Origin of the sequence: Flavobacterium sp. (genome assembly GCF_024642105.1) — a bacterium.
Taxonomy (GTDB): domain Bacteria; phylum Bacteroidota; class Bacteroidia; order Flavobacteriales; family Flavobacteriaceae; genus Flavobacterium.
In genome coordinates, this window is sequence record NZ_JAHEBT010000052.1 from 403,700 (window position 1) to 461,370 (window position 57,671).

The 57,671-nt window shown below is 35.0% G+C and carries 49 protein-coding genes and 1 tRNA gene (2 of these 50 running past the window's edge); 12 read left to right on the forward strand and 38 right to left on the reverse strand.

Annotated elements, in window-relative coordinates:
- From Q0L65_RS07335 to Q0L65_RS07375, 9 genes are all read right to left on the reverse strand, one after another.
- On the reverse strand, positions 1–291 hold the beginning of the coding sequence (locus tag Q0L65_RS07335; protein WP_296684886.1) for a glycosyl hydrolase family 28 protein. Its footprint begins 1,035 nt before the window's first position; only the first 291 of its 1,326 coding nucleotides appear in the window; the start codon lies at positions 289–291; the stop codon falls past the left edge of the window.
- 20 nt (positions 292–311) lie between these two features.
- Positions 312–1,664, reverse strand: coding sequence for a hypothetical protein (locus Q0L65_RS07340; RefSeq protein WP_296684888.1), 1,353 nt, complete (start codon positions 1,662–1,664; stop codon positions 312–314).
- 23 nt (positions 1,665–1,687) lie between these two features.
- Positions 1,688–3,022 carry a glycoside hydrolase family 88 protein gene (locus Q0L65_RS07345; protein ID WP_296684889.1) on the reverse strand — a complete coding sequence of 445 codons (1,335 nt, stop codon included), beginning with the start codon at positions 3,020–3,022 and terminating at the stop codon, positions 1,688–1,690.
- 7 nt (positions 3,023–3,029) lie between these two features.
- Positions 3,030–4,322 (reverse strand): DUF4861 domain-containing protein, encoded by a 1,293-nt coding sequence (locus Q0L65_RS07350; RefSeq protein WP_296684891.1) that lies wholly within the window; start codon positions 4,320–4,322, stop codon positions 3,030–3,032.
- Between the two features lie 15 nt (positions 4,323–4,337).
- On the reverse strand, positions 4,338–5,435 hold the full coding sequence (locus Q0L65_RS07355; RefSeq protein WP_296684892.1) for a PKD domain-containing protein: 1,098 nt from the start codon (positions 5,433–5,435) through the stop codon (positions 4,338–4,340).
- Between the two features lie 189 nt (positions 5,436–5,624).
- On the reverse strand, positions 5,625–7,577 hold the full coding sequence (locus Q0L65_RS07360; protein WP_296684894.1) for a RagB/SusD family nutrient uptake outer membrane protein: 1,953 nt from the start codon (positions 7,575–7,577) through the stop codon (positions 5,625–5,627).
- 20 nt (positions 7,578–7,597) lie between these two features.
- A complete protein-coding gene (locus Q0L65_RS07365) occupies positions 7,598–10,660 on the reverse strand; it encodes a TonB-dependent receptor (protein ID WP_296684896.1) in 3,063 nt (1,020 codons plus the stop codon).
- Between the two features lie 289 nt (positions 10,661–10,949).
- The gene (locus Q0L65_RS07370; protein WP_296684898.1) at positions 10,950–12,020 is read right to left on the reverse strand and encodes a glycoside hydrolase family protein; all 1,071 of its coding nucleotides are present in this window, start codon (positions 12,018–12,020) and stop codon (positions 10,950–10,952) included.
- A gap of 146 nt (positions 12,021–12,166) precedes the next feature.
- Positions 12,167–15,046, reverse strand: a complete 2,880-nt coding sequence (locus Q0L65_RS07375; RefSeq protein WP_296684900.1) for a glycoside hydrolase family 2 TIM barrel-domain containing protein — start codon at positions 15,044–15,046, stop codon at positions 12,167–12,169.
- Positions 15,047–15,314: 268 nt separating this feature from the next.
- Between Q0L65_RS07375 and Q0L65_RS07380 the strand changes: the two genes are divergently transcribed.
- From Q0L65_RS07380 to Q0L65_RS07395, 4 genes are read left to right on the forward strand one after another with little or no spacing between them, the layout of a single operon-like run.
- On the forward strand, positions 15,315–16,577 hold the full coding sequence (locus tag Q0L65_RS07380) for an oligogalacturonate lyase family protein (RefSeq protein ID WP_296684901.1): 1,263 nt from the start codon (positions 15,315–15,317) through the stop codon (positions 16,575–16,577).
- Positions 16,578–16,580: 3 nt separating this feature from the next.
- Positions 16,581–19,316 carry a glycosyl hydrolase gene (locus Q0L65_RS07385; protein ID WP_296684903.1) on the forward strand — a complete coding sequence of 912 codons (2,736 nt, stop codon included), beginning with the start codon at positions 16,581–16,583 and terminating at the stop codon, positions 19,314–19,316.
- A 24-nt stretch (positions 19,317–19,340) separates the two neighbouring features.
- Positions 19,341–20,465, forward strand: a complete 1,125-nt coding sequence (locus Q0L65_RS07390) for a glycoside hydrolase family 88 protein (protein WP_296684904.1) — start codon at positions 19,341–19,343, stop codon at positions 20,463–20,465.
- A 41-nt stretch (positions 20,466–20,506) separates the two neighbouring features.
- The gene (locus Q0L65_RS07395) at positions 20,507–22,315 is read left to right on the forward strand and encodes a prolyl oligopeptidase family serine peptidase (RefSeq protein ID WP_296684905.1); all 1,809 of its coding nucleotides are present in this window, start codon (positions 20,507–20,509) and stop codon (positions 22,313–22,315) included.
- Positions 22,316–22,333: 18 nt separating this feature from the next.
- Here the strand turns inward: Q0L65_RS07395 and Q0L65_RS07400 are convergent, their stop codons facing one another.
- From Q0L65_RS07400 to mtgA, 6 genes are all read right to left on the reverse strand, one after another.
- The gene (locus Q0L65_RS07400; protein ID WP_296684906.1) at positions 22,334–23,200 is read right to left on the reverse strand and encodes a hypothetical protein; all 867 of its coding nucleotides are present in this window, start codon (positions 23,198–23,200) and stop codon (positions 22,334–22,336) included.
- A 72-nt stretch (positions 23,201–23,272) separates the two neighbouring features.
- A complete protein-coding gene (locus Q0L65_RS07405; RefSeq protein WP_296684907.1) occupies positions 23,273–23,698 on the reverse strand; it encodes a hypothetical protein in 426 nt (141 codons plus the stop codon).
- 32 nt (positions 23,699–23,730) lie between these two features.
- Positions 23,731–24,255: a hypothetical protein gene (locus Q0L65_RS07410; protein WP_296684908.1), complete on the reverse strand. Its 525-nt coding sequence runs from the start codon at positions 24,253–24,255 to the stop codon at positions 23,731–23,733.
- Between the two features lie 18 nt (positions 24,256–24,273).
- Positions 24,274–24,768: an RNA polymerase sigma factor gene (locus Q0L65_RS07415; protein ID WP_296684909.1), complete on the reverse strand. Its 495-nt coding sequence runs from the start codon at positions 24,766–24,768 to the stop codon at positions 24,274–24,276.
- Between the two features lie 309 nt (positions 24,769–25,077).
- Complete coding sequence (locus Q0L65_RS07420; RefSeq protein ID WP_296684911.1) at positions 25,078–26,277, reverse strand: VCBS repeat-containing protein; 1,200 nt, start codon at positions 26,275–26,277, stop codon at positions 25,078–25,080.
- Between the two features lie 210 nt (positions 26,278–26,487).
- Positions 26,488–27,165 carry a monofunctional biosynthetic peptidoglycan transglycosylase gene (mtgA, locus tag Q0L65_RS07425; RefSeq protein WP_296684913.1) on the reverse strand — a complete coding sequence of 226 codons (678 nt, stop codon included), beginning with the start codon at positions 27,163–27,165 and terminating at the stop codon, positions 26,488–26,490.
- Between the two features lie 239 nt (positions 27,166–27,404).
- On the opposite strand from mtgA, the gene Q0L65_RS07430 reads away from it, so the two are divergent.
- On the forward strand, positions 27,405–29,300 hold the full coding sequence (locus tag Q0L65_RS07430; protein ID WP_296684914.1) for a S9 family peptidase: 1,896 nt from the start codon (positions 27,405–27,407) through the stop codon (positions 29,298–29,300).
- A gap of 129 nt (positions 29,301–29,429) precedes the next feature.
- Here Q0L65_RS07430 and Q0L65_RS07435 read toward each other — a convergent pair whose 3' ends face one another.
- The 7 genes from Q0L65_RS07435 to pdxA all read right to left on the reverse strand — a co-directional run bounded on the left by Q0L65_RS07435 (position 29,430) and on the right by pdxA (position 35,066).
- Positions 29,430–29,906: a DUF1569 domain-containing protein gene (locus tag Q0L65_RS07435; RefSeq protein ID WP_296684916.1), complete on the reverse strand. Its 477-nt coding sequence runs from the start codon at positions 29,904–29,906 to the stop codon at positions 29,430–29,432.
- A 179-nt stretch (positions 29,907–30,085) separates the two neighbouring features.
- Positions 30,086–31,432: an acetyl-CoA carboxylase biotin carboxylase subunit gene (gene accC, locus Q0L65_RS07440; protein WP_296684918.1), complete on the reverse strand. Its 1,347-nt coding sequence runs from the start codon at positions 31,430–31,432 to the stop codon at positions 30,086–30,088.
- A gap of 71 nt (positions 31,433–31,503) precedes the next feature.
- Entirely contained in the window at positions 31,504–31,995 is a 492-nt protein-coding gene (gene accB / locus Q0L65_RS07445) for an acetyl-CoA carboxylase biotin carboxyl carrier protein (protein WP_296684919.1), read from the reverse strand.
- A gap of 23 nt (positions 31,996–32,018) precedes the next feature.
- A complete protein-coding gene (locus Q0L65_RS07450; RefSeq protein WP_296684921.1) occupies positions 32,019–33,017 on the reverse strand; it encodes a beta-ketoacyl-ACP synthase III in 999 nt (332 codons plus the stop codon).
- 171 nt (positions 33,018–33,188) lie between these two features.
- Complete coding sequence (gene rpmF, locus Q0L65_RS07455; RefSeq protein ID WP_031455170.1) at positions 33,189–33,383, reverse strand: 50S ribosomal protein L32; 195 nt, start codon at positions 33,381–33,383, stop codon at positions 33,189–33,191.
- A 9-nt stretch (positions 33,384–33,392) separates the two neighbouring features.
- Positions 33,393–33,935: a DUF177 domain-containing protein gene (locus tag Q0L65_RS07460; RefSeq protein WP_296684923.1), complete on the reverse strand. Its 543-nt coding sequence runs from the start codon at positions 33,933–33,935 to the stop codon at positions 33,393–33,395.
- Between the two features lie 66 nt (positions 33,936–34,001).
- On the reverse strand, positions 34,002–35,066 hold the full coding sequence (gene pdxA, locus Q0L65_RS07465) for a 4-hydroxythreonine-4-phosphate dehydrogenase PdxA (protein WP_296684925.1): 1,065 nt from the start codon (positions 35,064–35,066) through the stop codon (positions 34,002–34,004).
- A gap of 61 nt (positions 35,067–35,127) precedes the next feature.
- On the opposite strand from pdxA, the gene Q0L65_RS07470 reads away from it, so the two are divergent.
- Positions 35,128–35,715 (forward strand): riboflavin synthase, encoded by a 588-nt coding sequence (locus Q0L65_RS07470; RefSeq protein WP_296684926.1) that lies wholly within the window; start codon positions 35,128–35,130, stop codon positions 35,713–35,715.
- A 152-nt stretch (positions 35,716–35,867) separates the two neighbouring features.
- Here the strand turns inward: Q0L65_RS07470 and Q0L65_RS07475 are convergent, their stop codons facing one another.
- From Q0L65_RS07475 to mce, 5 genes are all read right to left on the reverse strand, one after another.
- Positions 35,868–36,254 carry a Dabb family protein gene (locus tag Q0L65_RS07475; RefSeq protein ID WP_296684928.1) on the reverse strand — a complete coding sequence of 129 codons (387 nt, stop codon included), beginning with the start codon at positions 36,252–36,254 and terminating at the stop codon, positions 35,868–35,870.
- A gap of 270 nt (positions 36,255–36,524) precedes the next feature.
- A complete protein-coding gene (locus Q0L65_RS07480; protein ID WP_296684929.1) occupies positions 36,525–36,881 on the reverse strand; it encodes a hypothetical protein in 357 nt (118 codons plus the stop codon).
- The gene (locus Q0L65_RS07485; RefSeq protein ID WP_296684931.1) at positions 36,842–37,015 is read right to left on the reverse strand and encodes a hypothetical protein; all 174 of its coding nucleotides are present in this window, start codon (positions 37,013–37,015) and stop codon (positions 36,842–36,844) included. Before Q0L65_RS07485 ends, Q0L65_RS07480 begins: the two co-directional genes overlap by 40 nt.
- 131 nt (positions 37,016–37,146) lie before the next feature.
- Positions 37,147–37,220: transfer RNA gene (locus Q0L65_RS07490), tRNA-Ile, on the reverse strand.
- Between the two features lie 123 nt (positions 37,221–37,343).
- The gene (gene mce, locus Q0L65_RS07495; RefSeq protein WP_296684933.1) at positions 37,344–37,745 is read right to left on the reverse strand and encodes a methylmalonyl-CoA epimerase; all 402 of its coding nucleotides are present in this window, start codon (positions 37,743–37,745) and stop codon (positions 37,344–37,346) included.
- Positions 37,746–37,883: 138 nt separating this feature from the next.
- On the opposite strand from mce, the gene Q0L65_RS07500 reads away from it, so the two are divergent.
- Positions 37,884–39,554 carry an Ig-like domain-containing protein gene (locus tag Q0L65_RS07500; RefSeq protein ID WP_296684935.1) on the forward strand — a complete coding sequence of 557 codons (1,671 nt, stop codon included), beginning with the start codon at positions 37,884–37,886 and terminating at the stop codon, positions 39,552–39,554.
- A 20-nt stretch (positions 39,555–39,574) separates the two neighbouring features.
- Here the strand turns inward: Q0L65_RS07500 and Q0L65_RS07505 are convergent, their stop codons facing one another.
- From Q0L65_RS07505 to Q0L65_RS07525, 5 genes are all read right to left on the reverse strand, one after another.
- Positions 39,575–40,339 (reverse strand): amidohydrolase, encoded by a 765-nt coding sequence (locus Q0L65_RS07505; protein WP_296684936.1) that lies wholly within the window; start codon positions 40,337–40,339, stop codon positions 39,575–39,577.
- Positions 40,340–40,426: 87 nt separating this feature from the next.
- Positions 40,427–41,188 carry a succinate dehydrogenase/fumarate reductase iron-sulfur subunit gene (locus Q0L65_RS07510; RefSeq protein WP_296684937.1) on the reverse strand — a complete coding sequence of 254 codons (762 nt, stop codon included), beginning with the start codon at positions 41,186–41,188 and terminating at the stop codon, positions 40,427–40,429.
- A gap of 46 nt (positions 41,189–41,234) precedes the next feature.
- Entirely contained in the window at positions 41,235–41,609 is a 375-nt protein-coding gene (locus tag Q0L65_RS07515; RefSeq protein WP_296684939.1) for a four helix bundle protein, read from the reverse strand.
- 26 nt (positions 41,610–41,635) lie between these two features.
- Entirely contained in the window at positions 41,636–43,645 is a 2,010-nt protein-coding gene (locus Q0L65_RS07520; RefSeq protein ID WP_296684940.1) for a fumarate reductase/succinate dehydrogenase flavoprotein subunit, read from the reverse strand.
- An 18-nt stretch (positions 43,646–43,663) separates the two neighbouring features.
- Complete coding sequence (locus Q0L65_RS07525; protein WP_296684942.1) at positions 43,664–44,491, reverse strand: succinate dehydrogenase cytochrome b subunit; 828 nt, start codon at positions 44,489–44,491, stop codon at positions 43,664–43,666.
- 352 nt (positions 44,492–44,843) lie between these two features.
- On the opposite strand from Q0L65_RS07525, the gene Q0L65_RS07530 reads away from it, so the two are divergent.
- The 5 genes from Q0L65_RS07530 (at position 44,844) to Q0L65_RS07550 (ending at position 50,199) form a co-directional block, all read left to right on the forward strand.
- Positions 44,844–46,205: a hydroxymethylglutaryl-CoA synthase gene (locus tag Q0L65_RS07530; protein ID WP_296684943.1), complete on the forward strand. Its 1,362-nt coding sequence runs from the start codon at positions 44,844–44,846 to the stop codon at positions 46,203–46,205.
- A 273-nt stretch (positions 46,206–46,478) separates the two neighbouring features.
- Positions 46,479–46,829: a hypothetical protein gene (locus Q0L65_RS07535; RefSeq protein ID WP_296684945.1), complete on the forward strand. Its 351-nt coding sequence runs from the start codon at positions 46,479–46,481 to the stop codon at positions 46,827–46,829.
- Positions 46,830–46,853: 24 nt separating this feature from the next.
- The gene (locus tag Q0L65_RS07540; protein ID WP_296684947.1) at positions 46,854–47,732 is read left to right on the forward strand and encodes an AbaSI family restriction endonuclease; all 879 of its coding nucleotides are present in this window, start codon (positions 46,854–46,856) and stop codon (positions 47,730–47,732) included.
- 249 nt (positions 47,733–47,981) lie between these two features.
- A complete protein-coding gene (locus Q0L65_RS07545) occupies positions 47,982–49,274 on the forward strand; it encodes an aminopeptidase P family protein (RefSeq protein ID WP_296684948.1) in 1,293 nt (430 codons plus the stop codon).
- 139 nt (positions 49,275–49,413) lie between these two features.
- Positions 49,414–50,199 carry an alpha/beta hydrolase gene (locus Q0L65_RS07550; RefSeq protein ID WP_296684950.1) on the forward strand — a complete coding sequence of 262 codons (786 nt, stop codon included), beginning with the start codon at positions 49,414–49,416 and terminating at the stop codon, positions 50,197–50,199.
- On the opposite strand, the gene Q0L65_RS07555 is transcribed toward Q0L65_RS07550, so the two are convergent.
- From Q0L65_RS07555 to Q0L65_RS07580, 6 genes are all read right to left on the reverse strand, one after another.
- Positions 50,196–50,867 carry an ATP-binding cassette domain-containing protein gene (locus Q0L65_RS07555; RefSeq protein ID WP_296684952.1) on the reverse strand — a complete coding sequence of 224 codons (672 nt, stop codon included), beginning with the start codon at positions 50,865–50,867 and terminating at the stop codon, positions 50,196–50,198. The genes Q0L65_RS07550 and Q0L65_RS07555 overlap by 4 nt on opposite strands.
- Positions 50,864–51,169, reverse strand: a complete 306-nt coding sequence (locus Q0L65_RS07560) for a hypothetical protein (RefSeq protein WP_296684953.1) — start codon at positions 51,167–51,169, stop codon at positions 50,864–50,866. Before Q0L65_RS07560 ends, Q0L65_RS07555 begins: the two co-directional genes overlap by 4 nt.
- Positions 51,170–53,932, reverse strand: coding sequence for a PD-(D/E)XK nuclease family protein (locus Q0L65_RS07565; RefSeq protein ID WP_296684955.1), 2,763 nt, complete (start codon positions 53,930–53,932; stop codon positions 51,170–51,172). It lies immediately after the preceding gene.
- Positions 53,933–53,995: 63 nt separating this feature from the next.
- The gene (locus Q0L65_RS07570) at positions 53,996–55,426 is read right to left on the reverse strand and encodes an OmpA family protein (RefSeq protein WP_296684956.1); all 1,431 of its coding nucleotides are present in this window, start codon (positions 55,424–55,426) and stop codon (positions 53,996–53,998) included.
- Between the two features lie 209 nt (positions 55,427–55,635).
- Positions 55,636–56,289, reverse strand: a complete 654-nt coding sequence (locus Q0L65_RS07575) for a hypothetical protein (protein ID WP_296684958.1) — start codon at positions 56,287–56,289, stop codon at positions 55,636–55,638.
- Between the two features lie 181 nt (positions 56,290–56,470).
- Positions 56,471–57,671, reverse strand: the end of a protein-coding gene (locus tag Q0L65_RS07580) for a UvrD-helicase domain-containing protein (RefSeq protein WP_296685207.1). It continues 1,949 nt past the right edge of the window; only the last 1,201 of its 3,150 coding nucleotides appear in the window; its start codon lies beyond the right edge, outside the window; it ends in the stop codon at positions 56,471–56,473.

Here is a 57,671-nt window from a genome sequence, read left to right on the forward strand (position 1 = left end):
GGCTCCACTCAAAAAGACGCCTTTGGGAATCACAATAACTCCACCGCCATTTGAAGCCGCTAAATCAATCACTTTTTGAATCGAAGTGGTTTGCACTTTGGTACTATCTTGATTTACTCCAAAATCGGTTATGGTATAAGTCTTACCCAAATCTTTTAATTTAATCTTAGTATTCTCTCTAAACCAACTCGGAATTATAGTCCCATCTGGAAAAGTAGTATCATCAGTTTGTGAATAGGCAGTTTGAAAAAATCCCAAAAGACCTAGTATTACAATCAAAAAATGTCTCATTTCAGTATCGTTTATTTAAATTATTTTCGTTCCAACCACTCTTTTGGAACTTTTACTATACAAATATTCATTGACCTATTATCTTCCGAAAGCATAGCCGACTGAATTTGTATTTTAGTCCCATCTGGACTAAAAGTAGGATGAACATGATCTGCAGCGGTTTCTTTATGCCCTGTGGTAAGAAGTTTCATTTCTTTTGTTTTTCGATCAATCAAATACAAACTTCTTGAGAAGTCGTCTCCGACGGCCCATTTACCATCTGAAGAACCATGCACATGCCATAAACCACTACCACTTGACGTTTGACCTACAATTTCCATTTCTCTAGTTCGTAAATTTACGATAGCCAACCCTGTTGGTTTTTCTCGAGTTCCCGAAGGTCCCCAATTGCTTTCTTGACCCGGATTAATTGGATTTCGAACCTCTTTGCTGTCAGTAACTTCAACCGGTTTCTCTTTTTGTACGTCTATTTTTCGATGCCCCATGATGGCCATAGCTACCTCATCTTTTGAAATTACAGCCTCGTGCGTTACCCATTCGTAGTCTGATTCCGGATAAAGTGGGCGTAAGCCTGTTCCATCAGACATAACCGTCCAAGTACGTTGTGGCGACTTTCCTCCCGTTTCCCAGCAAAAAACAATTTCGCCTGGATTCCAAATATTAGACTGAATATGTCCTACCTGAAAAGGTACAGAAACTACGTGTTTAAAAACCCCTGTTTTAATATTCATACTTCCAATTCCTCCAGGTCCTGCCCCCATATTACGAGGACCAAAGTTATTTTCAAGTTGAATTCCAGGAGACAAATGTCTTGCAGCCTCCTCTTTTCCTATTCTGAAATAAATTACATCTTCATTCGCATCCAAAGCCATATCACCCGAAGCTCCCATATCTGGAGAGGTAATTCCACATATTTTTTCATAGACGGCAACTGGCTTCATCTTGCCCGATTTACTATCTTCAAAAACTTTTGCTAAATCAACTTCAATAATTTGCATCGCTTTTTCATTAGCTTGTCTCATGAAATATAGTTTCATGGATTTTTGGGCAATACACAAAGTGCCATTATAGCCTCCTTCTGTAACCTGAACAATCGCTCCCGATTTTTCATTCACAGCCATGGCTTCGCCTTTTACTCTATTGGAACGAAAAACAAGCCATTCTCCATCTGATGTCCATTGCGGATGGGTAGGATAGGTCTTTGAATCCCCAGCCTGTTTTGTGGTTAAGAAAAGTAACTCTTGTCCTGTTATTGGGTCTACAACCACCTTTTTTTCTGAAGGGAATCGAGTTCCTATTTGGCTAAAAGCCAATGATCCTATCAAAAAAAATGCAGTGCTCGCAATGGTAGATAAACTTGATTTAAATTTCATAGAATCTAAGGATTTTAAGTTTGTTATTTTTTAACTTTAAGTTGTAATGAGCTATCGTTAATTTCAAATTCATTGTTTTTTAACAACAATAGCACTTCTGAACCTGCTAATAAAACCGGTCCGTAGCCATGAGCTGCAAACAAATTCACTGGACGATAGTAGTAGAAAGCAGGGTCAAATCCCATTCCTGTCCCCACACAAGTACCCTCTACTTGTCCTTTTGGATTGACTTTCGTCGCCACTGCATTCCATCCCAAAAGTACTGCTGGAGCAAAAGCCATTTTATCTATATACCCACGATTGATAGCTCTAGCAATGGAATAAGTATAAATAGCCGTTGCCGAAGTTTCTAAATAAGTATCATTTTTATCAATCAATTGGTGCCAAAATCCTGTTCCGTCTTGGTATTTTACCAATCCATTAATATGGGCCTGTAATTGTGCCAAGACTCCCGCATATCCAGGATGATTTTTTGGCAAAACTTCCAATAATTCTACCATAGTCATTACTGCCCAACCATTGGCTCTAGCCCAGTGAAATTGAGGATGAACTGACATGGATTGCACCCATCCGTGCATATAAATCCCTTTCTCTTTGTTGAACATTCTTTCTGAAAACTGATTGACTTGTTTAACCGCATCATCAAAATATTTTGTATCTCCTGTGTAACTTCCCATTTGGGCTAAAGCTGGAACTCCCATAAACATATCATCAAGCCATAGCGTATTGTCTTGTGGTCTATTACGAGCTAAAGTACCATCTTTAAGTCGGAATTCTTTTTCACTGATGTAAGTAACTAAATTGTTAATTAAAGGATCAATATCGCCTTTAAACCCATTTCTCTTTGCCTTAATAAAAGCGGCACAAACTGCTCCTCCATCATCCAATGCTCTTGGATGCAATAGCGAATGGATTGGGGTATCTTTTTCATTTTTAGGCTTATAATTTTCCGCCAAGTCACTCAATAATTTTAATCTACTATTCGTGTAATCTGCAAAATATTTTTCGCCTGTAGCCTCAGAGGCCAAAAGCATTCCGGCGTAAGTAACGCCCCATTCATAACTGGTCAATCTAAACGCTCCTGGTTCAAAAATCACATTCTCTTTTACTTTCTTAAGATCTTTAATTTCTTGTTTGGTAGTAGCATCTATTACTTTAGAAGCCGTATTCTGGTTTAAAAAAGTATATACTCTATCCAAAACAGCTTTAACATTCTCCTTTTGAGGCACACCATACGGAGTAGGATATTCTGGTTTAAGTAAATGCAATGGTGTAGTAACATCGTTAGTCTGAGCATTTACCGAGGTAAAAAACCCAATACACAATAAAGCTAAAATGTTGGTTTTTAAAATTTTCATAGAATTATTAATTAATAGTGATTGTAATTTCAGTTGAAAGTTGTTGGGCTAAATTGATAACATATTGATTAAAATAGCTCGAGTCTTTAAAATTTTTATCTGTGCTCAGTTCCCAAGCCGCAATTGGATAATAACTAATAGTCTCATTATTTTCTACAGCAAACTTAGCTAAATACGAATTGGTCAATTGCCCCGTTTTAGGCGCTTCCATATAGCCTTTAAATCCTTTTTTGGGAACAATAATTGCTATTCCCATAATCCATTCTCGATTATAGCCTAAATTATCATGTTGAATAAGACAAATAAAATTGCCTGCTTCAACTATATTTAAAGGTTTTTGATTATTAATATTAGAAAGTGCAATAAGCAACATTTCGTTTCCTTTAAGTCCTTCTAAACTCACTGTGTTTTTATACCCGTACATCCCCGGCCAAATCGAAGTTGTTTCTTTAACTTGGTATTGATTCCCTGATACCAACCAATTTTGATACGTATAACGCAATACGGAATTTTCTGAACCTTCGGCTACTATTTTAAAAGTAGTTTTTTCAATATTATTCAAAGTATCAGTGGTGATAATTCCTAATCTATTGATTTCATCACCTACCAATAATGCATAACCTCCTAAACCTGCTGAATTGCCAACAGGAAAAATATCTCTACCCCAATCCCACATGGTATGATAATTATCTTCTACCGCTCCTTCGCTATTAATCCCAACATTCTCTGGGGTAATGGCTGATACTTTTTTACCAAAAACATCTTTAGCGTTTCGGCCATCCAAATAATGTCGAAAACCAATCTTGTCGTTTTCCCATGTGGGTCCATCGGTTTGGTATTTTTGGAATCCTAATTTTTTATGCACTTGATTGGCTAATAGTATTTCTTCTGTGGCAGGTTGAACAGGCAGGTTTTTAGCTTCTCTTTTACCAAACCGAACACTTGTTCTGATTGGAAATTGTGGTGCTTTTTTTACCCAACTTAGCTGAATTGTTTTGGTTTCTTTCGCGGCAAAATTTGTCGCCAAAAAAAGCTCATCCCATTTCCCATCCCCGTCTAAATCGTTTACCTGAGAAGGAACGACAACTCCATTATACGTGAGCAATGGAAACCCTTTTTGGTTTAAACTAGCGTCTATGCTATTTCTTTTTATACTCACTGCTTTATCTGTCAAAGCTATTTCGGCAGCATTGGTCAAAGTGATTGATGTAGCCTTTTTTTGTTGGGCTACTACATTACACGCTAAGAATACTGTTGCAACCATAAATAGAGGCAAACTCATTTTAAATTTAATTTTCATTTGAATTACTTTTTATTATTTTACTGCCACGTCCCAAACTTTTGAGCGTCTTGATTTTCCTTTAGGTCCTGCTATGTCTAAAACAACGATATATTTTCCTGCTTCTTTATATTGATGTATTGGACTTTGTTCTGAAGAAATGGTTCCGTCTCCAAAATCCCATTTCCAAGACGTAATTTCTCCCTCTGAGGTATCGACAAAAGCTACTTTTCGTTGATTTTTATCGATAACAGTAAAAGTCCAATTGGCTGAAATGGCTGTCTTGAATTCGTTTTCCAAAGGCATCAACTTGAAAGGCAAACTATAAGATGCATTGCCATACATGGTGTGTTCTTTTGACAGGTTCCAAAATCCATTATTTTTTTCACTGTTCACATCATCATAATCAATCACCGCCCAGCATAGCCCAATATTCTTATTCTCTTCCAAGATAGATTCAACAGCTCTTTTGGGGTCATTCCCTGCATAATCAAAAGGCGTTATCCAGAACTCTAAGGTCAATTTTCCTGAGGTTCCTGGTTTAAAATTATAGTGATACGCCGCATTGGAATAAGGCATTTCTTTTATCCAAGGCTGACTTCCCCAAACTAAAGCCCAATCTTTTCCCTCGGCGGGTGTGAAAATATGATAGTTTTGGGCATGAACACCATGAAAAGAAAAATAGGCATCCATTGGATTCAAATTTTTGTTAGGATGAAATCGATCAATAAATGGCCCTCCAGACTGGTCTGCATCTACAATAACTTCAAAAGTATCATTATGCAAACCTGGCAAAGAAAAATCCCAATAATCATCGTACGCTTCATACAGAAAATACAATCTATTCAATCCTTTTACCCAAGCTACCTTAACACTAACCTCTATGTTTTTAGGATTGACTTTACTGTGTTTTCCACTATCCTCCCATAATTCATTCATTCCAACTGTATAAGCCTCGGGAACTAGTTTCCAGTCTTCTGAGTTTCCATCAATCATTGGAATTTTATTGGCTGGAAACTGAAAAACCTTGAAACTTCTAGTGTCTTGAGACCAAAGTTGGAGTGTAAAAAAAAGCAACAGTAACACTTTTTTAATGACACTAAAATTTGGAATATAAAATCTCTTATTAATCATCGAATAAAAAAATTAGCCCAATTCATTGGTTACTTTATATAAAACACTAGTTTTTTCAAATTTATTGAATTCAAAAAAACAAACTATCCTGTGGCATCAGGTTACTGTTTAACTTTAAAAAAATAAAAAGCGCTATAATTTTTCAACTATAGCGCTTTTAAAATAATCTTATTCAATTATCAAATAGCATTAATATCCAGGATTTTGCATCGCTTGTTTCTCAGCTGCAGATAGTGGTTTTCCACTTGCGTAAACCGCATCTAAGAAAGTCTGAGGTATTGGGCGTAGATTATGCTTATCTTGAACATTTGGAGCTGCTTCTGGATTGTAAGCCTTAGCTCTAGCAACCAAAGTTTTGGTTCTACTCAAGTCTTCCCAACGATGGAATTCTCCACAAAGCTCTCTAGTACGCTCGTTTAAGATTAAACATAACATTTTATCATACTCACTAGTGTATCCCAATTTTGCGATTACAGCTAAATCTTGATCTGGATAAGTCCCTGCAGTGATAGTTAAGCTTGTAGCAGCTGTTGTTGCTGTAATATTATTTGATTCATAATATGAATTTTCAGCCATAAATGAACTATTTCTACCTCCAAGAACAGCAACAGTAACCGCAGCAGAACCATCCGTATAAGCAGCACGATCTTCTCCTGCTTTATAAGCAGCACGAGCTCTAACAGCATTTATATAAGGCAATGCATCTGCAAAAGATCCTGTACCCGCTTTAGCTAAACGTACTTTAGCCTCAGCAGCCATTAAATAGGTCTCTGCTGAACGAGCTAAAACAAGATCACGAGTTCCTTTTGTTGCGTTATAATCCAATCTAGCACCATCCATATATTTACTCAATGACGGAAATCTAACTCCTGCCATTAGATTACCATTATCCGCTGCATAAGCCACGAAAACACTTGGTATTTTTTTACCTGTTTTTGCATATACTATATTATCTGTCAATCCATTATTAGTTTTAGCAAAACGAGTATTATCTGTTGATTTATTGACTACATACATAATTCCTAAATCAGTACCATTTACATATCCAGATGCCGCCTTATTAATAGCGCTCTTGGTTTGAAAACTTTTCCAAAAACGAGAATCATTAACATTATCAAATACATCAAAAGTAAAATACGTTGGTGCTAAACGACTGAATGGTCTTCCTCCCCCTGTATTACGTTCCATTTGAGGCAATTGATCATAGGTTGATAAGAAAAATAAATGTTGTTGGTTTTCACCAGAGTTTAATGCATTAGAGTTATAACTAGCAGACAAAATTAATTCTGGTAATTTCTCATTAGCGCCATCTGGAGCTTTATAATCCCATAAATTAACATAGTTAGCTGCCAATGGGTGATTAGCAATTACTTGGTCTGACAAAGTAACTACCTGTTGTAAATCAGCCGTTTTTGTGTCTGAATTCCAAGAATCATTGATTTCACTAGCACGAGTCAAATAGGCTTTTGCCAAATAGTGTGCCACTGCATCTTTAGTAATTTTAGTAGGACCACCCGTATTAGCTAAAAGTCCGTACGCTTTTGTAAAATCGTCTATTACTTGAGCCAAAACCTCTTTTGCACTAGCTCTAGTAAATTCTAACTCTACAGTAGAACTTGTTTTTAGTTTTAAAGGTACTCCTCCATATTGTCTCACCAATTTTAAATAATTATAGGCTCTTAAAAAATATCCTTCCCCTAACGCTGTTTTTTTGATAGCATCTTTTGTTGAAGTACTTGCAGTTGCCGATTCAATTAATTGATTCGCATTTCCAATTCCTATATATAATTTATCCCAATTGGTATTTGCTGCAACAGTATTTGCATTGTTTACTGTTACAAAGGAAGATAATCCAGAAGCATACGAATTCCAAATATGATTGGACGCATCTCCTCCTGCATGAAATTCATCTGTCCCTGATTCTGTAGATGCAAGAGGGACTTCACGAATATCGGTTGAGTGGTTCAGTACTTGATAATAAGTTCCTATAGCTAAAGCCTGAATTCCTTCTTCAGTTTTTAAATAGTCTTTACTGTAAGCTGTTGTTAAATTTTCATCTAGAAAATCTTGACTACAGGAGCTACTTAATGCCAAAGTAGCTACTAGCATTAAGTTGATGTATAATGTTTTATAATTTTTCATAATCTATTTTTTTATTATTTCTAGAATTGAACGTTTAATCCTAAAGTAAATCCGCGATTTGAATAGGTGGTTTGAGTATCAAAATCCATCCATTTTGCTTTAGAGAATAACATTCCTGGATTAGAAGCTTGAAGGTACATTCTTAATTTAGAAACACCTATTTTTTCTGCCAATTCATCTGTGAAATTATAACCAAGAGAAATGTTACGGATTTTCAAGAATGAACCATCTAAATATCCTAAAGTTGGATGGTATTGATCTCCAGTTGCCGCAGAATAAATTGGTTTTTGATACGCTGCATTGATATTATTTTCTGTATAATAATCCAATACTCTTTGGCTTGTTTTACCACTTAAATTTTCTGCTCCAGCACTAGAAAGATAATTCATTCGTCCATAGATAAAGAAAGATAATTCGAAATTCTTGTAATTAAAAGTATTAGTCAATCCTGTCACAAATTTAGGTTCAGTACTACCAATAATTACACGGTCATTGGCATCAATTTTATAGTCCCCATTTTGATCTACAGGTCTTGCGTTTCCGAAAGAGAATCCAGCACTATTAGCATTGAATTTTGCCATTTCAGCAGCGTCTTCAGGTTTCCAAATTCCATTAGATGCAAAACCGTATATAATACCTTGAGGCTGACCAATAAAACGAGTATTGTTTATATCATCAAATTTTCCGTTTTGTAACTCTACAATTTTGCTTTTCTGCCATGAAGCACTCAAACTTGAACTCCATTCAAAATCAGCTGTTTTAACATTAACAGTATTCAAAGTAAGTTCCACTCCATTACCTTCTGTTGCGCCCACATTTTCAAGTGTTGTTGCAAAACCTGTAACTGTTGGAATAGTTCTACTTAATAATAAATCAGTTGTTTTACTAGTGTAGTATTCCAAACTTCCTGAAATTCTACTATTCAATATAGAGAAATCAACTCCATAATTGTATTGTGTTGTTTTTTCCCAGGTAAGATCTAAATTACCCAAACTTGTATTGTTACTAAGTCCAGATCCAAATGGATGAACAATTCCTACCAAAGGTGGTTGGGTAGCGTAAGCTGCTACCGCAGCATTTCCTGTAATACCATAACCCGCTCTCAATTTCAATTGGTTAATCCAAGAAACGTTTTGTAAAAATTCTTCTTTATCCAAACGCCAAGCTAAAGCGGTACTAGGGAAAAATGCCCATTTATTTCCTGGAGCCAATTGTGAAGCCCCATCAAAACGACCTGAAGCCGTAATTAAATATTTATCTGCATACCCATAATTAATTCTTCCCATATAAGACAACAAACCCGTCTCTGTTAAATCAGAGCTATACGATGCAAGTACTGGCACATTTGAAGGAATCAATGCATTCCATTTGTTAGCCGAATTTGGAATTTTTTCAGCTGACATAGCATTTCCTTCATTTCTATATTGAGTTTGACTCTGCAACAATGTCAATCCAAAATTATGATTGCCTAATGTTTTGTTGTAGAAAAGTAATTGATCTAAAGTATACGAGATAGTTTGATCTTTTGATAATGAAGCATAACTAGTTCCTGAACGAGCCGAAGACTGCCCATCTAAAAACACTCCGTTTCTATACGCTGTGATATCGGGACCAAAATTAACACGGTATTTAAGCCCATCTAATTTTGAAGAAATTGCTCCTAAATCCAATTGCGCATAAAAACTACCAAAAGCACGTAAAGTTACACGTTGATCTTGTGAATACAAATGCTCATCATAAACATTTCTAATAGTAGAATCCCCACCTGGATTAATAATTCTAACTCCATTGGCATCAAAAGGCATTGCATAAGGCAAGTTTTGTCTTGCTGTTTGGTAGATTCCCCCTGATGAGGCTACTGCAGATCTACCTACTGTAGATTGACCGTATTCATTAACTCCATAACTAGTATTTAAATTAGCTCCCATTGAGAACCATTTGTTTGGCGCAATATCAACACTCACGTTACCATTATAACGTTTGTAACTTTGACCTTTTAAAGTTCCCGTATTGTCCATGTATCCAAATGACCCATAAGCCTTTGTCTTTTCTGTACCTCCACTAACACTTAAAGTATGTTGTTGTGTCACTCCAGTTTGTGTTACAAATTTAGCCCAATCAGTGGTAGCTACTTTAGAACCATCCCATGTTCCAGAAGCCCATCCCTGTGCAATATTGTTCCAAGCCGTTGGATCAGCGGTATCTAAAAATATTGTTCTATCATTTGCAATAGTTGGCGCATCACCTCTTGGGAAACCTGCTGGATTTGAATAGTATCTAGCCCAACGACGCAATTCAATATATTCTGCAGAATTCATCATTCTTGCATTTTCATGAATTGTTTCTGTAATTATAGAAGTATCATAATTTAAAGTATACTTTCCGTTTTTACCTTTTTTAGTTGTTACAATGATAACCCCATTAGCCCCACGAGAACCATAAATAGCGGTAGCTGAAGCATCTTTTAATACATCAATTGACTCAATATCATTAGGATTTATAAAATCAATCCCCCCTGAATTTAATGGGATTCCATCTACTACGTACAATGGTGAATTTGAAGCAGAAATAGAACGCGCTCCACGTATTCTAATACTTCCAACAGTTCCTGGACGCTCATTTGAAGAAATATCTACACCAGCCGCTTTTCCTTGTATTGCTTGAACTGCATTTTGAACAGGTCTAGAAGCAATTTCCTCTGCACCCACACTTACAATTGAACCCGTAAGATCTTTTTTCTTCTTTGTTCCATACCCAACAACAACAACTTCTTCTAAAGTATTGTTGCTATCAGTCAGTTTAACATCATAAACAGATGATTGACCAATGGTTTTTTCTTCAGTTTTAGAACCCGTATAGGTAAAAACCAATACCTGACCAGTAGCAGCGTTGATAGTATAATTACCATCAAAATCAGTACTCGTACCTTTCTGAGTTCCTTTAATAATTACGTTAGCACCTGGCAAAGGAAGTCCTGCAGCATCTGTGACTTTACCTTTAACCACCTTGCCTTGCGCATAGCCCGATGAATACATTAGAGTAAACAAAGCTATAATAAACAAATAGGTAATTTTGTTTTTCATTAGTAGTTTGAATTTAGTTAGTAAAATAAATTATTTTATTGATGGATAAATCTTATTTATAAATTTATGCAATCGATTACACAAAACTATTACATATTTTTTTATTATCCTAATTAAAAATTCAAAAAAAAACGATGTGCATATAAAATAACAGGTATAATTATATATGTTGTAAATATTATTTGCATTTATTGCAGTTTTCTCATTAGCATCTGTTTTTAAAACTTGCTCTGTTTTATCCTTCCAATATTTAACAAATCTTACACTATATATTTTCTCTATTTATTTCTTATTTCAATTTAAAAATAAACCCCGAAGCCGTTTCATATTTTCCTCCTTGAGATGCTGCAAACAAATAAGTTGGCTTTCCTTTTTGAAATAATAATTGGGGACGTTCTAATCTTCCATATCGATTTAAGTGCTTAGGAGCTTCTGGCTGATTTACATATTTATTCAAGGACTGAAAAGCAATTAATGGGTCGCTCCATTGTTTACCATCTAAGGAGTCCATATATAACCCATCATCTATACCAAAATAACCTAAATCTCGAGTTAACATCTTAAATTTCTTATTTTCATACCAAACAAAAGCATCTTCACATTGTTTGTTATCCCCTGTTTTGGAAAAATCAACTATTGGATTCTCTTCAAATTTTTCATAAGGACCATACAATGATTGAGAAATAGCCAAGCCGTATTTCCTATTTCCACGAATATCAAATTTTGGATTTTCATAACCTGCCGCATCCAATGACTTATAATAAAGCCAATATTCTCCATTAGGGTGTTTTAAAAACGAAGGATTGGTAGTAATATAATCATCCCAACTGCCTTTTTCTCCAGGAAGTAACAACGGCTTATCTGGTCTCTCCCAGGGTCCATAAAGCGAATCCGAAGTCGCAAGCCCTATGCGTTTTGTATTCATTTTCCCGTTAGAATTTCCCATAAAAAAAAGCGCATATTTCCCATCCACAAAATGAATACTTGGATTATGACAAGTAGTTGCATCCCAATAATCGCCACCTCTAGGCGATAGAACTGTACTAACATAAGTATAAGGACCTTCAGGTTGATCTGCTACAGCATGGGCAATTTCTGAACTATTAATCCAGCCACTCATTTTTTTAGCTTTGGGCCATCGAGAGAAAAAAACATGTATTTTACCATCAGGACCTTCAATTGGACTGTTACACCAAACGTAATAATCTTCAAATTCTAAAGCACGACCAATAGGTTGAAGTCGTTTTTCAAAATCAGAAAGTCTTGGGTCTTTTTCTAAAGCATTACTACTGGCTGAAAATGGAAGCCCTAAACCAACTAAAGCTAGTGAATTCCCAATTATGAATTTGCGTCGGTTCATTTTTTTTGATTAGGATTAGAGATTAAGGAAAAACTTTAAAAAGTAATTATTACAAAATTTCGATTGTATTTATCGTATTATTTAATAAACAATTAAAATATCTAGAACTAAACACTCTAAAAATTATTAAACTATTAAAAACACATTTAATGATTATTCTTTAATAATTCTATACTAAATTCACCTACGAAATATTCTCCAGTGTTTGTTAAAAGTTGTGGAATAGATTCATCTGCTTTTCGACCTTTTTCTGGTCTACCTAATACGCCCAATAATATGTTTACAGTTTCCGGTTTAGCAGTATCGTGCTCCAAATAACCTAGATTAGAAATACGTACTACGCCAATTTCACCACTTTGTTCTACCCAACGCATTACTTTTGTTCCGCTAGTTTCCTTATCTTTATTTAATCCTCCCCAGACTCCTAAAATCGGTGCAGATTGTTTGTTTGCATAAGCATCGTATGGACCAAGTCCCAACCAATGCAAACGGTTTAGCTCAGGTACCGCATCTACAGCCATTCCTACAATTGGCAAACTTGGCACCTCCACTTTGGTTTGAATCTGATAATGAACATCTAATTTCCCATCCAATCCAATTGAATATCGGTAAATTGTAGTAAATTGATTTTTACTATCCACTAAATAATTCACTGTCGCTTTTATAACAATACTAGATTGATTTTCTTCTACATTCCAATCTATAACCGATTGTTCATAAAGATTAAGATTGACTGCTTGGCTAGATTCTTTTTTACCGATTACACTAACTTCCGCTCTATCTAATTTACGCCATATAACTGGTCTCAAATCATTTAATAATGCTTTACCCTTTAAACTTGCCGAAATCAACTGACCTATTTTAGGGTCAAATACATAATGTACTTCTCCTGCATCAATGGTAACTTTTTCCCCTTTTATAACTGACAATCTTCCCTCTGGAGATTTTTTAGTCAACCCCTCCATACGCGGACAAAGTTCCACCGCTTTACGATTAATCTCCATCCCCTCTGGATTGGTAAAAATAAACCAAGCATAATACGTTTTTCCTATACTAATAGAAGTCAAATTATCTAATGGCAATTTAAAGGTCGACTCAGTGTGGGGTTGGCCTTCAATTGTTCCTGAACCCGAAGCCAATTCCTTTTGGTCTTCTCGAATAGACCAACTAATTTTTATCTTATTAAAATTCGTAAAGTCAAAATCATTTTGCATAGGAATACTGACCGTTTTTTCACCAGGAGTAAAAAGCACCTTATTCAAAGTAGGATATACCTGAGCATAAACCGCTTTTGTCTCCCAGTAATCTCTTGTCAAATTACGGTAAGAGTCTACAATACCATCCCAACCCGCGTCATCAATCCGAAGGTAATCATCTCCTTCGCTCAATTTTGAGAGCTTTTCTTTAGGTCTCAAAACTGGCGTTTTGATCCCTTGGTCTGCCCACATCCAGATTGCAGCTCCTGTACCAGAAGGGTGTTTAGTTAATGCTTTCCAACGTGCTCCCAAACCACCAAATCCATCAACTCCAAAAGAATGAGTATATTCTGTAGAAATGATTGGACGATTAGATCTGCAAGCTAATAGGTCATACTCTTGTGGTTTCCAATAATGAGGTGCGAGAATATCTACTTCTGCTGGAAGCCATTCTTCCGCGCGCCAAGGCAGTAGAACAGGACGAGTCGGATCCAAATTTTTAACCAATTTTACCGATGCCATATGTAAGCTAGTTAAAGCATCTTCGTTCCCTATTGACCAATAAATAATAGAAGGTCTATTAATATCTCGTACAACCGTCTCATACGATCTTTGTAGTACTGCCCCAGAAAAGGATGCGTCATACATTAAATCAGCCGCTCCTCCAAGCGAAACTTCTTCACCAACGTACATCCCCAATTCATCGCAGAGCTCTACAAAACCTTGTGCATGAGCATAGTGAGCCATTCGAACATAATTAATATTTGCAGCTTTCATCAGTTTAATATCTTGTAACCAGTGTTCTTTTGTTGTTGCTCTACCTACATCTGGATGTTCGTCATGCCTATTCACACCTCGTAACTTTACTGCTTGACCATTAATTCTGAAAACTCCTCCTGCAGTAGAAATCTCGCGAAATCCTACGTGTTCGGTACGAGAATGTACCACCATATTTTTTTCTAAGAGTTCAACACGAAGTCTATAAAGATAAGGAGTTTCTGCAGTCCAATGTAGAGGATTATTCACACGCATGGTCATCAATACTTCTCTATTTGTTGCAGTATGTGCTGGCACTAAAATTTCTTGATGTTCCAAATCCTTTCCATCTTTTGTATATAAAGTAACCCTCATATTGTATGACTCACCTGGACTTGGATAATTTCCTGGAAGAGTTTCCTTATTCCTATCTCCCACCATTATATTTATCTTTAGTTGAGCATCTTTATATAATTCATCGAATTCTGTCTTCACAATGAGACGATCAATCCATCTTTTCTTTGGCATTGCCTCAAGAAAAACATCTCTATAAATACCTCCTAATGTCCAATCATCATAAACATCAAATTTATAATCGGGGTTAACTTGACGTACACGCACCGCAAGTTGATTAGACTCACCCGCCTTAAGCTTTCCATCGACATCAAAACTAAATGAGGTATATCCGCCATTGTGAGTTCCTATAAAATTTCCGTTAAGCCAAACTTCGGCTGATGACCACACTCCACCAAAATGAAGCTTAACATACTTTTCTTTCCAATCAGCTGGAACTTTGAAATCATATAAATAAAAACCCTCACTTGCTTTATCTCCTTCAAAACCTCTATATACAGGTTCCTCGTAGCCAAGAACAGACCAGTTTGAAGGAACAGGAGTTGGTTTAAAACTTCTGCTGTCATATTTATTGGTAAAAAAATTTGACAAACTATCAGCCTCTTTTTCAGTTTTAGCAAGCATAAATCTCCAAGTACCATTCAAATTTAGTTGTTCTTGAGCGATAATTTGAAAATTTACAAGTAGTAATGTGATTGCAAGAATTACACGTATATTCATAATTAAAAATTGATTAAAATCACTAATTAACCCTTTGAGAATAATTTTTTAAGCTATTTGGGTTCGATGTGATAAAAATAATAATGTTAATTAGTAGTGGTATCCTGTGCCTCCCTGCCTATAGGCAAGGAATAGATTTAATGGAATAACCGCTTCATTTAAATATTAAGGATATAAAACAAAGAAGCATTCTACACAGGATGCAACAGGATAGCATTACAAATTAGATATTCTATTTTTACTTAAAATCTTTCGATAAATTTTAGACATGAGAAATAGCAAAATCATATTATTCATTGTGACATTATTATGTTTTTCTTGTAAAGAGAAACAAAGCATCATTAACTCTAAGAGTAATATAATTCGTAGTCAAAATACGATTCCTATTTTAGAAACTTCTAAGGAAAGTTCACAGACTAAAGTATGGATTGACTCAGAAACGGGACATCAAATAGAAAAGTTAGTGGACAGAGAAGGTAACAACAGTAGTTTCTATTTTCACAACAATCCTTTTTTGCCGACTAGAGACAAAAAAAACTGGCTAATGGTTTTTCATGGAAGTACCGCAAATGGAGAACAATTATTTACGATCGATTTAGAATCAAAAGAAATTGTTCAACTCACAAATACGCCCGGATCAAAAAGCGGAGAAATCGTAGGAGTGAAAACAAGACAAGTCTACTATAGAATAAAAGACAGTATATTTTCTACTCATATCGATTCTCATAAAACTAAATTTATTTTCAAATTCCCGTCTGATAAAATTGGTTCTGTAGCGACTTTAAATGCAGACGAAACATTACTTGGAGGGGTGATATCTTCAAAAGAAGAACAAGAAATATTTAAAAACAATCCAGAGAAAAAAGATTTCTTTGAAAAAATTTATAACGCCAAACTAAAACGTACTTTAATCACAATTGATGTTGCTACTGGAAACTTAAACGAATTATTTTCTGAAAATGCTTGGTTGAACCACGAACAATTTTCGCCTACAAACCCCAATTTATTTATGTATTGCCACGAAGGTCCTTGGCACAAAGTGGACCGTATATGGAATATCGACATTCGTTCAAAAGACCGAAAAAAAATCCATAATAGAACTGTAGAAAGAGAGATTGCCGGACACGAATTTTTTAGCCCAGATGGAAAAACAATCTGGTTTGACCTCCAAATTCCTAGAGGAGAAACATTTTTTTTAGCCGGAAAAAATTTAGAAACCAATGAAGAAAAGCGTTATACTTTAGAGCGCGACGAATGGTCCATACACTACAATATAGCTCCAGACATGAAAACCTTTGCCGGGGATGGCGGAAACGAGGGACAGGTAGCTCACGCAACAAATGGAAGATGGATTTACCACTTTACCCCTAAAGGAGACCAGCTAATTTCAGAAAAATTGGTAAACATGAAAAATCATAACTACAAATTAGAACCTAATGTTCATTTTTCTCCTGACGGAAAATGGATTATTTTTAGAGCTAACTTTGAAGGAAATTCTCAAATCTACGCTGTAGCCATCAATAAACCCTAATTTATGTCAACAAAATCAAACCTTAACCATATTATAATTATTTTATTCTCGGTTTTTTCTCAAGGAATAGTAAGTCAAACAATCGCTTCTCCTTGGCCAAAAATAACCAATACCAGTCAACCTTGGGCTCGTTGGTGGTGGATGGGAAGTGCTGTAGACAAACCCAATCTCAAAAAAAACCTGATTGATTTACGAAAAGCTGGAATTGGAGGAGTAGAAATTACCCCAATCTACGGGGTTAAAGGGCAAGAAAATAATTTCATAGATTATCTTTCTCCTAAGTGGATGGAAATGTTAGATTATACCATCAAAATTGCAGACAGTACAGGTATGCAAGTAGATATGGTTTTAGGTACTGGATGGCCTTATGGAGGTCCTCAAGTAGATGTACCTCATGCTGCAACCAAACTAATTGTAGAAAAATATACTGTAAAAAAAGGGGCTAAATTCATTCAAGAAATCAAGATAGACCCTACCAAAGAAAAAACACCAGCGCAATTACTACATGTTGTTGGTTATGGAGCTGACGGCAGTTATATAGACTTAACCAATCAATTAAAAGAAAACATATTAGAATGGACAGCCAAAAAAACAGACTATACCTTATATGGCGTTTTTAGTGGTAAAACCGGACAACAAGTAAAACGTGCTGCACCTGGTGGCAAAGGATACACTTTAGACCATTATTCAGAAGAAGCACTCAATACTTATGTGACTCCTTTTAATACTGCTCTTAAAGGTTTTGAAGGTAGAATTCGCTCTATTTTCAATGACAGCTACGAAGTATATGGCACTGATTTTACACCTCAATTCTTCAAAGAATTTGAGAGTCGAAGAGGATACGACCTTAAAAAAGAATTGCCAAAACTTCTCAGCAAAAACAATCTAGAAGCCGACAATAGAATAAAAAGTGACTACCGCGAGACGCTATCCGATTTGTTGTTGAATCGTTTTGATAAACCTTGGACCAATTGGGCGCACTCTAAAAACTTTAAAACAAAATTACAAGCACACGGTTCTCCTGGCAATCTAATAGATTTATATGCTTCAGCAGACATTCCTGAATGCGAGACTTTTGGTTCCATGCCATACGACGTTTTAGGATTAAGACGAGAAAAACAAGACATTCGCGAAGGCGATGCCGACCCTGTAATGCTAAAATTCTCATCTTCGGCAGCTCATATTTCTGGCAAACCATTAGTTTCATCAGAAACATTTACTTGGTTACGTGATCATTTCAAAATAGCCTTATCTCAGTGCAAACCCGAAGCAGAAGATTTACTCTTAAACGGTGTTAATCATATTTTCCTGCACGGCTCTACCTACTCACCAGAAAATGCAAAATGGCCGGGTTGGAAATTTTATGCGTCGGCTAATTTTAATGCTAACAACACCACTTGGGAAGATGCTCCTGCCCTATTTTCTTATATTGCCAATTGCCAATCGATGTTGCAACAAGGAAAATCAGATAATGAAACTTTATTGTATTGGCCTGTATATGATACTTGGAGTCACTATCTTGAAGGCTCTTTATTCATCGAATTTAAGATCCACTCTTTGGGTGAATGGTTAAAAAACACCCCTTTTTATACTACCACACAAAACTTGATAAAACAAGGTTATGGAGTCGATTTTATCTCGGATAATTTCATTGCACAAGCCCAAGTAGTAGATGGAAAAATAGCGCTCCCTGGAGGCACATTCAAATCATTAATTGTCCCTCCTTCCGAAAAAATGCCATTAGCTACATTAGAAAAATTAATCGCACTAAAAAAAGCTGGCGGCAAAATTATTTTTGAAGGACTTCCCTCATCTGTTCCTGGATATTTTGAATACGAAAATCAAAACAAACAAATGATTGCTTTGCTTGACGCTAATAAAGAAATTCTTCAACCAACAAGCGATATCTCAAAAGCACTAGCAGAGGCTAAAGTATATCCTGAAAAATTAATTGAAACTGGATTAAAATACATCCGAAGAGATAGCAACGGTGAGAAAATATACTATATCGTTAACCACACTTCAAAAACGATTGATGATTTTATTCCGCTACAAATTGCTAATAAAGAGGTAGTGATTTTTGACCCATTAACTAAAGATTATGGTAACGCGATTGTACAGAAACAAAACGATATAACTATGGTTAAAGTCCATTTAGAGTCGGGGCAAGCCTTGTTCTTGAAAACCGAAAATCAAGCTTCTCAACCAAAATGGAAGTACACAGAAAAAACAAACGAACCCATCGCATTAAATGGCAATTGGAAAATATCCTTCGACAAAGGAGGACCTCAACTTCCTTCTAAAGCTTCATTGTCTAGTTTAAAATCTTGGACCACATTAAGCCCCGAAGCCGAAGCATTCTCTGGAACAGCAACCTACAGTTTATCTTTTAACGCACCTAACATAACCGCTGATAATTGGAGTTTGAATTTGGGCGACGTTCGCGAAAGCGCTCAAGTATGGCTTAATGGTGTTTTTATCGGAACAGCATGGGCAAACCCATTTAGTTTGAATATTGGAAAACTAAAAAAAGGAAAAAACGAACTCACGATTAAAGTAACTAATCTTGGTGCCAACCGTATCCGAAATATGGAACTAAAAGGGGAAGAATGGAAAATATTTTACGAAATCAATATGGTAGACAAAGACTATAAAAAATTTGATGCAACTAAATGGGAACCTACTCCTTCAGGATTATTAGGACCTGTAAGTATCACACCTTTACAAAACAAGAACTAATTCAATTACTACACTTATAAAAAAATGAAAAAGCTATTTTTACTCTTAACTATTACACTCATTAGTTCTGCAAATACAATTGCACAACAAGCATTTGATAAAAAATTAATTTTAAAGCAAATGCAAACAGCCAATGGTTATTTTATGGACAAATGGCCTGATACAGGTAAAACCATTATTACCAACAAAGAACGTCCTAGCAATATTTGGACACGAGGAGTGTACTATGAAGGGCTAATGGCACTACACGAAATATACCCAAAAGAAACGTATTATAACTACGCTTATGCTTGGGCAGAATTTCACAAATGGGGTTTTAACTCTGGAAATACAACTAGAAATGCCGACAATTATTGTGCGGCTCAAACCTATATTGATTTGTACAATTTAGAACCTGACGCTAAAAAATTAAAAAACACAAAAGCAACTATGAATATGTTGTTGAATACCCCTCAATTGGATGATTGGTCGTGGATTGACGCCATCCAAATGGGAATGCCTGTTTTTGCTAAAATGGGAGTGTTAGAAAAAGACAATCGTTACTTTGAAAAAATGTACGAAATGTATATGTACTCCAGAAATAAACATGGTGACCGCGGCCTTTTTAATACTAAAGATGGACTATGGTGGCGCGATGCCGACTTTGACCCTCCGTACCAAGAACCTAACGGCCAAGATTGTTACTGGAGTCGTGGAAACGGCTGGGTAATTGCAGCTTTAGCCAAAGTATTAACCATAATCCCAAAAGATGCGCCACACAGAGACCAATACGTTACAGATTTAAAAACCATGGCGGCGGCTTTAGTTCCAATTCAAAGAGTGGATGGATTTTGGAATGCAAGTTTGCACGACCCAAATAATTATGGAGGAAAAGAAGCTTCAGGAACTGCACTTTTTGTTTACGGAATTGCATACGGAATCAACAATGGAATCTTGAAAAAAGAAATTTATCTACCTGTGATCCAAAAAGCATGGAAAGCACTTACTGAAGAAAGCCTGCACGAAAACGGATTCTTGGGTTACCTTCAATCAACGGGAAAAGAACCTAAAGACGGGCAACCACTATCATACGATAAAATTCCAGACTTTGAAGATTATGGATTGGGTTGTTTCTTATTAGCAGGGACAGAAATCTATAAAATGAAATAAAGTACTATTAAAATACAATTGAATAGTTAAAATAGAATTGTATGAAAAACAAAACCAATAATCTAAAAATGACTAAATGGACGCTGCTTTTGCTGCTTTTTGGAACAGCATTATCATTTGCTCAAAATAAAGAAATCCCTTTATGGGAAAAAATCCCAAGCGCTATCCAAAATTCAGAATATAAAGAAGAAACCCTTTATGATTCAGAACAAATTATAAAAGGAGTGAACAAAGTGGTCCAACCAACACTAACCCTCTTTTTAGCCGATTCTAAGAAATCAAACGGAGCAGCTGTAATTATCTGTCCAGGGGGAGGTTATGCTCATTTAGCTATTAATAAAGAAGGTTTTAAAGTAGCTAAATGGCTCAATAGTCTAGGGATTTCAGCATTTGTTTTAAAATACAGATTGCCAAACGATGCTATTATGAAAGATAAAACCATCGGTCCTCTACAAGATGCTCAAGAAGCCATAAGAACAATCAGACGCAATGCAAAAGAATGGCACCTAGACCCAACAAAAATAGGAATTATGGGATTTTCAGCAGGTGGACATTTAGCCACTACATTATCAACTCATTACCAAGATAACGTATATGAGTCCGACGCAACTATAAGTGCACGGCCTGATTTTTCTATCTTGATATACCCCGTAATTTCAATGGAAGATGGTATAACCCATAGTGGGTCTAAAGTGAACCTTTTAGGCACCAATCCAAGTCAAAATTTAATTGAGAAATATTCCAATGAAAAGCAAATCACTTCAGATACTCCAAAAGCATTTCTAGTTCATGCCTCTGATGACAAAGCCGTTCCGGTTGTAAATTCAATTAATTATTACCTTAATTTGAGAAAAAATAACGTACCTGCCGAAATGCATCTATATGAAAATGGCGGACATGGATTTGGTTTAGGTACTGGAGGTACTCATAAAGATTGGCCAAAAACCTGCGAGAAGTGGTTAGTAGAAAATGGTTATGTTACACCATCCGAAGGCTATCTTTTTTCTTATTTCAAAGGCAACGGACAAGATGGACTACATTTGGCATACAGCCAAGACGGATACAAATGGAAAGCATTAAAAAATGACTCCTCTTTCTTAGCTCCCGAAGTGGGAAAAGACAAATTAATGAGAGACCCTAATATCATTTTAGGGGCCGATGGTTGGTATCACATGGTTTGGACGGTAAGTTGGACAGACAAAGGAATTGGTTATGCCTCATCAAAAGATTTAATTCATTGGTCAAAACAAGAATTCATCCCCGTAATGAGCCGCTTCAAAACAGCACGCAACACTTGGGCCCCTGAAATAACATATGATTACAAACATAAAAAATACATTATCTATTGGGCTTCCACAATTGATAATAAATTCTCTGAGACCAAACCAACTGTTGAAAATGGTTATAATCATAGAATCTATTATACCACAACCCGAGATTTTAAAAAATTCAAACGAACAAAACTTTTATTTGATCCTGGTTTTAATGTAATTGATGCAACAATTGTTCATCAAGAGGATGGCTATGCTATGTTTATGAAAGACGAGACTCCTAACCCAGCTCAAAAAAACATTAAAATTGCTCATAGCCAAAAAATAACTGGACCTTATCACAATGTTAGTCTACCTATTACAGGAAAATATTGGGCTGAAGGACCAAGTGTAGCTAATATAAATGGGAAACAAATAGTATATTTTGACAAATACAAAGACAAAAAATACGGTGCCGTAATCAAAATGGCTAATGAGTGGAAAGACATCTCAGACGAAATCAGCTTTCCGGAAGGAACAAGACATGGAACAATAATTCAAGTCCCAACAGAATTGATTAATTTATTAAAAAAAGAATAATTTTAAGGGCAGTATTAATTACAAATCAAATAAATAAGCTGCCGAAAAATTAAAATAATTGGTGTTTTTTAAATTAGTTTCGGTTCCTATTGGCGATGGAAAATTGATATTGTAACCCAACTCAAAATCAAAAGAGTTGACGCTAAATTGAATTGGGAAATTGACTTGCTTATTGATCAAATAAAATTGTTTATTTGTCGTGTAATCTGTTACTAAACGACCATTCTGAATATAAGTCCGAGACAACTCAACGGTTTGGTCTCCAGCAATTACACTGAATTGAGGCCTAATGTCCAATCGGTATTTTGGCGTTTTGATTAGTTTAACTACAAAATAAGTGGTCGATGCTAGTTGAAAAGCTTTATCAGCACCAAATAAATACGATCCTGAAAGTTGTGTCCCAATTGTTTTCTTCTTATTCTTAATTCCAACTCCAACATTAATATCGTTTTCAAACGAGTTAGAAAGACCATTGTTGTAAAAATATCTTGTGTATGAAGTATAATATTTAAAAGTAGTATTCTTTCCTAAACTTTTTCCATAGCCAATATTTACGGTAGTCAAATCCCATTTAGGGTCAAATTTATCATAGTAAATACCAGACACATTTAACGATAATCCTGAATAGTGAAGATAACTTATCTTAGGACTCAAACTATATTGATGAACGCCTATATCTCGTCCAGAAAAATAAGTGTTACTGTTGTAGTTCATAGAAAGGTATAAAAGCTGATACTCGGAAAATGAAGCTAAGACTTCATCTAAGGTTTTATTGTTTTGGAATAGGTCATCAATAAAGTCATCCGTCTCTTTATCTGCCATTTCTTGCGAGAAAGAAGTAAAAACTATTGAAATAAAAAAAAATAAAGTAATGTATTTTTTCATTTTGGCCTAAAATTAAAAAAGTAAGCAATCGAAACAATCAATTACTTACTTGGACACAAGATATGAAAAAAATTAATTTTTTCTCATTTTCCGTTCTTTTATCTCATTTATTTTTTCTCTAATTTTATTTTCGTTTTGGGAATGTAATTGTTGCCTTTGCTCCTTTGTGATAGTTGTTCTAAATTCTTCTTTAAGTGCTTTAGCTCTTTCTCTATTTTCACTTAAAATGGCTTTTTGAGTTGCTGTAAAAGTTGCCACAAGAGCAGATTGCTGTTGTTCTTTAGTTAACGTCCGGTCTTTTAGAATGGCTAATTGCTCGGCTGTAAGCGATGCCTTAAAAGCATCTCTATTGGCCTTCATAAGATCACGTTGTTCTTTTAAAAGTTTTTGTTGCTCTATGGTAAGATTTTCTATTGCATCTTTGTCTTGCGCCATCGTCTTTGTCGGACTTAAAAGTAACATAAACGCAATAATTAAAAGTGTAGTTGTTGATTTCATTTATTTTTTTTGACTATAATTTAGAATTAAGTTTAAATGTCTTCTAGAATAGAATTTTCAATATATTGATCTACTTCGGCTTCTTCAAGAAATAATGATTTGACTAAGATATCATTTTCATTTTGAACAACATTATCTACTTTCGTTTTTTGATGTTCAATATACTTATTGGTTTTAGACATAATTGATTCTAAGTTTTCAATATCTCGATTTGAATCTGATTGTACTAGCGATTGGTTAATTTCATTAGAAGATTCTTTTTCTACTATTGATGCTTCATTAGTGCCTGAAATAGTATTAGATGAAAACTGAAAATAGACTGCGATTCCTACAACAAGAGCTATACTAGCCGCAATTTTCAAAATATTCTTTTTGTGCAAAAACCAATTTACTGTATGACTAGTAGTATCATTAGTGGTTTTCATCAAAATTTCATTTTTTGATTGAGCAAAGTATCCTTCCGGAAAATCTAATCCTAGTTCTTCTTTATGGATTTTATTTAGCTTTTCATCCTGTAACTGATGTGTTTCTATCACATTTTTTCTGTCTTTTCTCATTTTATCGCTAATTTAATCTTACTTTTTTAAAAGTGAAATATCTATATTTTCAATTTTACTCTGGATGACACTTACCGTATTATAATATGATGTCTTCAAACTTCCTTCTTTCATTCCTGTAATTTCGGCAATTTCCCTAAATTTTAAATCGTCATAATATTTCATATTGAATACTTCTCGATGCTTATCTGGCAATTCTGAAAGTATTTGCTGTAATTTTACTTGAAGTTCGTCGCCTTCAAAAAAAGAATCTCCCATTAAATTATCCAAATACTTTCTATTGACATCATCAATTGAAATATGATATTTTTTTTTGTTTTGCTCTATAAAACGGAGCGATTCATTATACGCAATTCGATGCATCCAAGTGTACAAGGTGCTATCTTGTGAAAAATTAGGCAGGCCTTTATAAATTCTAATAAAAGTATTTTGTAAAACATCATCTGCATCTTCGTGAGTCCCTACTAACTTACGAATAAGCCAATACAACTTTATTTGATACAGATCCAGCAATTTTTTAAAGGCAGCATCCTTTTGATTATTGCTGATCAACCTCTTTACAAAATCAACCTCATTCTCCAATTGCAAGTTATTAAATTTAATATTTAAGCCATTTAATTTACCTAATCTATCTATTAGACCCTAATTATCTGATTTAGTTTTTATAAATAATTTTTTTTCTATATATAAAAATAATACATTTTGTTTTAGCATTCAAAAACCACAAAAAACATTCCATTCATTTTTAAAATACAGGCACAAAGGCTATCAATCAATTGACAGCCTTTGCTTTTGTATTTTGAAAAAGGGATACTTTCTTAATTAGCTTTTAATTTTTAAGAACACTCCTGTTGCGCTAAAATTTAGTTTAACTTTAATTCCCGCAGCTGTAGTAATAATTACATCATAGGTACCATCTGATTCTATATGAGCCTCTTTAACTGTAGCACCGACATAATTTGTTGCAATATACGTTTTGATATCAGCAAGTAAATTAGCTATAGCAACTGAAGCCTCATTAGATGGGTAATGATTATTGCTGTGAGAGCTTAATGAAACAAAAGTACCATCAGCTTTAAATTTTAATTCTAATTTTAAACCATCTGCTGTAAGAATATGCACCTCAAAAGTACCATCTGATTCTCTTTCTGCACTAACTATTGTTGAACCCACATAATTTGTAGAGATATAAGTCTTGATTATAGCAGACAAATCAGCAACTGCTATTACAGTTCCATTGTCTGAGTGATGAATATCATCTGAACTCACAGCAACAAAAGTACCTGAAGCAGAAAAATTAATATTCAATTTAGCTCCTGATGCAGTTGTAACAAAAACATCAAAGCTTCCATCTGATTCTTTGTGTGCCGAAGTAATGGTGGCTCCTGTGTAATTAGTAGAAATATAAGTAGTAATTGCAGGCAACAAATCAGCTATTGCAACTGGCGTATGATTATTAGCATGATTGTGTCTATGATTACCATTGGCCTTTAAGGCTCTCTCAGAAACAAAAGTACCATCTGCTTTAAAATTTAATTTTATTTTATTTCCATCAGCAGCAGTTATCATAACATGAAAACTACCGTCTGATTCTATGTGTGCATTATTAATAACAGCGCCCACATAATTAGTAGAAATATACGTTGTAATCGCTGGCAACAAATCGGCTATTGCCACAACAGATTGCACTTTAGCGGAAATCAATGCTCCTTTAGTTGTAAAACTTAATTTAGTTACAACCGTATTTGCTGCTGAGCTAGTTGATTTTGCAGTCGTCGCCGAAGTTTTAGCCACATATACGACATACGTCCCATCTGAAACTAAATTAACTTCTGTCGTTGTTGCTCCAACATAATTAGATGCAATATAGGTCGAAACAGAAGTAGGCAAAGCAGTTGCAGCTACTACTTCATAAGTTGAACTTGTAGCAGCAGTAGCACCGACACCAACAGGCTCATCATTTGAACAACTAAAAAGCACTACTGATAATGCTAAAGCAATAAGAATTTTTTGATTTTTCATTTTTAAAAGATTTAAGAAATTATTTGTAATTTTTATATTAATTATTTGTCTCATTACTTTAGACCTAGAAACAGTAAAAAAGTTTTTTTTATTTCAAAAAAAAAATAAATTTAGCTCTAGAATAAAATATAAATACTTGATTATTAGCAAGGTTATTAAATACAAAAACCTCAAGATATCTTGAGGTTTTTGTATTTAATTTATTATGTCCTAATACTGAATCTTTCCTATATGCCGCATTACACGAACAATTCTTGCTTTTCTCCTATTGATAAAAGCCGAAGAATTAGACGCTTTAAATTTTCTTGGATTGGGTAAAATAGCCGCAATTCCAGCCGCTTCCATTTTAGTTAAACTCGAAGCATCTTTACCATACCAATACTGTGTGGCTGCATGCGCTCCATAAATCCCATCGCCCATTTCGATACTATTCAGGTATACCTCCATAATGCGCTCTTTACCCCAAATCAATTCAATCAAAACCGTAAAATAAGCCTCTAACGCTTTTCTAAAATAACTTCTGCCCTGCCATAGAAATACATTTTTAGCCGTTTGTTGAGATATAGTACTCCCTCCTTTTATTCTTTTCCCGTTTGAATTATTTTGAAATGCTTTTTGCATGGCGCTAAAGTCAAATCCATGGTGTCGTAAAAAAGTGCCGTCTTCACTAGCAATTACTGCTTTTTGCAAATTCATTGATATGTTTTCAATGGGTTCCCAATTGTGCTCAAAATAAATCGGTTTTTTATCCCACTTATTTTCAATAATACGAATACCCATTAAAGGTGTAAATGGCACAGGGACAAATTTGAAAAAGACTACTAAAAAAACAGAAAGTCCAAAAAACCACAACACAACTTTGTACAAAATACGTTTCAACTTCACCATAAAAAAGAATCTAAAAATGCTTTCAAGAATTAAACACTATTTGAATAGGCATAAAAATAATACTTTTTTGGAGCTATCTCCAGCTGTCCACTATATCTTTTTCTTTTTTTTATCCCAAAACCTCCCCTCATCCAAAAAAAGAAAAAGGATGCCGTTCCCATCTGGGCTAAAATTTCGCATTAAAATCGCGTTTCTCATTAGAATTAATTATTTTTATGAACCGAAAAACAATAAATGTTATGAAAAAAATAATTCTTTTCACTTTAATCAGTTTACATGCCATGGCGCAAAACACAATGACTCCTGAACTACTTTGGAAATTAGGCAGAATTAGTCCTTTAGGTATTTCTAAAGACGGCAAAAATATTGTCTATAAAGTAAGTACGCCCTCTGTAGCAGAAAACAAATCCAATTCAAAAACCTACATTTTACCGATTACTGGAGGTGTGTCAACAGAAATTAAAGACAGTAAAACTATCTTGACCGACAAAAATATCTCGCCTGATGGAAAATATATCGTGTACAACGAAGAAGTAAAAATTGACAAAGTACATGGAAAAGACTTTTATCCAGAACTACAAAAATCTGACGTACAAATCTACAATGGATTAGACTACCGTCATTGGGACACTTGGAACGAAGGGAAATTCAATCACGTTTTTTACAAAGAAAACAAAGAAGGAGCTATTGGAATTGACATCTTAAAAGGAGAAAACTTCGATAGTCCACAAAAACCTTTTGGCGGAGACGAAGATTATATTTGGTCGCCAGACAGCAAAAGTATTTTGTATGTATGCAAGAAAAAAGCAGGCACACAATATGCTATTTCGACCAATACTAATATTTATCAATATGACTTAGCTACAGGAAACACAACTAATTTAACCGAAGATAACCAAGGGTATGATATGGCACCTCAATTTTCATCTGCTGGGAATTTAGCTTGGTTACAAATGAAACGTGACGGGTATGAGGCAGACAAAAACGATATCATTGTTGCCTTCAAAGGAATGAAGTTAAACTTAACGGAGAATTGGGACGGAAGTGTGGATCATTTTTTATGGAGTAAAGACGGCAAAAGTATCTACTTTATTGCGGCTGTTGACGGAACCAAACAACTTTTTGAAGTGAACTTTCCAGGCATGACAAAAACAGCAATTCAGGTGCGCCAAATTACCAACGGCGATTTTGATATGAATGATATTATTGGTTTTTCTGGAGATACGATCCTCTTAACTCGTGCCGACATGAACCATGCCGCTGAAATTTACTCGTTTCATCTAAAGAAGAAAAACTGGACTCAATTGTCTAATGTGAACACAGCAACTTACAACACTTTGGCGCTAAGCAAAACGGAAAGACGCTATGTAACTACTACCGATGGGAAGAAAATGTTAGTTTGGGTAATTTTACCTCCTAATTTTGATGCTACAAAAAAATACCCAACCTTATTATATTGCCAAGGAGGACCTCAAAGTGCTTTGACACAATTTTATTCGTACCGTTGGAATTTCCAATTAATGGCAGCTAACGGTTATATTGTAGTCGCTCCCAACCGTCGTGGAATGCAAGGTCATGGTGTAGCATGGAATGAGCAAATCAGTAAAGATTGGGGCGGACAAGTAATGGACGATTACCTATCAGCGATTGATGACGTGGCCAAAGAATCGTATGTAGATAAAACACGTTTAGGATGTGTGGGCGCTAGTTATGGTGGTTATTCTGTATTTTATTTAGCTGGTATCCACAACAACCGTTTCAAAACTTTTATTGCTCACGATGGAGTGTACAATACCCAAAGTATGTTTGGTACTACCGAAGAAGTCTTCTTTAATAATTGGGATTTTGGAGGTGCGTATTGGGAAAAAGACAATGCCGCAGCGCAAAAAAGTTACACTACGTTCAATCCAATGAATCTTGTAGACAAATGGAACAAACCCATTTTAATTATTCAAGGTGGAAAAGATTTCCGTGTGCCAATAGGACAAGGTCAAGAAGCGTTCCAAGCCGCACAACTTCGTGGTATAAAAAGTAGATTTTTGTATTTTCCAGAAGAAAATCATTGGGTATTAAAACCTCAAAATGCGCAAATTTGGCAAAAAGAATTTTTCAAATGGCTGAAAGAAACTTTGTAATATAAATAGGAAGAGAGCGGCCAAAAGTAAAAAAATTGTCATTCCGAATTTATTTCGGAATCTATAAATAGTTCAAATCAATTATTTTAAAGAAACTGAAACAAGTTCAGTTTGACAAGAATATGGATTTTAGGACGCCCTCTTTTTATTATTGACAATATCTTCAATAATATTTAAATGATGACCTGTGTGAATTTCAAGAAAACGGATTGTTTCTTTTAATTTTAATTTTCCAAAGTAAGGATGTTCAAAAAAGTGATCTTTGGAAACTACCTCCAACGCTTTAATTGCGTCTCTTGTTTTAGACAAATGTTCTTGTAAATCTTCATTGTTTATGAGTGCTTTTGGGACCACAACTTTGGGTGCTTTTGCTTTTCCTCTGGGAATTTTTTTCGTTGCCAATACAACCAACTTCATCAAACTAAACTTCCAGTTATAATCTTTCGGATTGGACTGTTGTACAGCGCTAACAATCCCATTTATGGTTAAAAGCGAATGTTCAATTTGCCATCCAACAGTAGATTGTGATACTTGTGGATTAATCAATTCACTACTTGGAATATGGAATTCTAATTGATTCAATAAAGCCGCTAAGTTGTTTTTCATTTTATGGTTTTGAGTAATTAGAATTTGTCTCCAACCAAAAATACGAAAATGAAAATTAGATTGGATGGATAATTTATGAATCTGCTCTGATAGAGCAAAATTGAGATTGCTTATGCACGACTTAAAACAAAAAAACCTTGCATTGCTGCAAGGTTTTCTATGAAATGTTTTTTTATTTCTTATTCCGGATCATTCATTTTGAATGTGTCCATGAAAGCTGTTGTGTAATCACCCGCAATATAACGAGGATCGTCCATCAACTGTCTGTGGAACGGAATCGTAGTTTTAACTCCTTCAATTACGAATTCGTCCAATGCTCTTCTCATTTTACTGATAGCTTCTTCACGTGTTTGTGCTGTTGTAATCAACTTAGCAATCATAGAATCGTAGTTTGGCGGAATAGAATACCCTGAATATACGTGAGTATCTAAACGCACACCATGACCGCCTGGCATGTGCAAGGTGGTGATTTTTCCTGGTGACGGACGGAAGTCATTGTACGGGTCTTCGGCATTGATACGACATTCAATAGCGTGTAATTGTGGCAAGTAATTTTTACCAGAAATTGGCACACCAGCTGCCACTAAAATTTGCTCACGAATCAAGTCGTAATCAATTACTTGTTCTGTAATTGGGTGTTCTACTTGGATACGCGTATTCATTTCCATGAAATAGAAATTACGGTGTTTGTCTACCAAGAATTCTACTGTTCCAGCTCCTTCATATTTAATATATTCTGCAGCTTTTACAGCAGCTTCTCCCATTTTTAGACGCAATTCATCGGTCATAAATGGAGAAGGTGTTTCTTCTGTTAATTTTTGGTGACGACGTTGTACAGAACAATCTCTTTCAGAAAGGTGACAGGCTTTACCGTAAGAATCTCCTACGATTTGGATTTCGATATGACGAGGCTCTTCGATTAATTTCTCCAAGTACATTCCGTCATTTCCAAAAGCTGCAGCTGACTCTTGACGAGCGCCTTCCCAAGCTTTTAATAAATCTTCTTCTTTCCAAACAGCACGCATTCCTTTTCCACCACCACCAGCAGTGGCTTTCAACATTACTGGGTAACCAAATTGGTTAGCCAATTCTGCTGCTTGTTCGTACGATTCTAAAATACCTACTGAACCTGGAACACAAGGAACTCCTGCTTCAATCATGGTCGATTTAGCCGAAGCTTTGTCTCCCATTCTATCAATCATTTCTGGAGCTGCACCAATAAATTTGATACCGTGTTCTTGACAGATTTTTGAGAATTTTGAATTTTCAGAAAGGAAACCGTATCCTGGGTGAATTGCATCAGCATTAGTAATCTCTGCTGCTGCAATAATATTGGACATTTTCAAATACGATAAATTACTTGGAGCGGGACCAATACACACTGCTTCATCTGCAAATTTTACGTGTAAACTTTCCGCATCAGCAGTAGAATAAACAGCAACTGTTTTGATTCCCATCTCTTTGCAAGTACGAATTACACGAAGTGCAATTTCTCCTCTATTTGCAATTAATATTTTTTTAAACATAGATTTTTTAATTTGAAAATTAAACAATTTGAAAATTTGAAAATGAATTCAAATGACTACATTTTTTCAAATTAAGACGGATCTACTAAGAATAATGGTTGATCGAATTCTACTGGAGACATATCATCCACTAAAATTTTAACAATTTTACCAGAAACTTCTGATTCGATTTCGTTGAATAATTTCATTGCTTCAATTACACACAAAACATCTCCTTTACCGATACTACTTCCTACCTCAACAAAAACAGGTTTGTCTGGAGAAGGTTTTCTATAGAAAGTACCAATAATTGGTGATTTGATCGTAATATATTTAGACTCTTCTGCTACTGGTGCTGCTGGTGCTACTGGTGCCGCAGCTACTGGAGCTACTGCTTGAGGAGCTACTGCTTGTTGCAACATGGGTTGTGCAGGCATTTGCTGAACATACGTTGTTGTTTCTGTAGCATTACCTTCTAAAGTCGTTCTGATGGTCACTTTTACATCGTCCATCTCCAATTTAACCTCTGCAACTCCTGAGTTTGCAACAAATTTGATTAGGTTTTGAATTTCTTTTAAATCCATAATGATTTGTTTTTAGTTTACATTTATTTTTTGTCGTAGGCCCATTTCAAATAAATAGAACCCCAAGTAAATCCACCACCAAAAGCAGCAAATATTATTGTATCTCCTTTTTTGAATTGTTTTTCAAAATCATTCAATACTAATGGTAAAGTAGCCGAAGTAGTATTTCCATATCGTTCGATATTCATCAATACTTTCTCTTCTTCTAAGTTCATTCTGCTAGCAGTAGCATCAATGATACGTTTATTAGCTTGGTGTGGCACTAACCAATCTACGTCTTCATTAGTCAAATTATTTCTTTTCAAGATTTGCTCGCTTGCATCAGCCATATTAGTTACAGCATATTTGAAAACGGTTTTTCCATCTTGAATAATATTGTGTCGGTTTTCTTTAACCGTATCAATTGTAGTAGGGATTAATGAACCTCCAGCAGGAATTTTCAAGAAATCACGTCCAATTCCGTCTGAACGTAAATATTCGTCTAATACTCCTAAACCTTCATAGTTAGGCTCAAACAAAGCAGCACCCGCACCGTCTCCAAAAATAATACAAGTGGCACGGTCTGTGTAATCTACAATAGATGACATTTTATCGGCACCTATAAGTAATACTTTTTTATATCTTCCTGATTGTACGTAGGCTGCAGCAGTTGACATTCCAAACAAGAAGCTAGAACAAGCTGCTTGTAAATCGTACCCAAATGCGTTAGTTGCGCCAATTTCAGTTGCCACATACGCAGCAGTAGCTGCAACAGGCATATCAGCAGTAGCGGTTGCTACAATTACTAAATCTATCTCTAAAGGATCTAAATTAGCTTTGGCCATTAAGTCTTTAGCGGCCATAATAGCAAGGTAAGAAGTCCCTTTACTATCGTCTTTCAGAATACGTCTTTCTTTAATTCCTGTACGAGCGGTAATCCATTCGTCATTTGTATCGACCAATGTTTCAAGGATTTCGTTCGTTAAAACAAAATCTGGAACATAAGCTCCAACAGCGGTAATTGCGGCTGTAATTGTACTCATTGTATTCGTTTATTGTAATCAAATGCTAGGCATTTGAGAAATTTTTAAAAGATTTGAAAATTACAAAAAAAATTCTAATTCAAACCTTTTAAGACTCTAATTTGATGAAAATTATAGACAACAAAAAAAACTCTCACATGGTGAGAGTTCTATTTTATCTACAAAAATGTATTAAGCAACAGCTTCTGATTTATCGATAACCACCTGTCCTCTGTAGTACATTTTACCTTCATGCCAGTACGCTCTGTGGTATAAGTGTGCTTCTCCTGTAATAGGACAAGTAGCGATTTGAGCTACAGTTGCTTTATAATGTGTTCTTCTCTTATCTCTTCTTGTTTTCGAGATTTTTCTCTTAGGATGTGCCATTTTACTATATTATTTATCCGTTAATAGTTGCTTTAATTTGTCCCAGCGAGGGTCAATATTTTCTTCTTGTTTATTCTCTTTTTTGGTTTCTTTGACTGCTAATTCATTCAGTTTTTTTAAAGCTTCTGACTCTAAAGTCCCGTCTTTAACTCCTGGATGAACTCGTCTTAGAGGTACTGAAAGTACAATCATTTCATAAATATACTGTGCAATATCGACTTCAAATTCGCCGAAAGGCAAAATCAACAACTCTTCGTTATCATTATTGAATTCTTCGCCAAAACGAACAATCAATTTCATTTTGCTTTTGATTGGCAAATCAAAATCTTCTCCCGTTACATCACAGGGTACATTTACTATTCCTTCATGCTTGAAACTGATTTCCAGCATATTGGACTTTTTCTCTAAAACTACATTTACTTTGATATCCGAATTTTGAAATTCGTCATAATCAAAGATGTCAAAGAACGCATTGTCTATTTGATATTCAAAATGATGTTTTCCTAGCTTTAATCCTACAAACGGAATTAAATATTCTTTAGTCTTCTTCATTTCAACAACATTTTACCCTCAACTACGGGAGCGCAAAGATATAAAATTATTATAAATCCAATAGCCTTATTCTCCTTTTTTTGAAAACTCTTGTTTTGGTCTTATTTTCAAAGGATTCTGACTGATTTCATTGTATTGATTTCTCGAATGAAAAATGTCAATTGCCAAATAAACCGCTTCTTTAAACGAATTGTAATCTGCAATTCCTTTTCCAGCGATGTCGTATGCCGTTCCGTGGTCGGGAGACGTTCTAATTTTATTTAATCCTGCAGTATAATTAACTCCGTTCCCGAAAGACAACGTCTTAAACGGAATTAAACCTTGATCGTGATAGGTGGCAATAACTGCATCGTATTTTTCGTATTGATTGCTTCCAAAGAATCCATCGGCTGGGAAAGGCCCAAAAACCAAAGTGCCTTTTTCAAAAATCTTTTTCAAAGTTGGTTTTAAAATCGCATCGTCTTCATTCCCAATTACCCCACCGTCTCCACAATGTGGATTGACTCCCAAAACTGCAATTCTGGGTTTGTTGATGCTAAAATCCTGAATCAACGATTGTTTTATCGTTTCAATTTTTTTAGTAATCAAGGCTTCTGTCAAATGCGAAGCGACCTCACTCACCGGAATATGATCTGTCAATAATCCTACTCGAAGATTGTCTTGCACCATGAACATCAACGCATCTCCTTCTAATTCTTGTGCCAAATAATCAGTATGACCCGGAAATTTAAACGTATCTGATTGAATATTGTATTTATTGATTGGTGCTGTTACCAAAACGTCTACCTTTCCTTCTTTCAAAGCTTGTGTAGCCGTTACAAATGATTTGATAGCGTATTCGCCAACTGTTTCATCATTGGTACCCAAGTTCAAATCAAAACCTTCTCTCCACACGTTCAACACATTTATTTTACCTAAAACCAATTGATCCAAACGGTCGATTCCGTGTAAATTAATCTCTGAATTTAAGTTGCGTTTGATGAAAGAAAGCTGTTTTACATTAGCAAAAATAACCGGCGTACACAATTCCAACATTCTCGCATCTTCGAATGTTTTTAGAACGACTTCGCTTCCAATACCGTTTAAATCTCCAATCGAAATTCCAACAATTATATTTTCTGCTTTTTTCATACTGCCCTGAGGTTATTTATTACTAATTTTGAAGTGCAAATTTAGTAAAATAAAACAAGAAATGTTTACAGGGATTATAGAAACACTCGGAAGAGTTCAAGAAATACAAAAAGACCAAGACAATGTCCACATTACCGTGACGTCAAGCATCACTAGCGAATTGAAAATTGATCAAAGCGTAGCGCATAACGGTGTTTGTCTGACGGTGGTTGCTATTAAAGACAATACGTATACCGTAACTGCCATTGCCGAAACGATTAATAAAACCAATTTGTCGCACTGGAAGGTGGGCGATACTGTCAATTTAGAACGCGCTATGAAACTGGGCGATCGTTTGGACGGTCATATCGTTCAGGGTCATGTGGATCAAACGGGAACTTGTATTGCTATTGAAGAAGCAGGTGGAAGTTGGCACTATACTTTTGAATACGACTCCAATCTCAATAATATTACCATCGAGAAAGGTTCTATTACCGTAAATGGAGTAAGTTTGACCGTAGTCAATTCGAAACAAAATCAATTTAGCGTGGCGATTATTCCGTACACCTACGAACATACTAATTTCAATGCGTTTCAAATTGGCACCGTAATCAATTTAGAGTTTGATGTGATTGGGAAGTATGTGAGTCGATTGTATGGAAATCGATAGGGGCTACTTTAAAATCCCGTTCTGTTTGTCATGCTTTCCGTTTGTCAACCTGAACTCGTTTCAGGTTCTAAATAAAAACAGTAAACGAGATTCCGAAACAAGTTCGGAATGACAAAGGTTGTGTGTATTCAGCATGACAGAAATAGCGTTAATTACACCTCCACCATATCATACACCACTACTTTTTGCCATAGCTGCGAATAGTTTTTCACAAAGGCTTGATGAATGGGATGATCTTGATAGACTTTTTGATCTACTTCATTGTCAAAATATAGCAATTCCGAAACCTGCCAAGACGTATCCACCACCTCTCGGGGTTCTGTTGAGGCTAACAATCCAATATGGAATTGACGCACCACTGGAATGGCTTCCAACGTTTTTAAACCCAATAGCAATTCTTGTTTATCAGCTTCTGAATTAGGGTTTTTCAACCAAAAAAACACATGATGCAACAATTGTTTTTTCTTAGGACGCATCCCAAAACCAAAACCTACACAACCTAATAAGGCCGAAGCCGTTATGAACCTTCTTCGTTTCATACTTTGAGATTTAGAATGTAAATATCGAGAAATAAATTGGAACAAAAAATGACTTTAAAAATAAGTACCCAATATCGATGTAATTTTTGTATTACTATCGGGGGTAGAATATGCTTTTATTTTTTAGCACAAAAAAAAGCAACCGTAGTTGCTTTTTAAATTGTTTGTAATTAACTTGTTTGTAGGCACGAGCAAGATGCTCGCGCCAGCAGGGTATTATTGAAAACAACATCAGTACTGATAAAATTATATTTCGTTTCATTTTTATTTTCATTTACAATTACAATTTATGGGTTCATCAAAAAAGCTTAATGGTCTGTTAATACTTGGCATCCATTCTAAATAAACCACACATATACTATCTCCTGCTTTTGATAAATCTTCAACGTTTGAATTTCCATCATAGACTTTTCCATTTATCCAAAAATTATAAACTAAAGCATCTGGATGACTTCTAAAATGATTCACTTCATTTGTTAAAAAAGCATTTTTACAGATACCTACCTTACCTAATAAATAATTTCCAATACCTGTTTTTAGAAAATAAATTATGAAAAAAGATATGAATATATATCCAAAAAATTTTCTTATTTTTTCCATTTTAGTAGCTCGTACCTGTTTTGACATTTTCTATTTTTTTTATCTGTTACAACTTTGGCTGCTGCTGTTCCTGCTGTACTAACACTTTCTTTTATTGCTTTAGAAACTACTTTTAAACCACCTACAACATCTACTTTCTTTGCCCCTGCTGGCGCGAGCATCTTGCTCGTGCCTATTAATTCAACCTCCGTTACACAAAATTTACAAACTTTGAGCTAACTCAAATGTACTCAAAAAAATTTCCAATAGACACAAAAAAAACTCCTTAATTTCTCAAGGAGTTTTTTTATTGTGGTCCCACCTGGGCTCGAACCAGGGACCACCTGATTATGAGTCAGGTGCTCTAACCAACTGAGCTATAGGACCGGTTACGAGTGTGCAATATTACTACTATTTTTAATTTGCCGCAACTATTTTTAAGGCAGTTTTAAAAAAACTCGTTATTTCTAAAATCCGAAAAAAGAAACTCTTTGATTGTGAGGATCCTATTTAATGAATCTCTTGGCACAATTCGATTAAAACGCCGTTGGTACTTTTAGGGTGCAAGAAGGCAACTAACTTATTATCGGCGCCTTTTTTAGGCGTTTCGTTCAATACCACAAAACCTTCTTTTTGAAGTCGGGCAATCTCAGACACAATATCCTCCACATCAAACGCAATATGATGAATTCCTTCGCCTTTTTTTTCGATAAACTTCGCAATCGGACTATCCGGATTAGTCGCTGCTAACAATTCGATTTTATTGGGACCATTCATAAAAAACGAAGTGGTTACGCCTTCGCTTGCTACTTCTTCGGCTTTGTAAGCGGGTGCGCCAAACAATTTTTCAAAAAGAGCGTTAGAAACATCTAAATCTTTTACTGCTATTCCAATATGTTCTATTTTTCTCATGGTATTGACTTCAATTATGGTTTAAAAATAGAGAATTTTAAACCAATTTCCGAATCCCAACCCTATAATATTTCGACAAAAAGTTTCCATTCCATTAAATATAGTTGTTATTTTGTGACTTCAAATTTTCAATTCGTTATGGGGAAGACCTTTTTAAAATACAGTGCTGCTTTATTGCTCTTGATTTTGGCTAGTTGTGCCAAAAGAGGTAGCATTACAGGCGGAGCAAAAGATACCATTGCACCCGTCTTAACCGCAAGTTTTCCTAAAAATTTTAGCACTGAATTTAAAGCCAATACCATCAAACTAACTTTTAACGAATTCATCAAATTAAAAGACCTGAAAAAACAACTCATTATTTCTCCTCCCCTAAAAAATGAGCCGTTGATTTTGCCTGTAACCCCTAGTAAAACCATCACCATCAAAATTAATGACACCCTTCAGGATAATACTACTTACAGTTTTAACTTTGGGCAAAGTATGGCTGACAATAACGAAGGTAATCCTTATAATCAGTTCAAATACATTTTTTCAACTGGAAAAACTATTGATTCTTTAGCCATTGGCGGAAGAGTAAAAGACGCTTACCTCAAAGACGTGGAGTCCTTCGTTTCGGTAATGCTGTATGACGTCAACAAAAACTATAACGACTCTATTGTGTACAAGCAAATGCCTCGCTACGTTACCAATACGTTAGATAGTTTAAAAACATTTCGCTTAGAGAATTTAAAAGCTGGAAAATACCTTTTGGTAGCGATGAAGGATTACAATTCCAACAATAAGTTTGATCCTAAAAAAGATAAAATTGGGCTTTACAAACAATTCATTTCTGTTCCTAATGATACCGTGTATGAGTTGGAATTATTCAAAGAAAACAGCCCTTTTAAAGTTTTCAAACCCACTCAAGCTTCTGGAAATCGATTGCTTTTGGGCTACGAAGGAAATATTAAATTAAAAGAAAACAGACCTAAAATTATATTGAAAAATAAAAGTGAAGTTTTGCCTTCTGTTATTACTCAACTTCCTAAAAAGGATTCGCTACAGGTTTGGTATAAACCCATTAAAACAGATTCGCTGTCTATAGAAATTGCGCAAAACAAGTACCAAAAGAATTTTACTTTTAGAGTAAAAGATCAAAAAAAAGACACTTTAAATATTAAAATTGCCCAACAAGGAAGTCTAAGTCCGAAGGAGCTTTTTACGTTAGAAAGCGCTACTCCTATTGTGAAATTGGACAAAACTAAAATGAGTTTGGTCAACCAAAAATCAAAACCTATTCCTTTTACTACTGATTACGATGAGTTTCAACAGCTATTGCGTTTGAATTTTAAAAGAGAGCCAGAAGAAGCATACGAATTCAAATTAATTCCAGGCGCTTTAACTGATTTTTTTGAAAAATCAAATGACAGTTTGGATTTTAAAATAAGCGCCAACTCTTTAGAAAGTTTCGGAAATTTAATTGTGAATCTTCAAAACGTAAAACGCTTTCCTGTAATAGTTGAATTAACAAACGAAAAAGGCGATGCTATAGTTACGGCATACACTGACAAAAATACGAGTTTGAATTTCAACTTAATACAACCCGCTAAATATACCTTGCGCGCCATTTATGACGACAACAAAAACAGCATCTACGATCCTGGTAATTTTTTAGCAAAACAATATGCTGAAGAAGTAATTTATTTTTCTAAAGAAGTAGATGTACGTGCCAATTGGGATGTAGTTCAAGCGTTCGATTTGAGTATTCCTTACACCCCCGAGCCTAAAAAGAAAAAGGTAAAAAAGAAGGAGGAAACTAAAAGAAAATAAACCAAAACTAACCTTGGTATTTATTTCCAATCAAAAGTATCTTGATCGTTCAAAAATCCTAGTTTTGTACGGGTTTTTAGTAAGGCTTCTTTATTCAATTGAGCATAAAAAATACCTTCTGTTTCTTGTGGTGCAATCGCATAATTACCTAAAAAATCCACTACTTGAGAATGCCCAGAATAATCATAGTCTTTTTCGTCTTTCCCAACTCTATTGACACCAATGGTATAACTCATATTTTCAACCGCGCGCGCCTTAAGTAACGTATCCCAAGCTTGTATTCGAATAGTAGGCCAATTCGCAACATATAAAAGCAAATCGTATTGCTCCACATTTCGGGCAAATACTGGGAAACGCAAATCATAGCAAATGAGCGGACAAATTTTCCAACCTCTGTATTCAATAATCAATTTCTGAGTTCCTTTAGTGTAGCTTTTATCCTCTCCCGCAAGAGTAAACAAATGACGCTTGTTATAATAGTGTATTTCTCCCGAAGGGAAAACAAATAGCAATCTATTGTAATAGTTTCCCCCCTCAATAATGACCAAACTCCCCGTGATGGCACAGTTTTTAGCTTTCGCCAAAGATTGCATCCACACAATTGTTTCACCCTGCATGGTCTCGGCAACACGTTCTGGCTGCATAGTAAAACCTGTGGTAAACATTTCGGGAAGTACAACCAAATCAGTATCCGCTTCAAGAGTATTGATTTTTTGTTCGATATAGTCCCGATTTGATTTTGGGTCTTCCCAGACTAAAGGAATTTGGATTAAAGCTATCTTCATTGGATAAAAATACAAATTTTAATAGTGCTATATAAAAAAACGCATCCCAATTAAGGAATGCGTTTTTTTATTTAAAAGAATAGTAGATTACTTAACGCTTGCTACTAAATATTCTCTATTCAAACGAGCGATATTCTCTAATGAAATTCCTTTTGGACATTCGATTTCACAAGCACCTGTATTCGTACAGTTACCAAATCCTTCTTCGTCCATTTGGCGAACCATATTCAATACACGGTTAGTCGCTTCAACCTTACCTTGTGGTAATAACGCATATTGAGATACTTTTGCTCCAACGAAAAGCATCGCTGAACCATTTTTACAAGTAGCTACACACGCACCACAACCGATACAAGCTGCAGCTTCAAATGCTTTGTCAGCATCATCTTTAGCAATTGGAGTTGCATTAGCGTCAATCGTATTTCCTGAAGTATTTACAGATACGAAACCTCCTGCTTGTTGGATTCTATCGAAAGAACTTCTGTCCACCACTAAATCTTTGATTACAGGGAACGCTCTACTTCTCCATGGTTCTACAAAGATAGTATCACCATCCTTGAACATACGCATGTGCAATTGACAAGTAGTCACTCCTGAATCTGGTCCGTGAGCGCGTCCGTTAATGAATAACGAACACATTCCGCAAATTCCTTCACGACAGTCGTGATCAAAAGCGATAGGTTCTTTTCTTTCGTTAATTAATTGCTCGTTCAATTGGTCTAACATTTCCAAAAATGAACTTGCCGTAGAAACCTCATTCAAAGTGTAGGTTTCTAATTGTCCTTTTGCTTTAGAGTCTTTTTGACGCCAAATTTTAAGGGTTATATTGATGTTTTTTGCTGCACTCATAGTGTTTTATTTTAGCCATCAGCCATAAGGCAAAAGGCATTAGTAATTACTGTTTACTTGACTCTAACTTATTTATAAAAGAATTAATCATTTTGCTTTCCTCTGTAATCTGTTTCATTATATCAGAATACAAATTTACTGATTTAATAAAACTCAGTTTTTCAGCAACTAATAATTGTGTTTCTAACTCACATAAAGAACCTCTGGCTATTTTAATAAACTGAATATAGCTTTGAGTTGATTGTCTTCCATAACCTTCGGCAATATTTGAAGGTATAGAAACTGCACTTCTCTTTATTTGACTGGATAAAGCATATAATTCATCTTTAGGAAAATCAGAAATCAATTGGTACACTAATACAACAATTTCAATTCCTTTTTGCCAAATCAATAAATCTTTATATGATTGTATCCCACTCATACTATTGCCTTTTGGCTAATGCCTAATTACTTGTAATTACGCGCCGCAATTTTGATAAACTCGTATTTTAATTCTTCTTTATGAAGCTCAGCTTGAGTGATGTCATCACCTTTGTATTCCCAAGCACCCACAAATGAGAAGTTTTCATCATCACGCAGTGTTTCTCCTTCTGCATCTTGATATTCTTCACGGAAGTGACCTCCACAAGATTCATTACGTTGTAACGCATCCATTGCCATTAATTGGCCTAAATCGATAAAGTCAGCCACACGAAGTGCTTTCTCTAATTGAGGATTTAACTCGTCTGCACTACCAGGAACGTTTACTTCTTTGTAGAACTCTGCTTTCAAAGCTGCAATTTCTTCGATTGCTTGTTTCAAACCTGCTTCGTTTCTACCCATACCAACTTTGTTCCACATAATCAATCCCAAACGTTTGTGGAAATGATCCACTGATTTAGAACCTTTGTTGTTTATAAATTGGTTAATGGTCTCTTTTACTCTGTTCTCTGCTTCTGCAAATTCAGGTAAGTCAGTTGAGATTTTACCAGTACGAATATCATCTGCTAAATAATTTGAGATAGTATAAGGTAACACAAAATAACCATCAGCCAAACCTTGCATCAAAGCCGAAGCTCCTAAACGATTCGCTCCGTGGTCAGAGAAGTTAGCTTCTCCCGCTACGAAACATCCCGGAATAGTAGATTGTAAGTTGTAATCAACCCAAACACCACCCATTGTATAGTGTACTGCTGGATAAATTTTCATTGGCGTTTCATACGGATTCTCATCGGTGATTTTTTGGTACATAGTAAACAAATTACCGTACTTTTCTTTCAACCATTCTTTTCCTAAAGTAGTAATTTCTTCTGCTGTTGGATGATGATTTCCTTTGGCGAATGCCGCTTGTTTTCCTTTACTTTGAATTTCTGAAGAGAAGTCCAAATAAACCCCTTCATTAGTATCGTTAGCTTCAATTCCTCTACCTTCGTCACACACTTCTTTTGCAGCTCTTGAAGCCACATCACGAGGTACTAAGTTTCCAAAAGCAGGATATTTTCTTTCTAAGAAATAATCTCTTTCTTCTTCAGATAATTGAGTTGGTTTCAATTTTCCAGCACGAATTGCTTCTGCGTCTTCTTTTTTCTTTGGTACCCAAATACGTCCTGAGTTACGCAAAGACTCTGACATCAAAGTCAATTTAGCTTGGTTTGTTCCGTGAACAGGAATACAAGTTGGGTGAATTTGAACAAAACAAGGATTTGCAAACAAAGCACCTTGCTTGTGAATTTTCCATCCCGCTGTTACGTTACTACCCATGGCATTTGTTGAAAGGAAATATACATTTCCATATCCTCCTGAAGCAACTACTACTGCGTGAGCAGAATGTCTTTCGATTTCTCCTGTAACCAAGTTACGAGCAATGATTCCACGAGCCTTTCCATCTACTTTTACCAAGTCTAACATTTCGTGACGGTTGTACATTTCAACACGTCCTAAACCGATTTGTCTTGATAAAGCTGAATAAGCTCCTAGTAATAATTGTTGTCCTGTTTGACCTGCAGCATAAAAAGTACGTTGTACTTGTGTTCCACCAAATGAACGGTTGTCCAACATTCCGCCGTAATCTCTTGCAAAAGGAACTCCTTGTGCCACACATTGGTCAATAATATTTCCAGATACTTCAGCTAAACGGTGAACGTTAGCCTCACGTGCTCTATAATCCCCACCTTTAATGGTATCGTAAAATAATCTGTAAGTACTATCCCCATCATTTTGATAGTTTTTTGCTGCATTGATTCCCCCTTGTGCCGCAATAGAGTGCGCACGACGTGGTGAATCTTGGAAACAAAATGCTTTAACATTGTAACCCATTTCTGCAAGCGAAGCAGCAGCAGATGAACCTGCCAAACCAGTTCCAACAACAATAATATCAATTTTTGGTCTATTGTTTGGCGCAACTAATTTTAAATGGTCTTTGTAATCAGTCCATTTCTGAGAAATGTGACCTTCTGGTATTTTAGAATCTAACTTCATAATATCTTCTGATGTTGATTATTTTAAGAAAAAGTGAATGTAAACTGGAATAATTGCAAACAAAATAGGAACAATAATTGCAAATGCCGCTCCGAATTTTTTGATTGCTGGAGTATATTTTGGATTACTCAATCCTAACGATTGGAATGCACTTTGGAATCCGTGTAATAAATGGAATGCCAAAGTAATCATTGCAATTACATACAAAATAGTGGCAATCAATCCTGTTTTTGGATCTTTAAAAAACGCTACAGTAATTTTGTGTAAATCTTTGTATCCTTCTTTGATTTTAACATTGGCAGCAGCATCGAAGAATTCGGTTCTGTTTTCAATTTTAATCACTTGTTGATCTACCTGTGCTTTTGGAAGATATCCGCCATCAGTAGTCAAATAATACTCTTGTTGTTGTCCTGCTTGACCAATAGTTATGGTTTGCAACGGCATGTTTTTATCAAAATGCATTACAGCCCAAAAGTTGACCATGTGCGTTACGATAAAAACCAAAATGATCGTTCCTAAAACGGCCATATTTCTTGAAGAAAATGAACTGGAAGAACCATCTGTTTTTGCGTAACCAATAGGTCTTGCTTTTCTGTTTTGAACAGTTAATAAAATTCCATCAATAGCGTGGAATAGAATAGAAATGTAAGTAAGATAAGATAGAATTTTTACGGCTGGGTTAGTCGTCATAAACAACGCATACTGATTGAAATGTAATGCATCGCTAAAAATTAATTGAAGATTCCCTGCTAAATGCCCCGACAGGAACAAACATAAAAATAAACCTGTAAAAGACATCCAATATTTCTTTGCAAGAGATGACTTTAGAATTGCAGATTTTGCCATAATAATTTGAATAAATTTTTATTAAATAGTGAGACAAAAATAGGAGAAATAGAATTCAACTACAACCTTTTCGTTGTTATTTATAATGATTTTAAAGTGTTTTAGCAAAAACCCCAATAAATCAATAATAATCAAGCCTTGAAACCAAATTTACTTAAACAATTCCCAAAATAACCGAGATCAAAAATTCCTATTTATCAACAGACAAAAACCTATATAATTATTGAATTGTTATTTTTTATCTAGATTCATTCTAAAATTCACAAAAATTAAAAAACCCAACTCTTTATCTTGTTAAATTAATTGTTATTCGTAGGGCTAATTTTAATTTTGCAATTCCAAACTAAAAATAATGAAAACAGGAATTGACGCTATTGCATTTGACGTTGCTCAACTACATTTACCTATAAAAACGTTGGCAAATGCCCGAAATATCGAACCCGAAAAACTAGAAAAAGGGTTGGGATTGATCAAAATGACCTTGCCAGATGTTCACCAAGACACGGTGGTGTTTGGCGCCAATGCCCTGACCAAATTAGTACTGGAAAACCAAATCAACCTGAACGAAATTTCTAGAATTTATGTAGGTACCGAAAGCGCTATTGACAGCTCAAAACCAATTAGCTCGTTTTTAATTGCTTTGATGGAACAAAAATTCGGAGACAATATTTTAGCTAACTGCGATGTAGTCGATTTTACTTTTGCCTGTATTGGTGGAGTAGATGCATTGCAAAACTGCTTGGACTTTGTACGACTTAATCCTACCAAAAAAGCCATTGTGGTTACCACTGATTTTGCTAAATATGATTTGAATTCTACTGGCGAATATACTCAAGGTGCGGGAGCCTTGGCGATGCTTGTTACTGCCAATCCTAAAATAATTGCATTTGAAAACGAATGGGCAACGAGTACCAAAGGAGTTTTTGACTTCTTCAAGCCGTACAGGACCTTTTCAAAAGAAGCCATCACTGGCAATAACTCCAACGATGCTTGGTTTGACAATTTAGAAGCCGAAATTGAAATTCACAAAGACCAACCCGTTTTTGATGGTCAATATTCCAATCAATGTTATATGGATCGTACGCGCAACGCTTACTTTTCATTGAAAAAAATCAAAAACATTAGCGAGACCCTTTACGCTAGTTGGGAAAGCATTATCATGCACTTACCGTATTCGTTTCAAGGACGCCGAATGCTTTCTGAAATTTATGCACTAGACGCCGCTACCCCAATTCTTTCAGGAAATGAATCTCCTGCTGACTACCAAAACAAATTGAAAGAAGTAAGCAAATCAGAAGAGTATCGTGCTTTTGTAACGCAAAAATTACAGCCTGCAGAAATCGCTTCTTCATTGATTGGGAATTTGTATACGGGTTCTATTTTTATGGGATTCCTTTCTACTTTGGCGCATTTTGTCAAAACTAATGCAACTATTTCAGGAAAGAAATTTGGCTTCCTAGCCTACGGAAGTGGTTCTAAATCTAAAGTTTTTGAAGGCACCATTCAACCCGATTGGCAATTGGCAGTAGCCAAAACCCAACTGTTTGAAACATTGGAACAAAGCCAGGAAATTGACTTTGTTACTTACGAAAAACTCCATAAAAAAGAACAAAAACAAAGTATCAAGTCACCTAAAAACGAATGGATTTTAGACCGCATAGAAAATGAAAATCCAAATCTAATTGGTGCGCGTTATTACAAATGGATTGATTAATTTCTTAGTCGTTTCTCTTTTCAAATTTTCACATTAATTCATTTTCAAATTAGGAAATTATTCAATTAATTTCCTACATTTGTCATGCCCTGTAACTGCAATAGACCCCAAATCCATTTCCGATACAGAATTTAGTAGTAATAAAATCATTTAGATTTAACAGTCTTAATGTAACATTACATTTTTATCCAATTTTATTACACAAGGCAATATTAAAATTAATCATACCGCCTAAAATCAAGATAAAAAACAAGTAATTAAACAAAATAAATTATGTATAAAGTAACATTTAGAGGTACTGGTCAACTAAATGGACCTGTAATAATCAATAAAACAATTGAACTCGACGACAGAACTACATCTTCATTAACCGGACTAAAAAGAGATGAAGTGACATCTGCAATTTTAGCAATACACTATCCTGGTGTTAAAATTGACGCATCAAAAATTTCAACACAAAGTAAGTATATTCATGAAAAAACCGATAAAAAGTTAAGTAAAAAAGCTACAAAAACAAAATCTAATTTTACTTTTTCAAATATACTTTTATGGTTCGTATTTTTTCCTTTTAAACTCTTATGGTGGATTATAAAAGAAATATTTAAAAAAGATCAATGGGATTAAATTCAAAAATTTAACTAAATTAATATGAATTATAAATTAGATTATATCACTCGTATTCTGCAGAAAACTAGTAAAAAAAGAATTGAAAATTATGTGATTTCAAGAATTTGGCATCAACTAAATAATGATGAATTAAAAATTAGGCATCAACAATATGTGAATCGTGGAGATAATAAATATGCATTAACTGATTTGTATTTTCCGCAATTAAAATATCATATTGAAGTAAATGAGGAATTTCATTATAAAAATGAACATAAACTAAATGTTGACAAATTAAGGGAAGAAGATATAATAAAAAGCACCAAAGGTCATATTGTCCGATTCATAGATTGTCAAAATCATAAAACATTAGAAAATATTCATTGTCAAATAAATAAAATAATTGAAGAGATTAATAGTTTGATTAATGAACATAAAAAGATAGGGGCCTTCAAGCCTTGGGAAGAAAATGAATTAACACCAAATTATTGGATTCATAAAGGACTTATTAAAGTAGATGACGATGTAAACTTAAAAACTATTGATGATATTGGTTTATTATTTAATGTACAAATTAAAAACAGAGGTTTTCTGAAGCCTGGCGCTGTTAAATTTAATAAAAATGGTTACTCTGAAATATGGTGGCCAGAGAAAAAAGTAAAAAATAATTGGATAAATGAATTTCATAATGAGTTTGAAACTATAATAGAAAGCCATACAGAACCTTTAAAAGCAAAAAATCATTTAGATTATTTTATTTCAAAGAATCCAGAATGTTCGCGAATAGTTTTTTTTAAATATAAAGACGAACTGGGATTTAATTTTTTCAAATTTGTTGGATGTTATAAATTTAATAAAGACAAAAGTATTGTTGAAAATAAAGTTATTTGGGAACGTAATTCAATAGAATATAGACTTTAAAATAAAACTCCTAAATTCTCGAAGCCCCCTCTGCCGCAAGAATCCTTTCGTGTGGTGCTATAAAACACACTGCTCTTCGAGATCTCCTGACTCCAAACTAAAGTAATGCAACAAAAAACAAAAGCTACAAGGTTTTTAAAACCTTGCAGCTTATTTTAAAGCAAAAATTTCAGTATAATAAATTAAAAACCGAACTATACAATTACAAATGGATTGATTAGATTTGTAATCTAATAAATTCTAATCCGTATGAAATACCATCCAATAGACCGCAATTTATTTATAAAAAACCGCGCTAAATTCACGGCTCAAATGAAGCCAAAAAGTGTAGCGGTTTTTAATTCGAATGATATTTACCCTATAAGTGCCGATAGTACGATGCCCTTTGCACAGCACCGCGACATCTTTTATTTGAGTGGTGTTGATCAAGAAGAAAGTATCTTGTTGCTTTTTCCAGATGCCCCTTACGAGCATCAAAGAGAAATGCTTTTTTTAAGAGAAACCAACGAACATATTGCCGTTTGGGAAGGCGAAAAGCTAACCAAAGAACGTGCTTTTGAAGTATCAGGAATCAAAACCGTATATTGGTTAACCGAATTTGAAAAAGTGTTGTTTGAATTGATGACACATTCTGAAACCATCTACATTAATACTAATGAACATTATCGTGCCACAGTAGAAACCGAAACCCGTGAAGCCCGTTTTGTAAAATGGTGGAAAGAGAAATATCCTGCACACAGCGTAGCCAAAAGCAATCCGATATTGCAACGCCTTCGTTCTGTAAAAGAAAACGTTGAATTGGAGTTAATCCAAAAAGCCTGTGACATTACCGAAAAAGGATTTAGAAGAGTATTGAATTTTGTACAGCCTGATGTAGCCGAATATGAAATCGAAGCTGAATTTGCTCACGAATTTCTTCGTAATCGTTCCAAAGGTTTTGCTTACACTCCGATAATTGCTTCAGGAAATAATGCCAATGTGTTGCATTATATCAAGAACAATCAAGTGTGTAAAGCCGGCGATTTGATTTTGCTAGACGTTGCAGCAGAATACGCTAATTATTCGAGTGATATGACACGTACCATTCCAGTTTCGGGTCGTTTTACTGAAAGACAAAAAGCCGTTTACAATGCGGTTTTGCGTGTGAAAAACGAAGCTACTCAAATGCTAACACCAGGCACTTTATGGAAACAATATCATGTTGAAGTAGGTAAAGTGATGACGGCTGAGTTATTAGGTTTAGGTTTGATTGACAAAGCCGATGTACAAAACGAAAACCCAGATTGGCCAGCCTATAAAAAATATTTCATGCACGGCACATCCCACCACATGGGATTGGACACCCACGATTACGGCATTTTGACCGAGCCAATGCAAGCCAATATGGTGTTCACCGTAGAACCAGGAATTTACATCCCAGCAGAAGGTTTTGGTATTCGTTTGGAGGACAATGTGGTGATTCAAGAAAAGGGTTCACCTTTCAACTTGATGCGCAACATTCCTATTGAAGTGGACGAAATTGAAAGTTTGATGAACGCGTAATCCGTTGCTATTTATTCTCATAAACAACTAGTCTATTTATTACACAGATTAAAGAAATTTATAAAATTTTAATAATTTCTTCAATCTGTGTTGCAACAACTTTAGCGCTTAAGACTAACTTTGTACTTCTTTAAAAAGCATGACCAAAACACTTCATTTCAAAAACACCAGTATCAGCTACACCGACCAAGGTAAAGGAACGGCGGTAGTCTTATTGCATGGCTTTTTGGAAAACAAAAAAATGTGGAACGCTTTTATCCCAGAGTGGAGCAAAAAATTCCGCATCATCACGATTGATTTGTTGGGTCATGGCGAAACGGAGTGTATGGGTTACGTGCATTCTATGGAAAACAACGCCGATGCGGTTCACGAAGTACTCTCCGAATTACGTCTTCGAAAAACAATTCTCGTGGGACATTCTATGGGTGGTTATGTGGCTTTGGCTTTCGCCGAATTGTATCCAGATGTAGTCAAAGGATTGGTGCTATTAAACTCAACTTCCAGAGCCGATAGTGACGAACGAAAAACCAATCGGGATCGCGCTATAAAAGCCGTAAAACAATCGTTTCAAAATTTCATTTCGTTGTCTATTTCTAATTTATTTAGCGAAGAAAACAGAGAACGTCTTTCGGAGGCTATTGACAACGTCAAACAAGAAGCATTAAAAACTCCTCTTCAAGGTATTGTAGCCTCTTTAGAAGGCATGAAAATACGTGTGGACAGAGAAGTTTTATTGCATTTAACCCCTTATCCTAAAGTATTGGTGTTGGGGGAAAAAGATCCTGTCTTAAATTACGAAGAAACGAAAGAACAAATTGAAGATACGCAAGTTCAATTGCTCAGTTTTCCCGACGGACACATGTCCCACATTGAAAATCAAGAAGCATTACAAGAAGAGTTATTACTGTTTTTTAAATCCATTTAGAGCATCCCCGAATTCAAATAACCCTTCTCAACTAATTCCATTTTATCTTTTAAATAATGTAACTTTCCTTCTTTCATCAAGGTTAATTGAGTCGCTACTAAAATGACATTTTGATAATTATGGTCGGTAATGAGTATTCCTTTTCGTGAAGTATTATCAAGAATGAGTTGGTTAATTTTTTCAATCATAAGCGGAGATAACCCATTATACGGCTCGTCTAACAAGACGAATTTTGAGGGATTCGTAAGTACCAATTTGATTTCCAAATAACGCAATTCACCTCCTGACAGATGTGCTATTTTTTTATCCTGAATTGTCTGAATCATTTCATCTTCATAGAAACATTGCAAATACTCATTTGGAATGGAAAGATGAATGGCTTTTTTTACCGAAAAGGAACCAGGTATAAAACTATCTTGATGCAAATAACTAATTTCTTTAAATAAGGCTTCTGATTTTAATTGCACAACCCCATCTATTCGAATAAATTTAAAATCGGCAGGAACAATTCCGAAAATTATTTTTAAAAGTGTCGATTTCCCACAACCATTTCTTCCTAAAATTCCAATAATATCTCCCGTTTCACATTTCAGATACACATCCGAAATTATGGATTGATGTCCAAAACTCTTCTGAACGCTATCAATTTCTAAAAAGTGCTTTTTCAAAATAAACAGAGTATACAATTGAAACTAAAAATTCCTATAATTAAAGTCAGTAAACTAAAAAACCAAGAATACATCCAAAGTTGTTTCTTAGAAATGCGATTGTTGAAATAAAACAAATACTCGTTTTTAGCTCTAACTTCTTTCAACACCAGACTTATAATCAATCCAATACTCAAAAAGGAATAATTGAAAGCAATCAATCCTCCAAAAAAGAAAACAAAAAGGCTGACTCCAAAATTAATTGGAACTGTACTTTTAAAAAACTCAAAAGCATTTGCGATTTTTCTTAACCTTTCATTCATTTATATCTTTTCTATAAACGGAATCGTTTCGTCTAGAATTTCAGTAAGCAGCACCACTATTTGTTCTAAATAATTATTCAGAATATCTTGGTCTATATGTTTAATTTCCTCTTTACCTGATTTAAAATTGAAAGGTAAGAATCCTGCCTTTAAGTTTTTGAACGATATAATCCCAGCTTCTATTGGCAATCCTTTTGCTTCTTTTTCAAACATAAAAACATAGGCCAAAACCTGAATGATTTTCTCGTTTTTAATGTCTAATGTCAATCCATCCCAAGAAGAAAGAGATACATTCCCTTTTTCCACCTTCCCTGTTTTATAATCGATGATTCGAATGGTTCCGTTACGATTTTCGATTCGGTCTACATTTCCTTTGATCAAAACTGGAAAAGGCAATTTAGGATGCTCTAACAAACGCTCAAAAGTCTGTTCCAAAGCAATAATTTGGATTTCGTCTCCTGTTTTGATGGTTTCCAATTCGACTTTTAAGAAATTAAACACATTACGTTTTGCCACTTCAAAAGCCAATAAATTGCGTCCCTTCTTAATCTCGCCTTCTTTGTACACCAATTTGAATTGTTTCAGCACTTCGGCATCAATTTGCTTGAAGCATTGTTGTATATCCAAGTCTGAAATCAATCGCCCAATGAAAGGTTCATAAAGCGTTTTTAAGGTTTCGTGAATAATCGTTCCTAAGGTATTCAAGGCGATACTTTCTTCCACTTCTTCCACTTCTCGAATGCGAAGAATTCTTTGGAAATAAAAATCAATTGGATTCCGAATGTATTTGGTCAACGCCGAAGGAGAAAAACCTTGTTCTGCAATTTCTTTCAAGCGCAACATAACCGCTGCTGACTTTGGCACTTCCATCGGCAGATAAGCTGTTTCGGGCAAAACGGCATTGAAAATTTCTTGCTTTAAGTTATGTTCATCTTGTTTTTCAACCTCCAACTGAGTAATAAAACGGCTTTTTTCGCCTGCATCCAAACCTTCACTTTCAGTATTGTACAATAAATAAATGTTGGTGGCTCGTTGTAATAAATGGTAGAAATGATAGGTGTAAATTGCATCTTTTTCTTTAAAAGTAGGCAATCCTAATTCGCGTTTTACATCATACGGAATAAACGAATTCGACGATTTCCCCGCAGGAAATTTCCCTTCATTCATAGAAGTGACAATGACCGTATCAAAATCTAAAACCCTACTTTCTAAAACACCCATAATTTGCAAGCCGTTCAAAGGTTCGCCTTCAAACGAAACTTCGGCAACATCAATCACCTGTTTATAAATAGCATACAAGGTTTCAATCTTGTCAATATGTTGGTGTTTGGAATAATACGTAATCAATTTATTAATCACTTTGAAAATAGCAAAAACAAAGGCTTTTGTTATTTTTTCTTCTTCATTATCATTACTCAAATTATTTTTCAAAGTCTGTAACAAACTGATAATAGTTTCTAAAACTGGCACCGCACCTGTTTCCCATTTTTTGAATAGTAACAAAAATAATTCACTCGGATTTGGATTCAAATCCAATAATTTTTGGTGTGTAATGAACGTATAATTGTTCTCATTGATGAGTTTAACTAATTCGCGCGTTTGCGCATACGGCTCTACCAAGGGATGCGTCAGAATATCCAAAACCTCCTTGTAATACAACACATATCCCTTGTTGTTTCTCGACAACGAATTAGTGTGCATCTTGAATAATTTGGCTACCAAAATTTGGGCAGGATTATTCTTTGCCGAATACCCCATGGTGATATTCAAAGCGCCCACCGAAGCCGGTAAAGAATACAACAAAGGAACCAACAAACTTTCTTCTCCAAGAACCACAGCGACTTTATCTAAGGCTTTATCGGGATGTTCCAGAATGGTTTGTTCCAAAATACTTCCAGCAATTTTAGCCTGTCCCACCGACTTAGGTGTTCCAATAACTTGGATGTTTTTGGTAGCTGAAAAATCATTTACTATCCATTCAAATGGATGTGATTTATAATGCTTCCAATTTTCTTTGAATCGGCGTAAAAACAGTCCTGCATCGTGATATGGGTCGTTAAGAAACGTTTGGTCAGCATCCCAATAAATTTTGGCTTGACCTACAGCCAAGAGTTCTTGAACTATTTTTTCTTCAGCAGCATTTAAGGCATTGAAACCAGCAAAAACAAATTGTTTGTTTTGGACAGTATTTAAAAAATGAATTACATTTTTGACCGCCTCTCTATAAATTAGCCCTTGATATCCGATGCCTTTTGCAAGCAAGTGATCGTATAGCGTTTGATAATATTGGGGCAATAACTTCCAAAAATCAATATAATTTTCGAGTAATTGTGTTTTGTCTTCAACCTCAATTCCCCATTTTTTAATATCTTCAATGTCTTTCAAATAGGACAATACATGAGAAGGTTCTAATAAGTAGCGGTCAATTTCATTGAAGTCTTGAAGGAGTGTTTTAGCCCAATTGGCAAACAATTCAAAAGATTGTTGTTGGGCAGTTGGTGTAATAGACAAATACACTTCGTAAAATTCAAATAGTTGTTCAATTGCGTCCACAGAACGAATTCCTGCAATATTTTGAATAAAATCTTCAATACTAATTATTTCAGGCGAAAGCACTGTTTGGCTTACCTGATTTTTAATGGCTTCAATCAAAAAAACTTTAGCTCTTTTATTGGGCAAAATAACAATTGTATCCGATAATTTATCAGAATAGTTATTTATTAGCACCGCAGCAATCTTATCTAAGAAAGAAGTATTTGTCATTCTATAAAAATAAAAAAACGCCCTGATAAATCAGGGCGTTTTATAAAAAATATTTAAAGTATATTATTTTTGTAATACCACTTCAGTTCTTCTGTTTTTAGCTTTTCCAGCAGCAGTTTTGTTGGAAGCAATTGGTTTGCTTTCTCCATAACCAACCGCAGTTAAGTTAGCTGCTTTTATTCCTCTTTCGATTAAAGCATTTCTAACAACATCAGCTCTTTCTTGAGATAATTTTTGGTTGAACGCATCTGAACCATCGCTATCTGTATGTCCTTCAATACTAAATTTAGCCGTAGGATATTGTTTTAACAAAGTAGAAATCGACTCAATTTTAACTGGTACATCTTCTGATTTGAAAGTAGATTTTCCAGAGTTAAAATAGATTGATTTAGCTTCAACTTTAACACTTTCTAAAACAGCTGCAGTTACTTCAGGACAGCCTTTGTTGTTAGCAGGACCAGCTACTTCAGGACATTCATCATCTTTGTCAGCAACTCCGTCTTTATCAGCATCTGCCCAAGGACAACCTGCATTTTCTTTAGGACCTGCAACTGATGGACATTTATCATCTTTGTCAGCAACTCCGTCTTTATCAGCATCTGGACAACCTTTTAAAGCAGCTAAACCAGCCACTTGTGGACAAGCATCATTTGCATCAGTGATTCCATCACCATCAGCATCTGGACATCCATTTAAAGCAGCTAAACCAGCAACTTCTGGACATGCATCACTTCCATCAACAATTCCATCACCATCTGTATCAGGACATCCGTTGAATTGCTTTAAACCAGCAACTTCTGGACATGCATCTTCTTTATCATAAATTCCGTCTTTATCAGTGTCTTTACCTCCAAATTTAAAGATAAGACCCGCAGAGTGTTGAAAGAAAGAAGGCGCATCTACATTCGTAGCAGTTCCTCTTTCTCCATATGACTTTTTATATTTAGTAGTCAACTCTAAACCAACATTTTCAGAGAACCATAGTGTTAAACCAGCACCTGGATTAACTGTACCATAACTTGAATCCCCAAAAAATGAATACCCACCTCCAAGAGAAAGAGAAGGATCGATTACTTTAGACTTAATTAAATTCATGAAACTGTATTTTACAGTTGCATCAATTCCATAATACATTAAATCTCCAGGATTAGTTACTACATAACCGCGTGAATCATGACCCGCAGCAGTTGGATTAAAACTTACAAATTTACTTACTTTGTTTAAAGATCCTGAAACCCCAAAAGAGAAATTATCCCCAACATATTTAGAAACTCCTATGTAAGTAATAGATGGAAGAATGTTCCAGTTGTCTTTTACTGCAAATGGCTGAGAGAAATGACGATCTAGCCAATTATGCCCTCCACCAGCGCTAGTTTTAGTGTCAATGGCGTTAACTCCAAAAGAGATAGCCCATGGGTTGTTACTATCTTGTGCGTGTGAGCTTAAACCCATCACCATCAATGCAGCAACTAAAATTTTGTTAAGATGTTTCATACTTGATTTTTTAAATTACTTTTTAGTTATTTATAACAAAAGTAGTACGTAAATATCTAATAACAAAATTATTAATTGGTAAAATAATGTAAATAATTGAAAATGAATAAATTATATTTTCGTATATTATACACACTTAAAATAAAAAAACACCGTAAATAATTTACGGTGTTTTTTACTATAATTCCTTCTTGAGGTTATGATATAGATTATTTTCCTCCAAATTTAAAAATCAAACCTAATGAATGCTGGAATAAAGAAGGTGAATCTAAGGCTACTGCTGTACCTCTGTCTCCATATGATTTTTTATATTTTGTAGCTAATTCTAAACCTACAGTATCAGTGTACCAAAAAATAACTCCAACTCCTGGATTAACTGTTCCATAACTATTTTCCCCAAGAGAAGAATAGCCAAAACCAAGTGAAATAGATGGGTCTATTTGTTTTGATTTAATCAAACTTATAAAACTGTATTTAACGCTAGCATCAATCCCATAATACATTAAATCTCCTGGATTTGAAACCACATATCCACGAGAATCGTGTCCTTGAGCGGTTGGATTAAATGTTACCAATTTTGATATTTTGTTAAGTGATCCTTCAATACTTACAGAGAAATTATCCCCTAAATATTTGGAAACTCCAACATAAGAAAGTGGCGCAACAAAATTCCAATTGTCTTTCACAGCAAATGGTTGAGAGAAATGACGATCTAAAAAGCCGTGACCCCCACCGGCACTTGTTTTAGTGTCAATAGCATTTACTCCAAAAGAAACTGCCCATGGATTTTTACTGTCTTGAGCTTGAGCATTTAACCCCATAATCAATACAATAGCAATAATAATTTTGTTAAGATGTTTCATAGTTATTTTTTTATTAATGATTTTAACAAATAATTTCATATTTCTTAACAAAAATAGAATCATATTTTAGAAAAGCAAAACATTTATCAATAAAATTCAGCTTATTTCCTTTTTAACCTTCTAAACCTCCCTGATTTATTGTTTAAATCATGTACAAAACCAATATAATTCCTACTAATCCCTATAATTTACATACAACTATTTGAATTCCAATATAAATTATGACTTTTTCAACTACCTTATAACCGATATCTTCAATAGCTTTTTGGTAATTTTCTAATTGTTGTTCATATTTTGAATTAGGAGTACCTGTTTTATAATCTAAAAGAAAAACACTATTGTCAGAAGTAACAACCATTCGATCCGGTTTTATAATTCGACCCTGTTTTTGAATGATGGTTTGTTCATTCAACACTTGATTTCCAGGTGCAAAATGCTTCTTTAGTTCTTCATGTTCTACAATTTCAAAAATTGTTTGAAGTACTATCTCTTTTTGACTTGGCGCTATAAGTCCATTTTCAAGTGCTTTAGTAATGGCTAAATCAACATCATTTTTAGTTTTTACAAATGATAAAATTTCGTGAATAACATTCCCGTATTCAATAGCTTCTTGTTGGTGCGTTCCCCACATTACTGCTTCTCGTTGTGCAATTTTGATATTCTTTGGATTCAGCACTTCAGCCACAAAAGGAATGATTTTAGAGCTATCTTCATGTTTTTCTTCCGAGGATAATTTTGCTGAGTTCCCCAACTCATATTCTAACATATCTTCTTTATATATTCCTTGAGCTATTAAATAATTGATAAAAAAAGCACACATATTATTCTTCGGCACTTCGCCTTTGCCCGACAGATTTTTACTTGAAATAATATACAATTGCTCTTCGGCTCGTGTTAAGGCAACATACAGCACGTTAATATTATCTAGTAATTCTTCTTGTTTTTTAATGGTGTACAATTCCCGAGCATTTTCGCCAAATCCTTCTACCGCACTACTATTGTCAATCAGAACCTTAGGCAAACCCACGGTTGCTTCCTCGGCATTCAACCATAATTTATCTTTGGGTTTTCGGCTGTAATCTTCTTCTGCAAAAGGCATAATGACCACTGGAAATTCCAATCCTTTCGATTTGTGGATGGTCATAATTCGGACTGCATTGGTACCTTCTGGAGATGGAATGCTGAATTTCTCGGCACTTTTGTCCCAAAAATCCAAAAAATCAGCCACTCCCGCCTGATTGCGAATATCTCTTTCCAATACAATGTCTAGAAAATATTGCACATAACTAGAGGCGCGAAGCGCTGGGTCGAGAAACTTACTCACAATAATCTCTACCGCTTCATATAAGGACTTTTTACGGAGGTTTTGGAATGATAAGTCC

Excerpts from the sequence above, each read along its gene's own strand:
- Q0L65_RS07340 (WP_296684888.1), bottom strand. The coding sequence starts at position 1,664 with ATGAAATTTAAATCAAGTTTATCTACCATTGCGAGCACTGCATTTTTT.
- Q0L65_RS07345 (WP_296684889.1), bottom strand. The coding sequence starts at position 3,022 with ATGAAAATTTTAAAAACCAACATTTTAGCTTTATTGTGTATTGGGTTT.
- Q0L65_RS07350 (WP_296684891.1), bottom strand. The coding sequence starts at position 4,322 with ATGAAAATTAAATTTAAAATGAGTTTGCCTCTATTTATGGTTGCAACA.
- Q0L65_RS07355 (WP_296684892.1), bottom strand. The coding sequence starts at position 5,435 with ATGATTAATAAGAGATTTTATATTCCAAATTTTAGTGTCATTAAAAAA.
- Q0L65_RS07360 (WP_296684894.1), bottom strand. The coding sequence starts at position 7,577 with ATGAAAAATTATAAAACATTATACATCAACTTAATGCTAGTAGCTACT.
- Q0L65_RS07365 (WP_296684896.1), bottom strand. The coding sequence starts at position 10,660 with ATGAAAAACAAAATTACCTATTTGTTTATTATAGCTTTGTTTACTCTA.
- Q0L65_RS07370 (WP_296684898.1), bottom strand. The coding sequence starts at position 12,020 with ATGAACCGACGCAAATTCATAATTGGGAATTCACTAGCTTTAGTTGGT.
- Q0L65_RS07375 (WP_296684900.1), bottom strand. The coding sequence starts at position 15,046 with ATGAATATACGTGTAATTCTTGCAATCACATTACTACTTGTAAATTTT.
- Q0L65_RS07380 (WP_296684901.1), top strand. The coding sequence starts at position 15,315 with ATGAGAAATAGCAAAATCATATTATTCATTGTGACATTATTATGTTTT.
- Q0L65_RS07385 (WP_296684903.1), top strand. The coding sequence starts at position 16,581 with ATGTCAACAAAATCAAACCTTAACCATATTATAATTATTTTATTCTCG.
- Q0L65_RS07390 (WP_296684904.1), top strand. The coding sequence starts at position 19,341 with ATGAAAAAGCTATTTTTACTCTTAACTATTACACTCATTAGTTCTGCA.
- Q0L65_RS07395 (WP_296684905.1), top strand. The coding sequence starts at position 20,507 with ATGAAAAACAAAACCAATAATCTAAAAATGACTAAATGGACGCTGCTT.
- Q0L65_RS07400 (WP_296684906.1), bottom strand. The coding sequence starts at position 23,200 with ATGAAAAAATACATTACTTTATTTTTTTTTATTTCAATAGTTTTTACT.
- Q0L65_RS07405 (WP_296684907.1), bottom strand. The coding sequence starts at position 23,698 with ATGAAATCAACAACTACACTTTTAATTATTGCGTTTATGTTACTTTTA.
- Q0L65_RS07410 (WP_296684908.1), bottom strand. The coding sequence starts at position 24,255 with ATGAGAAAAGACAGAAAAAATGTGATAGAAACACATCAGTTACAGGAT.
- Q0L65_RS07420 (WP_296684911.1), bottom strand. The coding sequence starts at position 26,277 with ATGAAAAATCAAAAAATTCTTATTGCTTTAGCATTATCAGTAGTGCTT.
- mtgA (WP_296684913.1), bottom strand. The coding sequence starts at position 27,165 with ATGGTGAAGTTGAAACGTATTTTGTACAAAGTTGTGTTGTGGTTTTTT.
- Q0L65_RS07430 (WP_296684914.1), top strand. The coding sequence starts at position 27,405 with ATGAAAAAAATAATTCTTTTCACTTTAATCAGTTTACATGCCATGGCG.
- Q0L65_RS07435 (WP_296684916.1), bottom strand. The coding sequence starts at position 29,906 with ATGAAAAACAACTTAGCGGCTTTATTGAATCAATTAGAATTCCATATT.
- accC (WP_296684918.1), bottom strand. The coding sequence starts at position 31,432 with ATGTTTAAAAAAATATTAATTGCAAATAGAGGAGAAATTGCACTTCGT.
- accB (WP_296684919.1), bottom strand. The coding sequence starts at position 31,995 with ATGGATTTAAAAGAAATTCAAAACCTAATCAAATTTGTTGCAAACTCA.
- Q0L65_RS07450 (WP_296684921.1), bottom strand. The coding sequence starts at position 33,017 with ATGAGTACAATTACAGCCGCAATTACCGCTGTTGGAGCTTATGTTCCA.
- rpmF (WP_031455170.1), bottom strand. The coding sequence starts at position 33,383 with ATGGCACATCCTAAGAGAAAAATCTCGAAAACAAGAAGAGATAAGAGA.
- Q0L65_RS07460 (WP_296684923.1), bottom strand. The coding sequence starts at position 33,935 with ATGAAGAAGACTAAAGAATATTTAATTCCGTTTGTAGGATTAAAGCTA.
- pdxA (WP_296684925.1), bottom strand. The coding sequence starts at position 35,066 with ATGAAAAAAGCAGAAAATATAATTGTTGGAATTTCGATTGGAGATTTA.
- Q0L65_RS07470 (WP_296684926.1), top strand. The coding sequence starts at position 35,128 with ATGTTTACAGGGATTATAGAAACACTCGGAAGAGTTCAAGAAATACAA.
- Q0L65_RS07475 (WP_296684928.1), bottom strand. The coding sequence starts at position 36,254 with ATGAAACGAAGAAGGTTCATAACGGCTTCGGCCTTATTAGGTTGTGTA.
- Q0L65_RS07480 (WP_296684929.1), bottom strand. The coding sequence starts at position 36,881 with ATGTCAAAACAGGTACGAGCTACTAAAATGGAAAAAATAAGAAAATTT.
- Q0L65_RS07485 (WP_296684931.1), bottom strand. The coding sequence starts at position 37,015 with ATGCTCGCGCCAGCAGGGGCAAAGAAAGTAGATGTTGTAGGTGGTTTA.
- mce (WP_296684933.1), bottom strand. The coding sequence starts at position 37,745 with ATGAGAAAAATAGAACATATTGGAATAGCAGTAAAAGATTTAGATGTT.
- Q0L65_RS07500 (WP_296684935.1), top strand. The coding sequence starts at position 37,884 with ATGGGGAAGACCTTTTTAAAATACAGTGCTGCTTTATTGCTCTTGATT.
- Q0L65_RS07505 (WP_296684936.1), bottom strand. The coding sequence starts at position 40,339 with ATGAAGATAGCTTTAATCCAAATTCCTTTAGTCTGGGAAGACCCAAAA.
- Q0L65_RS07510 (WP_296684937.1), bottom strand. The coding sequence starts at position 41,188 with ATGAGTGCAGCAAAAAACATCAATATAACCCTTAAAATTTGGCGTCAA.
- Q0L65_RS07515 (WP_296684939.1), bottom strand. The coding sequence starts at position 41,609 with ATGAGTGGGATACAATCATATAAAGATTTATTGATTTGGCAAAAAGGA.
- Q0L65_RS07520 (WP_296684940.1), bottom strand. The coding sequence starts at position 43,645 with ATGAAGTTAGATTCTAAAATACCAGAAGGTCACATTTCTCAGAAATGG.
- Q0L65_RS07525 (WP_296684942.1), bottom strand. The coding sequence starts at position 44,491 with ATGGCAAAATCTGCAATTCTAAAGTCATCTCTTGCAAAGAAATATTGG.
- Q0L65_RS07530 (WP_296684943.1), top strand. The coding sequence starts at position 44,844 with ATGAAAACAGGAATTGACGCTATTGCATTTGACGTTGCTCAACTACAT.
- Q0L65_RS07535 (WP_296684945.1), top strand. The coding sequence starts at position 46,479 with ATGTATAAAGTAACATTTAGAGGTACTGGTCAACTAAATGGACCTGTA.
- Q0L65_RS07540 (WP_296684947.1), top strand. The coding sequence starts at position 46,854 with ATGAATTATAAATTAGATTATATCACTCGTATTCTGCAGAAAACTAGT.
- Q0L65_RS07545 (WP_296684948.1), top strand. The coding sequence starts at position 47,982 with ATGAAATACCATCCAATAGACCGCAATTTATTTATAAAAAACCGCGCT.
- Q0L65_RS07550 (WP_296684950.1), top strand. The coding sequence starts at position 49,414 with ATGACCAAAACACTTCATTTCAAAAACACCAGTATCAGCTACACCGAC.
- Q0L65_RS07560 (WP_296684953.1), bottom strand. The coding sequence starts at position 51,169 with ATGAATGAAAGGTTAAGAAAAATCGCAAATGCTTTTGAGTTTTTTAAA.
- Q0L65_RS07565 (WP_296684955.1), bottom strand. The coding sequence starts at position 53,932 with ATGACAAATACTTCTTTCTTAGATAAGATTGCTGCGGTGCTAATAAAT.
- Q0L65_RS07570 (WP_296684956.1), bottom strand. The coding sequence starts at position 55,426 with ATGAAACATCTTAACAAAATTTTAGTTGCTGCATTGATGGTGATGGGT.
- Q0L65_RS07575 (WP_296684958.1), bottom strand. The coding sequence starts at position 56,289 with ATGAAACATCTTAACAAAATTATTATTGCTATTGTATTGATTATGGGG.